This window comes from Mycobacterium intracellulare ATCC 13950 (assembly GCF_000277125.1).
GTDB classification, from domain to species: Bacteria; Actinomycetota; Actinomycetes; order Mycobacteriales; family Mycobacteriaceae; genus Mycobacterium; species Mycobacterium intracellulare.
Genome location: NC_016946.1, coordinates 3,550,938 through 3,604,440, shown reverse-complemented (window position 1 = coordinate 3,604,440; position 53,503 = coordinate 3,550,938). Strand labels below are relative to the sequence as shown.

59 protein-coding genes and 1 pseudogene (2 of these 60 only partly in view) are annotated in these 53,503 nt (G+C 69.9%); 37 read left to right on the top strand and 23 right to left on the bottom strand.

Features of this window, described 5'->3' with window-relative positions:
- Together OCU_RS41250 and OCU_RS41245 are read right to left on the bottom strand one after the other, a co-directional pair.
- On the bottom strand, positions 1 to 1,359 hold the 5' portion of the coding sequence (locus OCU_RS41250; protein WP_014380551.1) for a long-chain-fatty-acid--CoA ligase. Its footprint begins 189 nt before the window's first position; only the first 1,359 of its 1,548 coding nucleotides appear in the window; it begins with the start codon at positions 1,357 to 1,359; its stop codon lies beyond the left edge, outside the window.
- Between the two features lie 70 nt (positions 1,360 to 1,429).
- Positions 1,430 to 2,014 (bottom strand): hypothetical protein, encoded by a 585-nt coding sequence (locus OCU_RS41245; RefSeq protein ID WP_014380550.1) that lies wholly within the window; start codon positions 2,012 to 2,014, stop codon positions 1,430 to 1,432.
- A gap of 195 nt (positions 2,015 to 2,209) precedes the next feature.
- Here OCU_RS41245 and OCU_RS41240 point away from each other — a divergent pair, with 195 nt between their 5' ends.
- The 3 genes and pseudogenes from OCU_RS41240 to OCU_RS41230 all read left to right on the top strand — a co-directional run bounded on the left by OCU_RS41240 (position 2,210) and on the right by OCU_RS41230 (position 4,820).
- A complete protein-coding gene (locus OCU_RS41240; RefSeq protein ID WP_014380549.1) occupies positions 2,210 to 3,001 on the top strand; it encodes an SDR family NAD(P)-dependent oxidoreductase in 792 nt (263 codons plus the stop codon).
- 35 nt (positions 3,002 to 3,036) lie between these two features.
- A complete protein-coding gene (locus OCU_RS41235; protein WP_014380548.1) occupies positions 3,037 to 3,978 on the top strand; it encodes a catalase family peroxidase in 942 nt (313 codons plus the stop codon).
- Positions 3,979 to 4,049: 71 nt separating this feature from the next.
- A pseudogene (locus tag OCU_RS41230) lies at positions 4,050 to 4,820 on the top strand (sulfite exporter TauE/SafE family protein).
- A gap of 25 nt (positions 4,821 to 4,845) precedes the next feature.
- Here the strand turns inward: OCU_RS41230 and OCU_RS41225 are convergent.
- Together OCU_RS41225 and OCU_RS41220 are read right to left on the bottom strand one after the other, a co-directional pair.
- A complete protein-coding gene (locus OCU_RS41225; RefSeq protein WP_014380545.1) occupies positions 4,846 to 5,931 on the bottom strand; it encodes a glutamate--cysteine ligase in 1,086 nt (361 codons plus the stop codon).
- A gap of 32 nt (positions 5,932 to 5,963) precedes the next feature.
- Positions 5,964 to 6,401 (bottom strand): anti-sigma factor antagonist, encoded by a 438-nt coding sequence (locus tag OCU_RS41220; RefSeq protein WP_009952641.1) that lies wholly within the window; start codon positions 6,399 to 6,401, stop codon positions 5,964 to 5,966.
- A 153-nt stretch (positions 6,402 to 6,554) separates the two neighbouring features.
- Here OCU_RS41220 and OCU_RS41215 point away from each other — a divergent pair, with 153 nt between their 5' ends.
- Positions 6,555 to 7,172 (top strand): TetR/AcrR family transcriptional regulator, encoded by a 618-nt coding sequence (locus tag OCU_RS41215; protein WP_041787080.1) that lies wholly within the window; start codon positions 6,555 to 6,557, stop codon positions 7,170 to 7,172.
- Here the strand turns inward: OCU_RS41215 and OCU_RS41210 are convergent, their stop codons facing one another.
- Positions 7,173 to 7,844, bottom strand: a complete 672-nt coding sequence (locus OCU_RS41210; protein ID WP_014380543.1) for a DedA family protein — start codon at positions 7,842 to 7,844, stop codon at positions 7,173 to 7,175.
- Positions 7,845 to 7,969: 125 nt separating this feature from the next.
- Here OCU_RS41210 and OCU_RS41205 point away from each other — a divergent pair, with 125 nt between their 5' ends.
- Positions 7,970 to 8,785, top strand: a complete 816-nt coding sequence (locus OCU_RS41205) for an IclR family transcriptional regulator (RefSeq protein WP_014380542.1) — start codon at positions 7,970 to 7,972, stop codon at positions 8,783 to 8,785.
- Here OCU_RS41205 and OCU_RS41200 read toward each other — a convergent pair whose 3' ends face one another.
- From OCU_RS41200 to OCU_RS41180, 5 genes are read right to left on the bottom strand one after another with little or no spacing between them, the layout of a single operon-like run.
- On the bottom strand, positions 8,786 to 9,529 hold the full coding sequence (locus OCU_RS41200; RefSeq protein WP_009952636.1) for a class II aldolase/adducin family protein: 744 nt from the start codon (positions 9,527 to 9,529) through the stop codon (positions 8,786 to 8,788).
- Positions 9,526 to 10,344 (bottom strand): 3-(cis-5,6-dihydroxycyclohexa-1,3-dien-1-yl)propanoate dehydrogenase, encoded by an 819-nt coding sequence (gene hcaB, locus OCU_RS41195; protein WP_014380541.1) that lies wholly within the window; start codon positions 10,342 to 10,344, stop codon positions 9,526 to 9,528. The genes OCU_RS41200 and hcaB overlap by 4 nt, the downstream gene beginning before the upstream one ends.
- Entirely contained in the window at positions 10,328 to 10,573 is a 246-nt protein-coding gene (locus OCU_RS41190; protein WP_008258372.1) for a hypothetical protein, read from the bottom strand. Before OCU_RS41190 ends, hcaB begins: the two co-directional genes overlap by 17 nt.
- Positions 10,570 to 11,100, bottom strand: a complete 531-nt coding sequence (locus tag OCU_RS41185; RefSeq protein WP_014380540.1) for a 3-phenylpropionate/cinnamic acid dioxygenase subunit beta — start codon at positions 11,098 to 11,100, stop codon at positions 10,570 to 10,572. The genes OCU_RS41190 and OCU_RS41185 overlap by 4 nt, the downstream gene beginning before the upstream one ends.
- The gene (locus OCU_RS41180; RefSeq protein ID WP_014380539.1) at positions 11,097 to 12,443 is read right to left on the bottom strand and encodes an aromatic-ring-hydroxylating dioxygenase subunit alpha; all 1,347 of its coding nucleotides are present in this window, start codon (positions 12,441 to 12,443) and stop codon (positions 11,097 to 11,099) included. The genes OCU_RS41185 and OCU_RS41180 overlap by 4 nt, the downstream gene beginning before the upstream one ends.
- Before the next feature lie 273 nt (positions 12,444 to 12,716).
- On the opposite strand from OCU_RS41180, the gene OCU_RS41175 reads away from it, so the two are divergent.
- From OCU_RS41175 to OCU_RS41155, 5 genes are read left to right on the top strand one after another with little or no spacing between them, the layout of a single operon-like run.
- Positions 12,717 to 13,688, top strand: coding sequence for a Rieske (2Fe-2S) protein (locus OCU_RS41175; RefSeq protein WP_036459260.1), 972 nt, complete (start codon positions 12,717 to 12,719; stop codon positions 13,686 to 13,688).
- Complete coding sequence (locus OCU_RS41170; protein WP_009952625.1) at positions 13,685 to 14,170, top strand: hemerythrin domain-containing protein; 486 nt, start codon at positions 13,685 to 13,687, stop codon at positions 14,168 to 14,170. The genes OCU_RS41175 and OCU_RS41170 overlap by 4 nt, the downstream gene beginning before the upstream one ends.
- A 28-nt stretch (positions 14,171 to 14,198) precedes the next feature.
- A complete protein-coding gene (pcaH, locus tag OCU_RS41165) occupies positions 14,199 to 14,972 on the top strand; it encodes a protocatechuate 3,4-dioxygenase subunit beta (protein WP_014380537.1) in 774 nt (257 codons plus the stop codon).
- Positions 14,965 to 15,699 carry a peptidase associated/transthyretin-like domain-containing protein gene (locus OCU_RS41160; RefSeq protein ID WP_014380536.1) on the top strand — a complete coding sequence of 245 codons (735 nt, stop codon included), beginning with the start codon at positions 14,965 to 14,967 and terminating at the stop codon, positions 15,697 to 15,699. The genes pcaH and OCU_RS41160 overlap by 8 nt, the downstream gene beginning before the upstream one ends.
- Positions 15,696 to 16,922 (top strand): lyase family protein, encoded by a 1,227-nt coding sequence (locus OCU_RS41155; RefSeq protein ID WP_014380535.1) that lies wholly within the window; start codon positions 15,696 to 15,698, stop codon positions 16,920 to 16,922. The genes OCU_RS41160 and OCU_RS41155 overlap by 4 nt, the downstream gene beginning before the upstream one ends.
- A gap of 10 nt (positions 16,923 to 16,932) precedes the next feature.
- Here the strand turns inward: OCU_RS41155 and OCU_RS41150 are convergent, their stop codons facing one another.
- The 3 genes from OCU_RS41150 to OCU_RS41140 all read right to left on the bottom strand — a co-directional run bounded on the left by OCU_RS41150 (position 16,933) and on the right by OCU_RS41140 (position 18,621).
- The gene (locus OCU_RS41150; protein ID WP_009952620.1) at positions 16,933 to 17,196 is read right to left on the bottom strand and encodes a hypothetical protein; all 264 of its coding nucleotides are present in this window, start codon (positions 17,194 to 17,196) and stop codon (positions 16,933 to 16,935) included.
- A 181-nt stretch (positions 17,197 to 17,377) separates the two neighbouring features.
- Complete coding sequence (locus tag OCU_RS41145; RefSeq protein ID WP_026071309.1) at positions 17,378 to 17,590, bottom strand: hypothetical protein; 213 nt, start codon at positions 17,588 to 17,590, stop codon at positions 17,378 to 17,380.
- A gap of 191 nt (positions 17,591 to 17,781) precedes the next feature.
- A complete protein-coding gene (locus OCU_RS41140; protein ID WP_014380534.1) occupies positions 17,782 to 18,621 on the bottom strand; it encodes a class I SAM-dependent methyltransferase in 840 nt (279 codons plus the stop codon).
- A 159-nt stretch (positions 18,622 to 18,780) separates the two neighbouring features.
- On the opposite strand from OCU_RS41140, the gene fdxA reads away from it, so the two are divergent.
- Genes fdxA through OCU_RS41115 form a run of 5 tightly spaced genes read left to right on the top strand, consistent with a single transcriptional unit; the run spans position 18,781 to position 21,686 of the window.
- On the top strand, positions 18,781 to 19,137 hold the full coding sequence (gene fdxA, locus OCU_RS41135; protein WP_041787079.1) for a ferredoxin: 357 nt from the start codon (positions 18,781 to 18,783) through the stop codon (positions 19,135 to 19,137).
- 24 nt (positions 19,138 to 19,161) lie between these two features.
- A complete protein-coding gene (locus OCU_RS41130) occupies positions 19,162 to 19,905 on the top strand; it encodes a helix-turn-helix transcriptional regulator (RefSeq protein ID WP_014380532.1) in 744 nt (247 codons plus the stop codon).
- A complete protein-coding gene (locus OCU_RS41125; protein WP_014380531.1) occupies positions 19,902 to 20,327 on the top strand; it encodes a hypothetical protein in 426 nt (141 codons plus the stop codon). The genes OCU_RS41130 and OCU_RS41125 overlap by 4 nt, the downstream gene beginning before the upstream one ends.
- 54 nt (positions 20,328 to 20,381) lie before the next feature.
- Entirely contained in the window at positions 20,382 to 20,726 is a 345-nt protein-coding gene (locus tag OCU_RS41120) for a cupin domain-containing protein (RefSeq protein WP_009952612.1), read from the top strand.
- Positions 20,727 to 20,732: 6 nt separating this feature from the next.
- Positions 20,733 to 21,686 (top strand): NAD(P)H-dependent flavin oxidoreductase, encoded by a 954-nt coding sequence (locus OCU_RS41115; protein WP_014380530.1) that lies wholly within the window; start codon positions 20,733 to 20,735, stop codon positions 21,684 to 21,686.
- Positions 21,687 to 21,700: 14 nt separating this feature from the next.
- Here the strand turns inward: OCU_RS41115 and OCU_RS41110 are convergent, their stop codons facing one another.
- Positions 21,701 to 22,405, bottom strand: coding sequence for a helix-turn-helix transcriptional regulator (locus OCU_RS41110; RefSeq protein ID WP_014380529.1), 705 nt, complete (start codon positions 22,403 to 22,405; stop codon positions 21,701 to 21,703).
- Between the two features lie 92 nt (positions 22,406 to 22,497).
- Here OCU_RS41110 and OCU_RS41105 point away from each other — a divergent pair, with 92 nt between their 5' ends.
- Positions 22,498 to 22,953 carry an Rv2617c family stress response/phage resistance protein gene (locus tag OCU_RS41105; protein ID WP_014380528.1) on the top strand — a complete coding sequence of 152 codons (456 nt, stop codon included), beginning with the start codon at positions 22,498 to 22,500 and terminating at the stop codon, positions 22,951 to 22,953.
- Between the two features lie 7 nt (positions 22,954 to 22,960).
- Here OCU_RS41105 and OCU_RS41100 read toward each other — a convergent pair whose 3' ends face one another.
- Positions 22,961 to 23,461 (bottom strand): DUF1990 family protein, encoded by a 501-nt coding sequence (locus OCU_RS41100; RefSeq protein ID WP_009953636.1) that lies wholly within the window; start codon positions 23,459 to 23,461, stop codon positions 22,961 to 22,963.
- Between the two features lie 22 nt (positions 23,462 to 23,483).
- Between OCU_RS41100 and OCU_RS41095 the strand changes: the two genes are divergently transcribed.
- Together OCU_RS41095 and OCU_RS41090 are read left to right on the top strand one after the other, a co-directional pair.
- Positions 23,484 to 24,404, top strand: coding sequence for an aldo/keto reductase (locus OCU_RS41095; protein WP_044059218.1), 921 nt, complete (start codon positions 23,484 to 23,486; stop codon positions 24,402 to 24,404).
- 11 nt (positions 24,405 to 24,415) lie between these two features.
- Positions 24,416 to 25,069 carry a PaaI family thioesterase gene (locus OCU_RS41090; RefSeq protein ID WP_009953633.1) on the top strand — a complete coding sequence of 218 codons (654 nt, stop codon included), beginning with the start codon at positions 24,416 to 24,418 and terminating at the stop codon, positions 25,067 to 25,069.
- A gap of 72 nt (positions 25,070 to 25,141) precedes the next feature.
- On the opposite strand, the gene OCU_RS41085 is transcribed toward OCU_RS41090, so the two are convergent.
- Positions 25,142 to 26,890 (bottom strand): cation:proton antiporter, encoded by a 1,749-nt coding sequence (locus OCU_RS41085; protein ID WP_193375155.1) that lies wholly within the window; start codon positions 26,888 to 26,890, stop codon positions 25,142 to 25,144.
- A 98-nt stretch (positions 26,891 to 26,988) separates the two neighbouring features.
- Here OCU_RS41085 and thrS point away from each other — a divergent pair, with 98 nt between their 5' ends.
- From thrS to OCU_RS41035, 10 genes are all read left to right on the top strand, one after another.
- On the top strand, positions 26,989 to 29,064 hold the full coding sequence (thrS, locus tag OCU_RS41080) for a threonine--tRNA ligase (protein WP_009953630.1): 2,076 nt from the start codon (positions 26,989 to 26,991) through the stop codon (positions 29,062 to 29,064).
- Entirely contained in the window at positions 29,057 to 29,632 is a 576-nt protein-coding gene (locus tag OCU_RS41075) for an HIT family protein (RefSeq protein WP_008258334.1), read from the top strand. The genes thrS and OCU_RS41075 overlap by 8 nt, the downstream gene beginning before the upstream one ends.
- Positions 29,633 to 29,645: 13 nt before the next feature.
- On the top strand, positions 29,646 to 30,287 hold the full coding sequence (gene pgsA / locus OCU_RS41070; protein ID WP_041787078.1) for a phosphatidylinositol phosphate synthase: 642 nt from the start codon (positions 29,646 to 29,648) through the stop codon (positions 30,285 to 30,287).
- Positions 30,288 to 30,304: 17 nt separating this feature from the next.
- The gene (locus tag OCU_RS41065) at positions 30,305 to 31,255 is read left to right on the top strand and encodes a phosphatidylinositol mannoside acyltransferase (protein ID WP_008258332.1); all 951 of its coding nucleotides are present in this window, start codon (positions 30,305 to 30,307) and stop codon (positions 31,253 to 31,255) included.
- A complete protein-coding gene (locus OCU_RS41060) occupies positions 31,255 to 32,379 on the top strand; it encodes a glycosyltransferase family 4 protein (RefSeq protein ID WP_014380525.1) in 1,125 nt (374 codons plus the stop codon). Before OCU_RS41065 ends, OCU_RS41060 begins: the two co-directional genes overlap by 1 nt.
- Complete coding sequence (locus tag OCU_RS41055; protein ID WP_014380524.1) at positions 32,379 to 33,401, top strand: NUDIX hydrolase; 1,023 nt, start codon at positions 32,379 to 32,381, stop codon at positions 33,399 to 33,401. Before OCU_RS41060 ends, OCU_RS41055 begins: the two co-directional genes overlap by 1 nt.
- 132 nt (positions 33,402 to 33,533) lie before the next feature.
- Positions 33,534 to 34,382, top strand: coding sequence for a pyridoxal 5'-phosphate synthase lyase subunit PdxS (gene pdxS / locus OCU_RS41050; RefSeq protein WP_014380523.1), 849 nt, complete (start codon positions 33,534 to 33,536; stop codon positions 34,380 to 34,382).
- Positions 34,383 to 34,396: 14 nt separating this feature from the next.
- Complete coding sequence (tesB, locus tag OCU_RS41045) at positions 34,397 to 35,233, top strand: acyl-CoA thioesterase II (protein WP_014380522.1); 837 nt, start codon at positions 34,397 to 34,399, stop codon at positions 35,231 to 35,233.
- Entirely contained in the window at positions 35,230 to 35,820 is a 591-nt protein-coding gene (gene pdxT / locus OCU_RS41040; protein WP_009955058.1) for a pyridoxal 5'-phosphate synthase glutaminase subunit PdxT, read from the top strand. Before tesB ends, pdxT begins: the two co-directional genes overlap by 4 nt.
- A gap of 260 nt (positions 35,821 to 36,080) precedes the next feature.
- Entirely contained in the window at positions 36,081 to 36,836 is a 756-nt protein-coding gene (locus OCU_RS41035; RefSeq protein WP_008258326.1) for a YebC/PmpR family DNA-binding transcriptional regulator, read from the top strand.
- Between the two features lie 98 nt (positions 36,837 to 36,934).
- Here OCU_RS41035 and OCU_RS41030 read toward each other — a convergent pair whose 3' ends face one another.
- From OCU_RS41030 to OCU_RS41010, 5 genes are read right to left on the bottom strand one after another with little or no spacing between them, the layout of a single operon-like run.
- Complete coding sequence (locus tag OCU_RS41030) at positions 36,935 to 38,512, bottom strand: polyamine aminopropyltransferase (protein WP_009955060.1); 1,578 nt, start codon at positions 38,510 to 38,512, stop codon at positions 36,935 to 36,937.
- Positions 38,509 to 38,964, bottom strand: coding sequence for a DUF350 domain-containing protein (locus OCU_RS41025; RefSeq protein WP_009955061.1), 456 nt, complete (start codon positions 38,962 to 38,964; stop codon positions 38,509 to 38,511). Before OCU_RS41025 ends, OCU_RS41030 begins: the two co-directional genes overlap by 4 nt.
- 25 nt (positions 38,965 to 38,989) lie before the next feature.
- Positions 38,990 to 39,421 carry a DUF4247 domain-containing protein gene (locus tag OCU_RS41020; protein ID WP_009955062.1) on the bottom strand — a complete coding sequence of 144 codons (432 nt, stop codon included), beginning with the start codon at positions 39,419 to 39,421 and terminating at the stop codon, positions 38,990 to 38,992.
- Positions 39,418 to 39,933, bottom strand: a complete 516-nt coding sequence (locus OCU_RS41015) for a DUF2617 family protein (RefSeq protein WP_026071314.1) — start codon at positions 39,931 to 39,933, stop codon at positions 39,418 to 39,420. The genes OCU_RS41020 and OCU_RS41015 overlap by 4 nt, the downstream gene beginning before the upstream one ends.
- 17 nt (positions 39,934 to 39,950) lie before the next feature.
- Positions 39,951 to 40,562, bottom strand: a complete 612-nt coding sequence (locus tag OCU_RS41010) for a DUF4178 domain-containing protein (protein WP_009956149.1) — start codon at positions 40,560 to 40,562, stop codon at positions 39,951 to 39,953.
- A 193-nt stretch (positions 40,563 to 40,755) separates the two neighbouring features.
- Between OCU_RS41010 and ruvC the strand changes: the two genes are divergently transcribed.
- The 6 genes from ruvC to OCU_RS40980 all read left to right on the top strand — a co-directional run bounded on the left by ruvC (position 40,756) and on the right by OCU_RS40980 (position 45,045).
- Positions 40,756 to 41,310, top strand: a complete 555-nt coding sequence (gene ruvC, locus OCU_RS41005) for a crossover junction endodeoxyribonuclease RuvC (protein WP_009956150.1) — start codon at positions 40,756 to 40,758, stop codon at positions 41,308 to 41,310.
- Positions 41,307 to 41,906, top strand: coding sequence for a Holliday junction branch migration protein RuvA (ruvA, locus tag OCU_RS41000; RefSeq protein ID WP_014380520.1), 600 nt, complete (start codon positions 41,307 to 41,309; stop codon positions 41,904 to 41,906). Before ruvC ends, ruvA begins: the two co-directional genes overlap by 4 nt.
- Entirely contained in the window at positions 41,903 to 42,958 is a 1,056-nt protein-coding gene (gene ruvB / locus OCU_RS40995) for a Holliday junction branch migration DNA helicase RuvB (RefSeq protein ID WP_009956162.1), read from the top strand. Before ruvA ends, ruvB begins: the two co-directional genes overlap by 4 nt.
- Positions 42,959 to 43,051: 93 nt before the next feature.
- On the top strand, positions 43,052 to 43,738 hold the full coding sequence (locus OCU_RS40990) for a hypothetical protein (protein ID WP_020188556.1): 687 nt from the start codon (positions 43,052 to 43,054) through the stop codon (positions 43,736 to 43,738).
- A gap of 98 nt (positions 43,739 to 43,836) precedes the next feature.
- Entirely contained in the window at positions 43,837 to 44,223 is a 387-nt protein-coding gene (locus OCU_RS40985; protein WP_008258316.1) for a DUF1304 domain-containing protein, read from the top strand.
- Between the two features lie 129 nt (positions 44,224 to 44,352).
- Positions 44,353 to 45,045, top strand: coding sequence for a hypothetical protein (locus OCU_RS40980; protein ID WP_009953663.1), 693 nt, complete (start codon positions 44,353 to 44,355; stop codon positions 45,043 to 45,045).
- A gap of 63 nt (positions 45,046 to 45,108) precedes the next feature.
- On the opposite strand, the gene car is transcribed toward OCU_RS40980, so the two are convergent.
- Both car and gabT read right to left on the bottom strand, forming a co-directional pair.
- Positions 45,109 to 48,633, bottom strand: a complete 3,525-nt coding sequence (car, locus tag OCU_RS40975) for a carboxylic acid reductase (RefSeq protein ID WP_014380518.1) — start codon at positions 48,631 to 48,633, stop codon at positions 45,109 to 45,111.
- Positions 48,634 to 48,771: 138 nt separating this feature from the next.
- Positions 48,772 to 50,112 carry a 4-aminobutyrate--2-oxoglutarate transaminase gene (gabT, locus tag OCU_RS40970; RefSeq protein ID WP_009953660.1) on the bottom strand — a complete coding sequence of 447 codons (1,341 nt, stop codon included), beginning with the start codon at positions 50,110 to 50,112 and terminating at the stop codon, positions 48,772 to 48,774.
- A gap of 211 nt (positions 50,113 to 50,323) precedes the next feature.
- On the opposite strand from gabT, the gene yajC reads away from it, so the two are divergent.
- The 3 genes from yajC to secF all read left to right on the top strand — a co-directional run.
- The gene (gene yajC, locus OCU_RS40965; RefSeq protein ID WP_008258310.1) at positions 50,324 to 50,650 is read left to right on the top strand and encodes a preprotein translocase subunit YajC; all 327 of its coding nucleotides are present in this window, start codon (positions 50,324 to 50,326) and stop codon (positions 50,648 to 50,650) included.
- Positions 50,651 to 50,762: 112 nt separating this feature from the next.
- Positions 50,763 to 52,589, top strand: coding sequence for a protein translocase subunit SecD (gene secD, locus OCU_RS40960; protein WP_014380515.1), 1,827 nt, complete (start codon positions 50,763 to 50,765; stop codon positions 52,587 to 52,589).
- A 4-nt stretch (positions 52,590 to 52,593) separates the two neighbouring features.
- Positions 52,594 to 53,503: the 5' portion of a protein translocase subunit SecF gene (gene secF, locus OCU_RS40955; RefSeq protein WP_009955490.1), read on the top strand. Its footprint extends 389 nt past the window's final position; only the first 910 of its 1,299 coding nucleotides appear in the window; its start codon is at positions 52,594 to 52,596; its stop codon lies off the right edge, out of view.

Genomic DNA, 53,503 nt, shown 5'->3' with positions numbered 1-53,503 from the left:
CTTGACCGACTCTCCCCAGAAGTCGTCGGGCACCCCGATCACCGCGGCATCGGCCACGGCGGGATGCTCGATGAGCACGCTTTCCACCTCGGGGCCGTACACGTTCTCACCGCCGGTGATGATCATGTCCTTGAGGCGGTCCTCGATGTAGACGTAGTCGTCGGCGTCGAGGCGCCCGACGTCGCCGGTGCGCACCCAGTCGTCGGCGGTGATCGTCTCGGCGGTCGCCTCCGGGCGGTTGAGGTACCCGGTCATGTTCTGGTTGCTGCGCACCCACACCTCACCGGACTGTCCGGGCGGCAACGAGGCGCCCGTCTCGGGGTCGACGATGCGAATCTCGCAGCCCAGCACCGCCTTTCCGGCCGAGAGTTGCAATTCGGGTCGCGCCGAATCGCGGTGGTCGGCGTCGGACAGGGCCGTCACCGCGCCGCACAGCTCGGTCTGCCCGTACACCTGCACGAATTTCGTGCCCGGCCACGTCGACAGCGCCCGATGCAGCAACGGCAGCGGCATCGGCGCCGCGCCGTAGACGATGTAGCGCAGGCCGGCGATGGCGGCGGTCGCCGCCTCACCCGCCTGCAGGAACCGGGCGATCACCGGCGGCACGAAGAACGCGTGGGTGGCGCCGGCGCGCACCGCGCCGATCAGCGTCGCGGCATCGGGTTCGCGGGTCAGGAAACTCGGTGCGCCCGAACGGATCCCGAACAGCGCGTAGCCGATCCCGCCCACATGGAACAGCGGCATGGCGACCAGGTTCGCGTCCCCGTCGGCGAACGGGAACGCCGGCGCGAGGTTCGCCGCGTGATTGACCAGCGCGCGCTGGCTGAGCAGCACGCCCTTGGGCCGTCCGGTGGTGCCCGAGCTGTAGATCACCAGCGCGGTCTCGTTCGGGTCGAGCCCCGCGTCGGCCTCGGCCGGTGACGCCGCGGCGAGCAACGATTCGTACTCCTCGCCGACCTCGATGATGCGTTCCAGGCCGGGTACCCGCTCGGCGGCCGCCTCGGCGGCGGCGCGCAGCTCAGCGCCGACCAGCAGCACGCGGGCCCCGCTGTCGGCGAGCACGTGGACGAGCTCGTCGCCGATCACCCGCCAGTTGACGACGGTGGTGACCACTCCGATGGAGGCCCCGGCGATCAGCACCTCGAGGCAGGCGGGATGGTTCTTGTCCAGGAACGCCACGCACTGGCCCCGCTCGATCCCGGCGTCGCGCAGCGCCCCCGCGGCGCGACGGATCCGCGAGCTCCAGTCGGCCCACGACCACTGGCGCTCGCCGTAGCGGATCGCGATCGCCTCGGGCCGCTGCAGGGCGTGTCGTTCGACGATCCCGGCGAGCGTCTCCGCCGTGTCGGTTTGTGGCATGAACCCCTCCGCGTTCGATGTGTTCCACTCGGTAATACGGGATCGCTGTGCCGCGCCCGACGGCGGGGCGTCATTCCATGGAGCCGACCATCATTCCGCCGTCGCCCGCGGCTTGGGTGGTCGCGCCGCTGCCTTGCCGGAAGTCGATGAATGCCGAGCGCCCGTTCGACGTGTTCAGCAGCTCGGTGAACGTGCCGATCACCGGAATCGTGCCCTGCGGGTTCACCACGCCGGCCGTGTAGTTGAGGGACGCTTGCTGCTGAAAGTTGGGCCCCTGCAGCGGCGTGACGTCGGGAGCCGTCAATCGATTCACACCGGTCAAGATGGCCGATGCGCCGCTCACGTACTGGTCGATGTCGGCTTGCAGAACCGCCGCGGCGTCGGTGCCGCCGGCGTGTTTGACGGTGATCCGCATCTGCGCGCTGGTGTCGGCGTTGTTCAGCGCCACCCAGTTCGGGCCGCGGTTTCCCAGCGTCCAGCCGGGCGCGGGGGTGACCGAGACGCCCTGCGCGATGGCGATCGCCTCGCCGGAGGCCAGCGCTATCCCGACGGGTGCGTGGGGGCCGACGAGGACGACCGCCGCGGCGGCGACCGCTCTCAGCGCCCGCCGGCCGGTTGCACGCGGGGAGGGCGCCTGCGGCTGAGTCGATGACATCGTTGTTCCTCACTCTCTGGGCGGCGCGGATTCGAGCGCGGTCCTATCGTCCTCCGGCGCCAGGGCCGATGTCCAAGATGGGCTCGCTATGAGTCGATCCAGCGCGGCTATCGCAAATCCGGTATCCGCGAACTGATCCCGGGCCGGTGTGTCACCATGACGGGGCCGCCCGACCCGCCCCGAGGAGGATCCGACATGGTGAACCCCGATCGCGCCCGCTCCCGCACCTTCGTCGTGACCGGCGCCGCCTCCGGAATCGGGCTGGCCACCGCGCGACGGTTATTGGCCGAGGGCGGCACCGTCGTCGGCGCCGACCTGGCGGCACCGCCCGATGATCTGGGCCCGCGGTTCACGTTCGTGCCCGCCGACGTGACCGACGAGGCCGCGATCGCGGCGGTCCTGGACGCGGTGCCGGGCCGCCTCGACGGCCTCTTCCACGCCGCCGGTGTCGCCGGGGGAGGCCCGGTGCACCTGCTCGACCGCGCCGAATGGGACCGCGTGATCGGGATCAACCTCACCGGCACCTTCCTGGTCGCCAAGGCGGCCCTGGCCAGGATGATCGACCAACCCCGCGCCGAGGGTGAGCGGGGCTCGATCGTGACCGTCGCCAGCGTCGAGGGCCTGGAGGGCACCGCCGGCGGCAGCTCCTACAACGCGGCCAAGGGCGGCGTCGTGCTGCTCACCAAGAACATCGCCCTCGACTACGGGCCGAGCGGCATCCGGGCGAACGTCATCTGTCCCGGCTTTATCGAAACACCGATGGCGCACAGCGTGTTCAGCATTCCCGGGATGGAGGGCCCGCTCGCCTCCATCACCAAGGAGCACGCGCTGCAACGGCTGGGACAGCCCGAGGAGATCGCGGCGATGGCCGCCTTCCTGCTGTCGCCCGACGCCTCCTTCGTCAGCGGTCAGGCCCTCGCCGTCGACGGCGGCTACACGGCCGGTCGCGACCACGGGGTCGTCGAACTCTTCGGCTTTCCCAGCTGATACCACTGCGATTCAAATGCCACTAAGATTCGTCCATGAGCGGTGGATTAACCCCTGACCAAGCGATCGAGGCGATCCGGGGCGCCGGCGGCGCTCGGCCGGGCTGCCGCGCGCTGCATGCGAAGGGCACCCTGTACCGGGGCACGTTCACCGCGGCCCGCGACGCGGTAATGCTCTCGCGCGCAAGCCATCTCGACGGCTCGCCGGTCCCGGCGCTGATCCGGTTCTCCAACGGATCGGGCAACCCCAAGCAGCGCGACGGCCGGCCCGGCGTGCGTGGGATGGCGGTGAAGTTCACCCTGCCCGACGGCTCCACCACCGACGTCTCCACGCAGACCGCCCGGCTCTTCGTCTCCAGCACGCCGGACGGCTTCATTGATCTGCTCAAGGCGATGCGGCCCGGCCTGACGACGCCGCTGCGCATGGGCAAGCACCTGCTCACCCACCCGGGGCTACTCGGCAGGTTGCCCATCCTGCGGGAGGCCAACCGGATCCCGGCCAGCTACGCCACCACCGAATACCACGGCCTGCACGCCTTCCGCTGGATCGCCGCCGACAGCAGCGCCAGATTCGTTCGCTACCACCTGGTTCCGATCGCGGCCGAGGAGTACCTGTCGGTGTCGGACGCCCACGGCAAGGATCCGGACTTCCTCACCGACGAGCTGGCGACGCGGCTGGACGGTGGACCGGTGCGGTTCGACTTCCGGGTGCAGATCGCCGGGCCCACCGACTCCACGGTGGACCCGTCGTCGGCCTGGCAGAGCACCCAGATCGTCACCGTCGGCTCCCTGCAGATCACCGGTCTGGACACCGAGCGCGAACACGGCGGCGACATCGTGGTGTTCGACCCGATGCGGGTGGCCGACGGCATCGAGCCCTCCGACGATCCGGTCCTGCATTTCCGGACGCTGGCGTATTCGGCGTCGGTCAAGCTGCGCACCGGGGTCGAGCGCGGTGCCGAGGCCCCGCCCGCCTGAGCGGAGTAGTGGTCGCCCTCGGGACGAAATCGGCGGCAGGCTAAGGTTTTTCTTCGGTGTCGCCATTTCAGATGTTCCTCATATGCCTGGCCGGACTGGCGGCCGGGGCGATCAACGCGCTGGTCGGCTCCGGCACCCTGATCACCTTCCCGACGCTGGTTGCGCTCGGCTTTCCGCCCGTGACGGCCACCATGTCGAATGCGACGGGCCTGGTCGCCGGCAGCGTGTCGGCCACCTGGGGCTACCGAGCCGAGTTGCGCGGTCAGTGGGATCGGTTGCGCTGGCAGCTGCCGGCCTCGCTGGCCGGCGCGACGCTGGGCGCCTATCTGCTGTTGCATCTGCCCGAGAAGGGTGTTCGCCGAGATCGTGCCGGTGCTGCTGGTGCTGGCGCTGGCGCTGGTGGTGATCGGGCCGCGGATCCAGGCGTGGACCGCCCGGCGCGCCGCGCAGGCGGGCCGCTCACCCGAGCACGTCCCGCCGGGGCGGATGGCGACGCTGGTGCTGGGCACCTTCGCCGTCGGCGTCTACGGCGGCTATTTCACCGCCGCCCAGGGCATTTTGCTGGTCGGGCTGATGGGGCGTTGCTGCCGGAGTCGGTGCAACGCATGAACGCCGCCAAAAACCTCCTGGCCCTGGTGGTGAATGTGGTTGCCGCCGTTGCCTATACGGCCGCGGCGTTCGACCGGATCAGCTGGCCGGCCGCGGGGCTGATCGCGGCGGGCTCGCTGGTCGGTGGCCTGCTCGGGGCGCGTTACGGGCGCCGGCTATCGGGCAACGCGCTGCGCGCCATCATCGTGGTCGTCGGCCTGATCGGGCTGTATCGGCTGCTCGCGGTGGCCTGACGAGAATGGTTGTGCGGCAACGAGCTCAACTCAGCGTGGCCGCGGCGGCTTCGGCGATGACGTCCGCCACCTCGCCGCGCTGGCGCCACGCCCGAAGCTGCCGCATCGCCCCGTTGCCCCGCGTCGCGACGCGGTCGAGTTCGTGGACGACGTGCCCGTATTCCCCCAGCGACTCGAGCGCCGGGCGGACCCGTTGCACGAGCGCTCCCAGTTGCTCACGCGCCGGCACCGCCCCGCGGCCGTGGATCAAATCGAGTGTGTGCCCGGACAACCCGTCGTGCGCGGCCTTCCAATACGCCGCGCGCAGCGCGCCGGGCGGCAGGCGGCGGGCGTCGTCGGGTGAGTCGAGCGCCGTCATCACGGCGGCCCTGATCAACGTGGCCAGCAGCACGGTCTCGTCGACCGTGGCGGGCACGTCGGCCACGCGGACCTCCACCGTCGGGAACTCCGCCGAAGGGCGCACGTCCCAATAGATCATGTCCTTGTCGAGGATCACCCCGGTGTCGACCAGCATGCGTACCGCGTCGTCGTATTCGCCGGGCGAGGCGAAAAACGGCGGCGCTCCTGCGGCCGGCCAGCGCCTCCACAGCACGCTGCGCCAGCTCGCGTAGCCGCTGTCGGCGTTGCGGTACACCCGCGAATTGGCCGACAGCGCAAGCAATGACGGCAGCCACGGCCGCAGCCAGTTGCTGACATGGATGGCCGCGGCGCGGTCGGGCACCTGCACGTGCACATGGCATCCGCAGATGCCCTGCTCGTGGGCGATCATCCCGAACTCGTCGCCGATCCGGCGGTAGCGCGGGGTGTCGGTGACCGGGAACGCGTGCGGGGTGGCCGGCGGAAGCCCGCAGGCCAGCAGCTGGACGCCGACCGCTTGCGCGGCCTGCGCCGCGGTGCGCCGCAGCCGGCGCAGTTCCTCACCGAGCTCGGCGGCGCTCGCCGCCACGTCGGAAGTGGTTTCCACCTGGCAGCTGCTCAGTTCCAGCTGCAGCGCGACGCCGCGGCGCTCGGCCTCGGCCGCCACGTCGGCGTTGCGCGGGGACGGCTCACCGGTTCGCGGGTCGACGAGGAGAAACTCTTCCTCCGCGCCGACGGTGGGATGGCCGCTCATTCAGCCGATTACGGCCGAGCAGTGCCGTGTGGTTACCAGCGCGCGGCCGCGGACAACGCGGAGTCGACGGTGGGGTAGATGGGCAGCACGCCGCCGAGCCCGCACGCGTCGATGATGCGGGCGACGATCGGCTCGCAGCTCACCAGCCGCAGATCGATGCCGCGTTTCTGGCAGCGCTTCGCCTCGTCGGCGAGCACCGCGAACGCGCAGCAGCCCATGAACTCGAGCCCGGTGACGTCGACGACGAACGGGCCGGGCGCGGTGACGACGCCGGCGGCCTCGCTGACCAGGTGGCGCCAGGTGTGCTCGTTGCACGCGTCGATCTCGCCCCCCGCGTAGATCAGCACCGCCGGCCCGCAACGATCGGCCGTCGCCCGTAGCGTGCTGTGCGGATCGCCCAGCTCGTACACCAGCTTGGTGCTCAGCATGAGGTGAGTGGTGGGCAATTGTTCCGCAATGGCTGAGTTCATGATGGACCCCCTGATCGACCGGCGTCCGAGACGCCGCGAGGATGCCCGTCCTAGTGTCTGAAGACCGACTGTTCGCGGATGCGAATCTCATTTGTATAACGAGACAGGGCGGTCTGTCTACGGGTCCGGGGCTAAGAGTACGGTAAGGCCCGTATGACAACCTCCGATGTCGGGACGCCTGCCGCGTCGGCGCGTGAGCGCGTGCTGACCGCGGCATATGAGCTGTTCAGCCGCCGCGGCATCCGCGCCGTGGGCACCGACGAGGTGATCGCGCGGGCCTGTGTCGCCAGGGCGACGCTGTACCGCCATTTCGCCACCAAGACCGACCTGGTGCTGGCCGTGCTGCAGCGCCGCGAGCAGCTTTGGACGCACGGTTTGATCGAGGAGCAGTCGCGGCAGCGCGGTACCACCCCCGAGGAACAGTTGCTGGCGATCTTCGACGTCATGCACGACTGGTTCCAGCTCCGCGACGGATACGAGGGCTGCTCGTTCATCAACGTGCTGCTCGAAGTCGGGCCGGACCATCCGGCCGGACAGGCCTGCATCACCCACATCGACCACGTCCGCGACATCGTGCGCGGCCGCGCGATCGCAGCGGGGTTGACCGACATCGAAGACTTCGCGTCGTCGTGGCACATCCTGATGAAGGGCGCCATCATCCTCGCCGCCGTCGGGGACCTCGACGCGGCGAAACGCGCCCGCCGGATGGCCCGCGCCCTGATCGACGAACACCGGCCGCCGCTGGTGGCGGACACCAGCGAGGCCGTTTAGTCAGACCGTGTCGGCTTGCGTGGCGGCCTCCGCGGTCTTGCTGTGATGCTCGGCCTCCAATTCCGCAATCGCCCGTGATGTGCGCTCGCGCAACAGGATTGCCGCGGTGAGACCGGCCACCACGGCGACCACCAGCCCGATCCAGGAGAACCGCTCCAGCCAGCGTTCGGCCGCGATGCCGGCGAAGTACACCAGCGCGGTCGTGCCGCCCGCCCAGCAAATGGCGCCCGAGACGTTGGCCGCCAGGAACCGCGGATAGTGCATCTTCAACGCACCCGCCAGCGGCCCGGCCAGAATCCGCAACAGCGCGATGAACCGGCCCAGGAAGACGGCCCGCGCGCCCCACCGGTTGAACAGCTTCTCGGCGAGCGCGACGTGTCCGGGACCGAAATGCTTGGGGAATCGCCGGCCGAGCCGGTCGAAGAGCGGCATGCCGAAGCGGCGCCCGATCGCGTACCCGATCGAATCTCCGATCACCGCGCCGATCACCGCGGCGGCGCCGACCCCGATCGGATTGACGGCCAGGTCGTGATGCGACGACATCAGGGCCGCGGTCACCAACACGATCTCGCCCGGCAGCGGGATGCCCAGGCTCTCGATCCCGACCACACCGCCGACCACCACGTAGACGGCCAGCGGCGGGATCGAGTGCAGCAAGGGCTCCACATTCATGCGTCAAGGATGCCTGACCGGCCCACGATCCGCGCCCCAAGGTGCGCGTTTCAATTCGCTTGCGGCGCCCAGGCCCACGGGACGAAACCCACCTGCGTCCGGCGCCCACTGGTTACCGTTGAGCCATGCCACCCAAGCGCGAGCGCGCCGCACGGGATGTCGCCGCGGCGGCGCCCGCCGATTCGCTTGCGCCGCAGTATCCGATCGAATCGGTCGACAATGCGCTGCGACTGCTGTTGCTGCTGGGCGAACAACCCCAGATCCGGTTGAGCGAGGCGACCCGCTATCTGGGTGTGGCGTCGTCGACCGCGCACCGGTTGCTGGCGATGCTGGCCTACCGCGGGTTCGTCCGGCAAGACCCGGTGTCCAAGGCGTACCTGCCCGGCCCGTCATTGACCGGGGTGGCGTTCGCGATCTTCGGCCGCATCGACATCGCGCGATCCGCCGCACCCGTCCTGCGCGGCCTCAGCGAACAGCTGCGCGAGACCGTGCACGTCGGCATGCTGGACGGCGCCAGCGTCCGCTTCGTGGCCGCCGTCGAGGGGCCGGCCGCGGTGCGGGTGGCGTCCCGGCTGGGCCGCACGATGCCCGCGCATTGCACCTCGACGGGCAAGGTGATGCTGGCCCAGTTGTCGCCACCGGAATTGCGTGCGCTGCTGCCGCGCGAGCGGCTCGAGCGCATCACCTCGCATTCGATCGCCAGCCGCGCCGAGCTGGAAGCCGAGCTGTCGGGCATCCGCGAACGCGGCTACGCCACGAACCGGGAGGAGAGCGAGGAGGGCGTCGCCTCGGTCGCCGTGCCCATCCCTGCCCGGGCGCCCGGCCTGCGGCTCGCGCTCAACGCCGCCGCGCCGCAACACCGGCTGGACCCCTCCCGGTACCCGGCGGTGGCCGCCGCACTTGTCAACGCCGCCAAGGAGATTGGCGATCAGCTCGGCTAGCTAGGCCGGCGACGACGCGGGCCCCGACGGGAGCCGCGCCACTTCGTGGCGCCAGGCCGCCTCGGCGGTGAGCGCGGGCCCCAGATCCGGCAGGTCCTCCCAGTCCGCGTCGTCGATGTCGCGCAGCGTGCCGCCGGCCGCGCGCACTCGCAACGCCATGCGGGCCAGCGCGTCGAGGCTGATCGCCTGCAGCACCGCCTGCGGCACCGTGGCCGCGGCGCTGGTGATTCCGTGTCCGCGGCAGATCACCACGGGCGCACCGCGCATGGCCGCCACCATCTCCTTGCCCAGCCGCGAATCCCGGATCAGCACGGCGCGTTCGTAGACGGGGACACCGCCGCGCGCCAGCCAGGCGCCGGGAATGTCGTAGGCGCCGTAGATGGGCCGGATCGTGATGCCGGCCAAATCGGCGGCGACCACCGCCGGCGGGTGCAGGTGCGCGACGGCCGTGTGGCGCGGGTCGGCGAGCATGGTTTCGACGTGGATGGGCAGTTCGTTGGGCACCCGGTACCCGTCGAGTTCGCCTGGGGCGCCGGGGCTGCCGTCGAATCGGACCAGCCGGATGTCGCTGGGCCGGGTGAACGCCACCCCGTCGTCGGCGTCGCTGCGGCAGCGCACCAGCAGGCGCTCGTCGTCGACCCGCTGGCTCAGGTGGCCGAGGATGCCGTCGACCAGGCCGCGGGCGGCCGCGACGCGGCACCCCTGCGCGACCAGGGTTCGCTGCCGCTCCAGCCGGTCGGTCATGGTTCGGTCCCTTTCGGGTCGGGTTTCGTCGCGCCGAGGCCGAATCCGCCATCGGGACGCACGGTTTCGCCGGTGATCCCGCGGGAGCGGTCGGACGCCAGGAACACATAACTGAACGCGTGGTCTTCGCCGGTGAGCGCGACGTGCAGGGGAGTGCGGTCCGCCACCTCGCGGGCCCGGCCGGGTCTGTCGTCGAGCCGGGTGTCGCCCAGCCCCAGGCTGGCGAGGCCGCGCAGATCGGTGTTCAGCGTGCCGCCGGGCGCCACCCCGTTGACCCGGATCCCCGGCGCCAACTCGTGGGCCAGCGCCGAAACCAGGCCGCGCACCGCGAATTTCGAGGCGACGTAGAGCGCGCCGCCGCGTCCCGGGTAGAACGACGAGGCGGACTCGGTCAGCACGATCGAGGCCCCTTCCGCGTGCCGCAGCGCCGGGATCGCCGCCTTGACCGACTGCATATGGCTGAGCACGTTGGTGCGAAACATCTCGTCGAACGCGCCGGGCAGGTCGGGCGGGTCGATGTCGCCGATGCCCCTGTAGAAGTCGAAGATTCCGACACAGTTGACCAGCGTGTCCAGCCCACCGAAGGCGTCCACCGCGGCGGTGACGGCCCGTTCGTTGGCGTCGTAGGCGGTCGCGTCGCCCTCGGTCACCGGTGCGTCGGGCAGCTGCGCGCGCAGCGCGGCGCACTTCTCCGGAACGCGTTCCAGCGCGGCGACTTTCGCGCCCTCGGCGCGAAACGCGTCGAGGATGGCGCGCCCGATTCCCGAACCCGCGCCGACGACCAGTGCGCGCTTGCCCTCAAGCCAGCCCGTCATCGCGCTCCTCGGGATCGTCGGGCAGCAGCGGCGCGTGGGAATTGCCGACCATGGCGGCCAGAGTACGGGGGTTCTGCCAGGTCAAGGCCTCGACCTCGAGCGCGTCGAGGGTGATCGACTCCCCGGACCTGGGGGCGCTGATCAGCAGGCGTGACCCGTTGCGGGTGTCGATCCGGCGCACCACGACCTCGGTGAATTCGTTGGCGATCGTGATGGGTTCGTCGCTCATAGGAACACCGCCAGGTTCTGCATCCGTAGCACCGATTCGTCGGCGAGGATGGTGCGCCGCGCCAGCTTGAAGCGATCGCCACACCGGCGCAGGAGGTCCTCGCGCCCGCAGGACAGCAGGGCGGCCTCGTTGACGTCCCCGCGGCTGCGGAACAGCAGCTCGGCCGATTCGACGACCACGTCCTCGGAATCGTCGCACTCGAAGGTGCGCACGTTGGTGATGAAGTGCCGCAGCCGCGACGGCGGGTCCTCGGCCCACACGTGCTCGGTGCCCATTCGCGCGACCCGCTGGGTCAGGGAGTACTTGTCCTCATCGAAATGGGCCATTCCGGGCTCGGGAAAGGGCGACGCGTCGAATCCGGCGCCGCGCGCGGCGGTGACCCGCACCGGCATGGTGTAGCGGACGTCGTCGGTCAGCGTGTCCAGCCACGCCTCATACCGTTGGGCGTCGAGCAGGTACGCCTCGTCCACCAGGAACTGGTGCGCCTCGAGGTGTCGAGCGTCGCTGAAGGGCAGGGGCTTTCTCATGCGCCGGCCCCCTGCAGGTAGTCGGCCCACATGGTCAAAAGCGCTCGCTGGTTGTGCTCGTTGTAGCCGACCTGGGCGCGTCCGGGGCCGTGAAACGCGTTGGGCGCCAACGGCTCGACGACGGGTCGGTCGTCGGCGAGCAGGCCCATGCGGCTGTTCAGCAGCAGCCGCCGCGCCATCGAACCGCCCGCGGTGGTGGTCAGCGACACCCAGTTCTCCACATCGTCCTGTTCGAACATGCCCGTCGACCCGAAGCACATCAGATACGCCTTGTACGAATCCTGTTTGTACTGCGGGGGAGCGGCGGAGTCCACGGCGAACCACGAACACACTTCGGTCTCGTTCTCGCTGATGGGTTGCCACAACCGGATCGAGATGAACGGCAGCACCTCGTCATCGCGATCGCGCACCTTGGGCCAGTTGTGCACGAAACTCAGGTTCGGAAAGCAGGTCGCCGCGGAGATCATGAACCCGTCCTCACCGACGACCCGCTGCTGTTGCGGCGTCCACACGTCCTTGATCCGGCCGATCATCTCGGCGGGGTAGCCGACGTAGCCCATCCGCTCCTCGAAGCCACCGGGGGGCAGTTTGTAGGTGGTGCCCCCGCCGCGGTGCGCCCAGTAGGTGGCGCCGTCCTTGCGCTTCTGGGCTTTCGGCTCGCGGAACAGGCCGATCTCGACGATCGACGCGTGGGTGTGTGGGGTGTGGTACATGTCGCCGGCGAAGTTCTCCGCGCCGATCTTCCAGTTCGCTTTGATCCGCCAGCGCTGCGGCCCCCGCACCTCGACGCCGCCGGCGCTCTGCTTGGTGTAGTAGTCCAGGTAGAACCTGAAGTCGCCCAGGAAGTCTTCCAGCGGTTCGGCATTCGGATCCAGGCTGATGAACAGCAGGCCGTTGTAGCTCGCGAAATTCGGTGCGGGCAACAGGGTTTGGTCCTTGGCGAACCCCTCGTCGCCGCCGTAGGCCTCGCGGTGGAACGGCAGCCCGGTGAGCCGTCCGTCGTTGCGGTAGGTCCAGCCGTGGTACGGGCAGCGGAAGTTGGAGGCGTTTCCCATCTCCGCGCGACAGACCTGCATCCCGCGATGCAGGCACATATTGAACAGGGCCCGCACCTCGCCGGCGGAATCCCGGGTGATGATGAACGAGTCGTCGAGCACCCGGCGCACCACGTAGTCGCCGTCGTGCGGGATTTCGGACTCGTGCCCCACGAACGTCCACGCCCGGCCGAACAGCCGTTCCTTCTCCAGCGCGAACAGTTCCTTGTCGTTGTAGATGTGCGCGGGGATCATCCCGCGGCGCACGTTCTCGAAGACTTCGAGCAATCCGCCGTCCCGGTGCGCCATGACTCCCTCTGATCTACAGAAATACTCTCCGCTCAGAAGAATCCCGCAGTCTTCGGCGCCGGTCAACCGCCGGGCGCCCGCTTCGCCAGGTTGTCCGCAGAATCCTTGGGGCCTATTCACAGGTGGCGCGCAATTACAAGCCGGAAGCCCCCGGCTACCGTGGGTCACGGCGGCGGTTCGGCGTATGTGAGCGCGGAGTAAACTGCCGGTAATCGTTCGGTTTTGCGGTTATTAGCCGCTTATTTCCACTGATTTGAGGAAAGGCAGGGTGCGATGGTGGGTCGGCCACGCAGGGGTCGATTGCAGCAGGTCGGATCCAAGGTTCTGGCCGCTATCGGGCGCCAGGAGTGGATGGATCGGCCGAGCTATCGGTTCGAACACCTGCTCAGCTTCGCCTACAACGGGCTCGGCGGCGCCCGCAACACCGTCACCAACGCGCTCAACGGGGTCTGGCTCGGGCACCCGGTGCACCCGCCGTTGGCGTCGCTGACCAGCGGCGCGCTCGGCACGACGGTGGCGCTCGACGTCCTCAGCGTGCTGCCGGGCCAGCCCGCGTCCGAGGTCGTCGACGCCTCACGATTCGCCTCCCGCGCCCTCGGGGTCGGCATCCTGGCGAGCCTGGGCTCGGCCGTCACCGGCGTCACCGACTGGCAGCACACCCACGAGGAGGACCGCCGCGTCGGCGCGGTGCACGGCCTGCTGAACGTCGCCGCCACCGCGCTGTACATGCAGTCGTGGTGGGACCGTCGCAAGGGACGCCACGGGCGAGGCATCGTGCTCACCGCGCTGGGCTACGGCATCACCGTCGCCGGCAGCTACCTCGGTGGGGCGCTGGTCTTCGACTCCGGCATCGGCATCGACCAGTCCGGTCCGCGGCTGCGCACCTCCGCGTGGACGCCGGTGCTGCCCGCGAGCTCGCTCAACGGCAAACCGGTGCGCGTCGAGGTCGACGGTGTGGGCCTGGTGGTCTGTCAGACCAAGCCCGGTGAAGTCGCGGCGTACGGAGAATTCTGCCCCCACCTGGCCGCCCCGATGGCCGACGGCTGGATGGACCGCGGCCGGTTGGTGTGCCCCTGGCATGGCTCGTGGTTCGCCGCCGAATCCGGCGAAGTGGTGCGCGGTCCGGCGGCAGCGCCGCTGCCGTGCTACGAGGCCCGGTTGGTCGACGGAGTGGTCGAAGTCCGCGGTGAGCAGCAGCCCGCTCCCGGCGGCGCGATCGGAATCGCTAAAGGAGGAGCCAATTGAACGCCTACGACGTTCTCAAAGAACACCACATCGTGCTCAAGGGCCTCGGCCGCAAGGTCAGCGAGGCGCCGCTGAATTCCGAAGAGCGCCATGCCCTTTTCGACGACATGCTGATCGAGCTCGACATCCACTTCCGGATCGAGGACGACCTGTACTACCCGGCGCTGCGCGCGGCCACCAAGCTGATCGCGGTCGCCCACGCCGAACACCGCCAGGTCGTCGACCAGCTTTCCGTGTTGCTCAAGACGCCGCAGAGCGCGCCGGGGTATGAGGACGAGTGGAATTCGTTCAAGACCGTGCTGGAGGCGCACGCGGACGAAGAGGAACGCGACATGATCCCGGCCCCTCCGCAGGTGAAGATCACCGACGCGGAGCTCGAGGAGTTGGGCAACAAGATGGCCGCCACGATCGAGCAGTACCGCGGCTCGGCCGTGCACCGCCTGCGGACCAGGGGGCGCGCGGCGTTGATCCGCGCCCTGTAGGGGAGCATCGAGAGTAGCGTCACGGCTCATGGACGCCGGGTGTGTCGCTTCTCAGGCTGACATCACGGCGGAGATCGCCCGCATCGCAGCGCAATACCCGGGCGGCGCCGGGGCAGGCCCGGCGCACGGTCAGCCGCTCCTGGACTATCCGCCGTACCGCAGCACGACGCTGCGCCACCCCAAGCATCCCCTGGTCGCGATCGATCCCGAGGGGATCGAGCTCTGGGCGCCGTGCTTCGGCCACCAGGACGTCGACCCGCTCGACGCCGACCTGACGGCCGGGCATCCGGGCGAGCCGATCGGGGAGCGCGTCGCGGTGACCGGACGCGTCGTCGACGAAGGCGGCCGGCCGGTGGCCGGTCAGCTGGTCGAGATCTGGCAGGCCAATGCCGCCGGGCGCTACCGCCACCAGCGCGACCAGCACCCGGCCCCGCTCGACCCCAACTTCACCGGCGCCGGCCGCTGCCTGACCGGGCCGGACGGCTCCTATCGGTTCCTGACCGTCAAGCCCGGCCCCTACCCGTGGCGCAACCATCGCAACGCCTGGCGCCCGGCGCACATCCATTTCTCCGTTTTCGGAACGGCTTTCACCCAGCGCTTGGTCACCCAGATGTACTTCCCGGGCGACCCACTGTTCGAGCTGGATCCGATCTTCCAGTCGATCCTCGATCCCGCCGCGCGGCAACGGCTCATCGCCCGCTACGACCACGACCTGACCCAGCCCGAGTACGCGACCGGGTACCGGTGGGACATCGTCCTGACCGGCGGCGCGCCGACACCCACCGAGGGCGCGCATGACTGAAAATGCCTGCACCCCAGGGCAAACGGTCGGGCCCTTCCTCGACCTGGGATTGCCGTACCCCGGTGACAGCGAGCTGGTCGACGACGGCCACCCGCAGGCCATCCGGCTGCACGGCACGGTGTACGACGGCGGCGACGCCGCGGTCCCCGACGCACTGGTCGAACTCTGGCAGCCCGATACCGCGGGACGCATTGCGCGGCAGGCCGGTTCGCTGCGCCGATCCCACGCGTCGATCGCAAGCGCGGCGCTTGCGCCGGGCGCAGCGGGTCGGCGCCATCGAGACCCGTCGATCGCAAGCGCGGCGCTTGCGCCGGGCGCAGCGGGTCGGCGCCATCGAGACCCGTCGATCGCAAGCGCGGCGCTTGCGCCGGGCGCAGCGGGTCGGCGCCATCGAGACCCGTCGTTCACCGGCTGGGGCCGCTGCGCGACCGACGACGCCGGGCGCTACGCGTTCACCACCCTGACCCCGGGTTCGGTGATCGACGGGCGCCCGCCGTACTTCGCGCTCACCGTGTTCGCGCGGGGGCTGTTGAACCGGTTGTTCACCCGCGCCTACCTGCCCGGAGCCGACCCGGACGCCGATCCCCTGTTGGCCGCCGTCCCCGCCGAGCGTCTGGAAACGTTGCTCTGCGTGGCCGAAAACGACGGCGCCGCATATCGTTTCGACATCCACCTGCAGGGGCCGGCCGAGACCGTGTTCCTGGCGTACCGGGCGGACGCGCGATGACGAATCTGCTGTGGCCCGGAGACCATCGAGCCGGCGAGCACATGACCGACGGGGCGCTGCTGGGTTCGATGGTCGCGGTGGAATCCGCGTGGCTGAGCGCGCTGGCGGGCGCCGGCCTGACGGCCGCCGAGTGCGTCGGCGTGGAGCTGCGGAATCTGGTGACCCACGACGACTGCGAGGCCCTCGCGGCCTCCGCCGAAGACGGCGGCAACCCGGTGATTCCCTTGGTGAACCTCCTGCGCGAGCGCGCGGAGCCGGCCGTCGCGCCGTGGATCCACCGCGGACTCACCAGCCAGGACGTCCTGGACACCGGCCTGATGCTGGCCACGCGCGCGGTCGCCGACGACCTGATCACGCAGCTGAGAGAGCAGATCTCGGCGCTGTCCGAACTCGTCACGCGGCACCGGGCCACGCCGATGGTGGCCCGCACCCTTACCCAGCACGCCGCACCCACCACCTTCGGCGCCAAGGCCGCCGCTTGGCTGAACGGGGTCGTCGATGCCTTCGACCGGATGGCTGCGCTGACCACGCCCGTCCAAATCGGCGGCGCCGCGGGCACATTGGCCGCCACCACGGAGTTGGCGGCGCTGCTCACCGGCGGCTCCGACCCGGCCGGGGTGGCGGCCGGCGTCGCCGCCGACACGGCAACCGCATTGGGCTTGGCGCCGCGGGCGCCCTGGCACACGGCCCGCGCGCCGATCACCGGCGCCGCCGACGCGTTCGTCGGCTGCACCGACTGCTGGGGCCGCATCGCCTCCGACATCGTCACGCTGGCCCGCCCCGAGATCGCCGAACTCAGCGAGCCGACGGCCGACAACCGGGGCGGCTCGTCGTCCATGCCGCACAAGCGTAACCCCGTGCTGTCCATCCTGATTCGCCGCGCCGCGCTGTCGACGCCGCCGCTTGCCGCCACCTTGCACACCGCCGCGGCGCTGGCCGACGACGAACGGCCCGACGGGGCGTGGCACGCCGAATGGGACACCCTGCGCACGCTGGGCCGGCGCACCGTGGTCGCGGGATCCCAAACCGCGGAGTTGCTGACCGGCCTGACCGTGCACACGCAGCGCATGGCCGAAGACCTCGACGCCGCAGATGTTTTGGGTGAGCAGCAAGCGATCGCCGAGCTGGTGGGTAAAGACCCGTCACCGACCTACTTCGGCGCCGTCGACCGGCTGATCGACGACAGCCTCGGCCGCGCCGCGCGGGCACTCGCTCAGCGCTGAGTCGCGATTCTCAGTCGGCCACCGCGATCTCGATGGACAAGCACTCACTCAGGGCGTGCGCCGCCGCCCAGTCCCCGCCACACACGGCGCGCTCGAGTTCGTCGACCAGCGGGCTGTCGGCTCCCAGGTCCGCCAGCCACGCCGACACCGTCGCCGTGATCTGATGGGCGGGCACCCGGGCGACGTGCCCGCGGTGGAGTCGGTCGGTCAACTGGTAGATCGTGGCCGTCGGCCTGCGCTGCGGCCAATGAACCATCCATTTCGGTGAATTCATCGTCCCCTCCCCGCTAGCCTCAACGACTCATCCATCCCCGGCGGCACGTCCAGCTCTAGAGCGCAATAGTACGTCCGTACCAATGCGTGGGTTGTCATTTCGGCCGTCAAAACTCGAACTTTTTCGCGGATTTTGTTCATCGCGGTCGCCTACCTGGTTCTGCAGCAGAAGAGCAGGCCGATCAATGCCGCGCCAATGAGGCACGGCCCGCCCGGGACATGATGCGTTGCAAGACGTTGTGGGACAGGTCGCCGTCGTTGGCCACCCTGGCGAGGCCGCGCCGCCTCAGGAACATGTCGAGCCGCCGATCGGGTGACCAATCGGCGTAGATGGCGCCGAGGTAATGCGACTGCAGGAAATCCGACGCCAACGCGTCGAGGTCGGAATCCGTCAGCGACGGTGGGCTAGCACCCATGCTCGGCAAGCTCCTTCGTTCTCCCCACAACTGCCGCAGCCAAGTTACGTCAGGGGGCGTCACTAAACCGTCACGCGGAGATTGCGGAACGGGCCCAAACTCGGGACCCGATATCGGAAGCGGCGCAACACCGAACGGCGCAGGCCGTCCCGAAAGCTTTCCGGGGCCGGTCAGCCGGTGGCCGATGCCGCCGGCTTGTGGGCGACGATCGCGACGGCGGCCAGTTGCTTGCGGTGCTTGCGGAACGTGCGGCGCATCGCCAGGACCCGCTTGCGGGCATCGCGGTGCAGGAGCACGTTCCTGGCGAACCGCAGGGCCCCGAACAGGCCCTCGTCGGAGACCAGCCGGCGGGGCTGTAGCAGGGCCATCGGCGCGGTGGTGACGTTGTCGACCACCAATCCGTGCTCGGCGAGCAGTTTCGACCACTCCGCGATCGTCAGCGGCCGCGCGTTCACCTTGATCGAACGCGCGAGTCCCTGCCGGATCTCGGTGCTGATCTCCTCCGACACCGTGTCCGGGATGAGGGCGAGTTCGTGGATCGCGTAGCGGCCCCCCGGCCGCAGCACGCGGGCCGCCTCGGCGACGATGGCCTGTTTGGCCGCGTCGCCTTGCATGGTCAGCATCGCCTCTCCGACGACGACATCGCTGCTGGCGTCCGGCAACCCGGTCTCCGCCGCGTCCGCCACCCGCACGGCGGCATTCTGCGCACCGAGATCGGAAAGCACGCCGCGGACCATGTTGGCCGCGTCCGGGTCGCCCTCGGCGCCGACGTAGGACCGCGGACCGCGGGCCACGATCTCGGTGGCGGTGCGGCCCAGGCCCGGCGCGAGCTCGACCACATCGGCGCCGCCCAGCCCCGCGCGCGACAGCAGGGTGCGGGTCAGCTCGACCCCGCCGGGGCGCAACACGCGCTTGCCGAGCCGGGCCAACAGCCAATGGCCGGCGACCGCGCTGTCGTCACGGCGCGACGCCGGCAGCGGAAGTTCGGAACCTGCTCGTTGTCCTGGCATCAGATCTCCTGTCGCGCAGCGCCTTGCGGTGAGGCCAGGGCCAGCTCGTGGTACCCATGGCGCACCGGGGGCGGGGTGTCGATGAGCCTACCGTCGGCCTTCATTGTTCTTAGACCTCGAACCCAATTTTTACAAGACATGTTGTGTAAACTGTAGCCCATGACTTACGCGATCGGGAAGCCATGCGTCGACGTGATGGATCGCGCCTGCGTCGACGAGTGTCCCGTGGATTGCATTTACGAGGGCGGCCGCGCGCTCTACATTCATCCAGACGAGTGTGTCGACTGCGGCGCGTGCGAGCCGGTTTGTCCGGTGGAGGCGATTTACTACGAAGATGACCTGCTCGAGGATCTCCAGCCGCACCTGGCCGACAATGCAGCATTCTTCGCCGAGACGCTGCCGGGCCGCGACGAACCCCTGGGGTCCCCGGGCGGGGCGGCCAAGGTCGGCCCGCTCGGCGTCGACACACCGCTGGTGGCGGGTCAGCCCAGTGCCGCCCATTCGGACGGGGCTTGAAGGACGAGCAGCGTGAGGGACCCGGTGAAGACCCAGAGAACCCAGAAGACGCAGAAAGCCCAGAAGGCCCGGCAGTTGGAGAAATTCCCGGAGGTTCAGGGTTCGGTCGCGGGCGAATCGGCGGGTCGGCGCCGCGCGGTGATGCGGTTGTTGCGGGCTTCCCCGGACCCGATGAGCATCGCCGGGATCGCCGACGAGCTGGGCGTGCACCCCAACACCGTCCGCTTCCACCTCGACAGCCTGGTCACCGACGGGCAGGTGGAACACGTCGAGCTGGACCGCAAAGGCCCGGGCCGCCCACCGCTGATGTTCCGGGCGGTCCGGCAGATGGATCGCGGCGGGACGCGGCATTACCGGCTGCTCGCCGAGATCTTGACCATGGCCTTCGCCACCGAGCGCGACCCGGGGCCCAAGGCGCTGGCCGCGGGACGGGCGTGGGGGCGGAAGGTGGACGCCGAGCTGCATCCGCGGCCCGACGCCCCCGCCAACGCCGAGGAGGTCATCGCCCGTTTGATCGAGGTGCTCGACGAACTCGGCTTCGCGCCCGAGCGCCGGGTGGTCGACGGGGAGCAACAAGTCGGACTGCGGCACTGCCCGTTCCTGGAGCTGGCCGAAAACCGGTCGAGCGTCGTGTGTCCGGTGCACCTCGGCCTCATGCAGGGAGCGGTGGAAACCTGGGGCGCACCGGTCTCGGTGGACCGGCTCGACTCGTTCGTGGAGCCGGACCTGTGTCTGGCTCACCTGACGCTGCAGGGGGCGGCCAAATGACGACCGGAACCGCGATCGCCGTCGCGCTCACCTTCGTCTGGCTCGGCATGGTGCTGGCCATCTCGTTTTTGGAAGCCCCGCTGAAGTTCCGGGCGCCCAACGTGACGTTGCAGATCGGGCTCGGCATCGGCCGGCTGGTCTTCCGCGCCCTCAACACCGTCGAGGTGGCCTTCGCGCTCGTCATCGGGGCGATCGTGATCGCGGGCCCCATCCCGGCGGGCGTCATCGCGGCGGTCGGCGTCGCCGTCGCCGCGTTGGCCGTGCAGCTGGTCGCCGTGCGGCCCGCGCTGACCCGCCGTTCCGACCGGGTGCTGTCCGGATCGGACGGGCCGCGCTCCCGGGCCCACTACGGCTACGTCGCCCTCGAGGCGGTCAAGGTGGCCGGCCTGATCGCGGCGGGGATACTCCTACTGAGCGGTTAACTGCCAACCCTCAAGGCCGTCGGTGAAAGGCCTTGCAACTACGAAGGACTCACAATGGATTCCGTTTCGTTGACCGACCTCGCGTCCGAAAAGCTCGCCGAGGCCAAACAGTCCCACAGCGGACGGGCCGCGCACACGATCCACGGCGGACACAGCCACGAGCTTCGGCAGACCGTGCTGGCCCTGCTGGCCGACCACGACCTCTCCGAACACGACAGCCCCGGCGAGGCCACCCTGCAGGTGCTGCGCGGCCGCGTGCGCCTGACCACCGGCGGCGACGCCTGGGAGGGTAAGGCCGGCGAATACCTTGCGATCCCGCCCGAACGCCATGCCCTGCACGCGATCGAGGATTCGGTGGTCCTGCTGACCGTGCTGAAGACCATCCCCTCGGCGCACTAGCCGCCGATGCTCTCGACGCCCTGGGCAACGAGTTTCGGTCTGCGGGCGCCCATCGTCAACGCGCCGATGGGCGGGGTCGCCGGCGGCCGCCTGGCCGCCGCGGTCACGGCGGCCGGTGGTCTGGGCATGGTCGGCATGGGCAGCGTCGCGACCCGGGAGCTGCTGGCCGAGCAGCTGCGGGGCGTCGACGGCCGGTTCGGCATCGGCCTGGTCGATTGGGTGATGCGCAACGAGGCCGGGCTGCTCGAGGATGCGCTGGCCGCACGGCCCGCCCTGTTGTCGGTCAGCTTCGGAACCGACTGGTCCTGGGTCGCCAAGGCGCATGACACCGGAATCCCCACCGTCACACAGGTTTACGACAGCGACGGGGCGCGCAGGGCCGTCGACGCCGGCGTCGACATCCTGGTCGCCCGCGGGTCGGAGGGCGGCGGGCACGGCGAGGTCAAGCTGGGGCTGCTGCCGTTGCTGGACGCCGTCCTGGACGCGGTCACGGTGCCGGTGCTGGCCGCGGGCGGTGTCGCCTCGGCGCGCAGCCTGGCCGCCGTGCTGGCCGCCGGCGCCAGCGGGGCGTGGGTGGGGACCCGCCTGTCGGCCTGTCCGGAGGCGCTGACCGGCGACGCCGGCCGCCGGGCCCTGGTGGCCGCCACCGAAACCGACACCGCGGTCACCCGGGTCTTCGACGTCGCCAAGGGGCTGCCCTGGCCGGCGCGATTCCCGTCGCGGGTGCTGGCCAACGAGTTCGTCGAGCACTGGACCGGTCACGAAGAGGCGCTGGACCCGGCCGCCTGCGAGGAGCTGGCCACAGCGATCGCCGCCGGGGACTGCCGAATCGCCCCTGTCGACGCCGGTCAGGGCGTCGGGATGATCCGCGACGACGCGTCGGTGCGCGAGGTCATCGACGAGATGTGCACGGGCGCGGCACGGTTGCTGTCCGGCTGGGGGACACCAGAGCGGGCGTAGGACTCGCTCGCGGCCTACGCGCGGCCGGGCGCCAGCACGACGCAGCACCGGTCGGGCCCCGGGCAGAGCCGGGCGTTCGGGCCGTGTGGCGCCAGCGCATCGGCCACGCCGCTGATCAGCGCGTGGTTCATGGTGCAGGCCAGCTCCGTCTGTTCCTGCGCCAGGGCGTGGAACGGGCAGTTGGCGAGCTCGACCTCGCCGTCGCCGTAGCGGGGCTCGTAGCCGTGCCGGCTCAGCAGCTCCACCGCGCGCCGAAGCGCGCCCGCGGCGTCGGCGGGCGCTCGCGCGCCGGCCCGCGCCCCGATCGCGCGACCGTAGTCACGGGCCACCCGGTTCAGGACGCTGGTGACCGGTTCGCCGGTGCCCGCCGACCGGGCGATAGCCGTCGCCATCAAGCGGCCCGCCAGCTCGTACTCCCGCTGCGGAAGGCTGACCGCGATGTCGCGGCCCGCCCGGCGATACAGCTTGGCGGTACGCCCGGCGCCGGGGCCCGAGCGCCCGGTCACGCGCGCGAAACCGGTTTCCAGCAGGCCCTCGGCGGTGAGCCGGTCCAGGTGGAACTTGGCCTGGTGGTGGGGGATCCCGACGGCGTCGGCCGCCTGGTCGCGGCTCGCGGGCGCGGGCTGGTCGCACACGAACTGATACAGGCGGTGGCGCACCGGATCGGCGAGCGCCCCGATGCCGGCGGCGTCGCGCTGCAGGTGCTCCCGGTCGTCCATTCCCGCGCCATTTCTAACAGACAAAATGCTTGACGCTACAGTCTACACGTTCTACCGTTCGATTTATTATCCGTTAGAAATGGAGGCACCCGATGAGCACCAATCAAGTCAGCGCGACGCCCACCCTCGCCGAGCAGCTACGGGACCCGGCCTATTCGGCCTATCTCGCGCTTCGCACCGTGTTTACGATCGCGCCGATCGTGTTCGGGTTGGACAAGTTCTTCAACCTGCTGACCCACCCGCATCACTGGAGCATGTATCTGGCCGGCTGGATCGACGACCTGGTGCCCGGAACGGCCGATCAGTGCATGTACCTCGTCGGGATCATCGAGATCGTGGCCGGGGTGGTGGTGGCGGTGGCCCCACGGCTGGGCGCCTGGGTCGTCGCGGCCTGGCTCGCCGGGATCATCATCGACCTGGTCACCGGGCCCGGGTTCTACGACGTCGCGCTGCGCGACTTCGGGTTGTTCGTGGGCGCCATCGCGCTGGCCCGGCTGGCGCAGGGCGTGCACAGCGGCAGCATCGGGCGCAGCATCGCGGCCCGGTAGCCGCGCGTCAGACGGCCCTCAGGTAGCGCTTGGCGATGAGCCGCTGCGCTACCCGCACCACCGGGCCGCCGGCCTTGCTCCACCAGGTCGCCGGACGGGAGAATGCCGACACCTCCGCGTGGACTGCGGAGGTGATCGGGTCGTAGCGCACCACGAAACGCTCCTCGCCGGATTCCGGGTGGCCCGGCAGGGTGCCGTAGCCGAAGCCGCGAATGTCGGGTTCGTCGACGACGTACACGACGCGGCAGGGCGCCGGCAGAAAACCCATCCGCACCACCACCACCGCGTCGACGACGGCGATCTCCGAGCTGGCCTGCACGCGCAGCCCCGAGCCGCGCTGCATGCCCCAGCGCAGCACGGCGTCGGCGGCCTGCTCGAAACGCTGCCGGCCCGTGCCGATTTGGCGCTCGGCGTGTTGATGGTCGTATCCCGCGGGCAGGTCACCGGCCGCCGTCGCACCCACTTCCCGATAGGTCAGCGGAAGTTCCTCGAGCGCTCGTAGGTCCACGCGTTCAGCTTGCCACGCCACGATGCGCGGCGGTGTTTTGCGAGTACGGTCTGAAGATGTGACCGCACAAAACTCGAAAACCGTTGCCGGGGCGTCGGGAACGTTCACCCTCGGCGGAGATCTGACCATCAACCGACTCGGCTTCGGGGCGATGCGCCTTACCGCGAAGGGCGTGTGGGGCCCGCCCGACGACCGCGACGAATGCGTCCGGGTGCTGCGGCGCGCCGTCGAGCTCGGGGTGAACTTCATCGACACCGCGGACTCCTACGGCCCGTACTTCTCCGAGGAGATCATCCACGAGGCGCTGCATCCCTACGACGGCCTGGTGATCGCGACCAAGGCGGGGCTGCTGCGCACCGGCCCGGACATCTGGATCCCGTTGGGCAACCCCAGTTATCTGCGCCAGGAATGCGAGCTGAGCCTGCGCCGGCTGGGCGTGGACGCCATCGACCTGTTCCAGCTGCACCGCATCGACAAGAACTTCCCGCTCGAGGACCAGGTCGGCGAGCTGCTGACCCTGAAGAACGAGGGCAAGATCCGCCACATCGGCCTGTCCGAGATCAACGTCGACCAGCTCGGCGCGGCGCAAAAGATCACCGAGATCGTGTCGGTGCAGAACATGTACAACCTGTCGGCCCGTGACGCCGAACCGCTGCTGGACGCGGTGACCGAACAGGGCATCGGTTTCATCCCCTGGTTCCCGCTGGCCGCCGGACCGCTGGCCGCCCCCGACGGGCCGCTGCAGCGCATCGCCGCCGAGCACGACGCGACGCCGTCACAGCTGGCGCTGGCGTGGTTGCTGAAGCGGTCACCGGTGATGCTGCCGATTCCGGGGACGTCGAAGGTGGCGCACCTGGAGGAGAACGTCGCCGCCGCTGAGATCACGCTGTCGGACGACGAGTTCGAGACCCTGTCGGCCGCCGGGGCCCAGCAGACCGGGTAGCCACCTCGCGAATGCGCGCGCCCGTCGGGCAATACGGTGTGGTGGTGGCCGAACATCAGCGACACCCCGGCGGGGGATTCAACCCGCCCGAACCGACCACCAAGGGCGGGCCCGACTACGGCAGGTTCATCGACGCCGTGCGCGCGTTGCAGGATCACGCCCGCGCCGCCGACGCCCCCGACGAGGTGATCACCGAGGCGGCCGACCTGCTGGAGAAGGTGTCGGCGTTGCTGGCGCCGTACGACGCCGACGAGTGGGCCTCCCCGTCGGGCCGCCGGATGGACCTGCCGATGCGCGGCAACATCCTGACGATCCCCATGGCGGCCCGCAAAGGCGCAGACGGCCGCGTCCATGGCGAGGCCCGCTTCGCCCGGTTCCATCTCGGCCGTAACGGCGCCGTGCACGGCGGCGCGCTGGGGATGCTGTTCGATTCCATTCTGGGGCTGAGCGCCGCGGTGCTCACCGGCAACCCACGGCAGCGCACCGCCTACCTCAAGATCGACTACCGCCACATCGTTCCGGTGGAGAAGGAACTACAGTTCGACGCCGGCGTCGACCGGGTGGACGGGCGCAAGATCTTCGTCTCGGGCCGGTTGACCGACAACGATCGCCTGCTCACCGAAGCCGACGCGCTGTTCGTGCGGCTCAAACCCGGCCAGCCCTGAGGGTCGTTCGCCCGCAAGGGGTTTCATGGAGCGTCGTCGCAACAGGGTAGGCCGCACCAAACAGGTTGAAAATTAAGTTCTTTGCGTGCGCCGGCGGGCCCGGCGCGTCCGCATCGGCAGCGTGCTCTCTTCGTGGTCGAGTTCGCGTTCAATCGCGCGCAGGCTCTGGTCGGGCAGCATGCCCGCGTCCCGCCAGCGCACCAGCTCGTCGCGCTGGGCGTCGATGGCGATGCGGCGGATGGCGACCGCGGCCTCGTAGCGGGGAGCGGCGGGCGCCTCGGCGGCGTCCGACAACAGGTCGAGCCGGTGCTGATACCGCTCGAGCCGTGCCGACAACTGTTGGCGCACACCGTCGATCACCCGAGGGTCCACGTCCACGTCGTCCTGTTGGTCCAGCGAGTCGAGCCTGTCCAGCGCGGCCTGCACGGCGGCGGCGCGAGCCCGGTTGCGCAGCCGCAGTTCGTCGGTGGCATCCGCGCGCAGGCCCAGGGCGCGCACCAGCGGGCCGAACGTGATGCCCTGTCCGATCAGCGTCACCAGCACGACGACCAGGGTGCAGAACAGCAGCAGGTCCCGGTCGGGAAACGGCGCGCTGCTGTCGGTCACGAACGGAACCGTGAAAATCGCCGCGAGGCTGACCACCCCGCGGGTGCCGGCCCAGCTCAGCACCAAGACTTCACGGCCGCTGAGGCGCTCGGAGATGCGGTTGCGCCGGCGCCCGGTGTCGGGCTCGGCGGGTCCGTCGGGTTCGTTGGCGTCGTTTGCGTCGCCGGCGTCGTCGGCGTCGGCGGACCCCGAGACGTTGCCGAGCCGGGTGCGCAGCGGCCGGGGAAGCGACTGGGTGAGCAGCAACCACAGCGGCCGCACCACGAGAACCACGGCGACGGTGACGGCGACCGCCACGATGATCGTCGACAGGTCGTAGCCGCCCAGGTCGTCGAGGATGGCCGGCAGCTGATGGCCGATCAGCAAGAACACCAGGCCCTCGAGCAGGAAGTTGACCAGCCGCCAGACGGCCCGCGTCTGCAATCGGCTCGCCCCCGACTCGAGCCGGGGCGAGTCGTGGCCGACGATCAACCCGCACACCACGACCGCCAGGACACCGGAGGCGGACAGCTCCTCGGCCACCAGATAGGTCACGAACGGGGTGGCGAGCGAGATCGCGTTGGCCGTCAGCACGTCGTGTCTCCACCGGCGCAGCAGCCGCCGGAAGTAGGCGAACACCATTCCCACCGCCAGGCCGCCCAGGGCCGCCAGCGCGAACTCCCGGATCGCCGACGGCACCGAGAACGCGGCGCCGCGCGCCACCGTGATGGCCACCGACAGCGTGGTCAGGGCGGTCGCGTCGTTGAGCAGCCCCTCGCCCTCGATCAGGGTGACGATGTTGAGCGGGAGGCCTTCCTTGCGGGCCACGGCCAGCGCGGCCACCGGGTCGGTCGGCGCGACGGCGGCGCCCAGCACCATGCCCACCGCGAGCGTCGCACCGCTGACGAGCAGCCCGAACGCGATGCCGACCGACGCCGCGGTCAACAGGACGAGGACCACCGACAGGCTGATGACCGTGCGCAGATTGCGGCGGATGCCGACCAGCGACGACTCCAGCGCCGCGTTGAAGAGCAGCGGCGGCAGGATGCAGGTCATCACGACGTCGGGCTCGAGGCTGATGTTCGGCCCCGGCACCAGCGCATAGCCGATGCCGACGAGAACCAGCAGCGGCGCGCTGGGCAGCCCGGTGCGCTCGCTGATCCAGTTGACCAGCACGATGACCGCGACGGCGCCGAGCAGCAGCGTCAAACCCGTCTGCGCCCCCATCGGGTCCATCTTGCCGGACTTGTGGGCGACTGCTCGACGGCCCTGCTCGGCGCCGAACCGCCCCGATAGCATGGTCGTCGACCCATCGAGCCTTGGAGACCGCCACAATGACCGTCCCCGCACACGCCGCCTCGGGAGCCGACGGCAGCGACCCGCAAGCCCCGATCCGGGTGCCTGCCGGGACCACCGCGGCCGCCGCGGTGCGGGATGCGGGGCTGCCGGGCCGCGGGGCGCCCGACGGCGTCGTGGTGGTGCGCGACGCGGAGGGCAAGCTGCGCGACCTCAGTTGGGCGCCCGCCGCCGACGCCGAGGTGATTCCGGTGGCGGCCAACACCGACGACGGCCGCAGCGTGATCCGGCACTCGGCCGCGCACGTGTTGGCCCAGGCCGTCCAGGAGCTGTTCCCGCAAGCCAAGCTGGGCATCGGCCCGCCCATCACCGACGGCTTCTACTACGACTTCGACGTACCGGAGCCGTTCACGCCCGAGGATCTGGCGGCGCTGGAAAAGCGGATGCGCCAGATCGTCAAAGAGGGCCAGCTGTTCGAGCGCCGGGTCTACGAGTCCAAGGACCAGGCGCGCGCCGAGCTGGCGGGGGAGCCCTACAAGCTCGAACTCGTCGACGACAAGTCCGGTGATCCTTCGGTGATGGAGGTCGGGGGCGACGAGCTCACGGCCTACGACAACCTCAATCCCCGTACGCGCGAACGGGTCTGGGGCGACCTGTGCCGGGGACCGCACATCCCGACCACCAGGCACATCCCCGCGTTCAAGCTGACCCGCAGCTCGGCGGCCTACTGGCGCGGCGACCAGAACAACGCCAGCCTGCAACGGATCTACGGCACGGCCTGGGAGTCGCAGGAAGCCCTGGAGCGCCACCTGACGCTGATCGAGGAGGCCCAGCGCCGCGATCACCGCAAGCTGGGCACCGAGCTCGACCTGTTCAGCTTTCCCGACGAAATCGGTTCCGGCTTGGCCGTTTTCCATCCCAAGGGCGGCATCGTGCGCCGGGAGCTGGAAGAGTACTCGCGGCGCAAGCACATCGCGGCCGGCTACGAGTTCGTCAACACCCCGCACATCACCAAGGCGGACCTGTTCCACACGTCTGGCCATCTGGACTGGTACGCCGAAGGCATGTACCCGCCGATGCATCTCGATGCCGAATACGACGACGACGGGACCGTGCGGAAGCCGGGGCAGGACTATTACCTCAAGCCGATGAACTGTCCGATGCACACGCTGATCTTCCGGTCGCGCGGGCGCTCGTATCGCGAACTTCCGTTGCGGCTCTTCGAATTCGGCACCGTTTACCGCTACGAGAAGTCCGGCGTGGTGCATGGGTTGACCCGGGCGCGCGGTTTCACCATGGACGACGCGCACATCTTCTGCGCCCGCGAGCAGCTGCACGCCGAGCTGGCGTCGCTGCTACGGTTCATCCTCGAGCTCCTGGGCGACTACGGGCTGGAGGACTTTTATCTGGAACTGTCCACCAAGGACCCGGAGAAGTTCGTGGGCTCCGATGCCATGTGGGAGGAATCCACCAAAGCCCTGGCCGATGTGGCCGCCGAATCCGGCCTGCAGCTGGTGCCGGATCCGGGCGGCGCGGCGTTCTACGGGCCCAAGATCTCCGTGCAGGCCCGCGACGCCCTGGGCCGCAGTTGGCAGATGTCGACCATCCAGGTGGACTTCAACTTCCCGGAGCGGTTCGAGCTGGAGTACACCGCCGCCGACGGGAGCCGGCAGCGGCCGGTGATGATCCACCGCGCGCTGTTCGGGTCCATCGAGCGATTCTTCGGGATCCTGACCGAGCACTACGCCGGCGCCTTCCCGGCGTGGCTGGCGCCGGTGCAGGTGGTCGGCATCCCGGTGGCCGACGACCACGTAGACTATCTGAACGACGTTGCGGCGCAACTGCGTTCGCACGGGGTTCGGGTCGAGGTCGACGCCAGCGACGACCGGATGGCCAAGAAGATCGTCAACCACACCAACCAGCGGGTGCCGTTCATGTTGCTCGCCGGCGACCGTGACGTTGCGGCGGGCGCGGTCAGTTTCCGCTTCGGTGACCGCACCCAGATCAACGGCGTGCCCCGCGACGGCGCCGTCGACGCCATCGTGAAGTGGATCGCCGATCGCGAGAATGCCGCTCCCACCGCCGAACTCGTGAAGGTGGCGGCCGGTGAGTGAGCGCGAACGCGCCGAGCCGCGCACCGACGACACCATCCTCGACCGGGGCGTCGGCGAGGAAGATCATCTGCAGCGGTTGTGGACGCCGTATCGGATGACCTATCTGGCCGAGGCGCCGATGAAGCGCGACAACGGCAAAACCGAGCAGCCGTTCACCGACATCCCGCAGCTGACCGACGAAGACGGACTGGTGGTCGCGCGCGGTGAACTCGTCTACGCCGTGCTCAACCTCTACCCGTACAACCCCGGGCACCTGATGGTGGTGCCCTACCGGCGCGTCTCGGAGCTGGAGGACCTCACCGATCCGGAGAGCGCGGAGCTGATGTCCTTCATCCAGAAGGCGATTCGCGTCATCAAGAACGTGTCGCGGCCGCATGGTTTCAACGTCGGCCTCAACCTGGGGACCTCGGCCGGCGGGTCGCTGGCCGAGCACCTGCACGTGCACGTCGTCCCGCGCTGGGGCGGCGACGCCAACTTCATCACCATCATCGGCGGGTCGAAGGTGATCCCGCAGTTGCTGCGCGAAACCCGCCAGTTGCTGGCGACGGAGTGGACGAAGCAGCGATGAGCGCAACGCGATCATGAGTAAGGTGCCGTTCCTGTCCCGGGCGGCGTTCGCGCGGCTGACCACTCCGACCGCGAAAGCGTGCCTGCGGTTGGGTTTGACCCCCGACGTCGTCACGATCCTGGGCACCGTCGTGGCCGTGGCGGGGGCGCTGATCTTCTTCCCGATTGGCAAGCTGTTCATCGGCACGCTGGTGGTCTGGTTCTTCGTCCTCTTCGACATGCTCGACGGGGCGATGGCGCGGGAACAAGGCGGCGGCACCCGGTTCGGCGCGGTGCTGGACGCCACCTGTGACCGCGTCAGCGACGGTGCGGTGTTCTGCGGGCTGCTGTGGTGGATCGCCTTCGGACTGCACGACAAGCCGCTGGCGGCGGCCACCCTGATCTGCCTGGTCACCTCGCAGGTGATCTCCTACATCAAGGCCCGGGCCGAGGCCAGCGGCCTGCGCGGCGACGGCGGCATCATCGAACGGCCCGAGCGGCTGATCATCGTGCTGGTCGGCGCCGGCATCTCGGACTTTCCGTTCGTCGCGTGGCCGCCCGCGTTGCCGGTGGCGATGTGGCTGTTGGCGGCGGCCAGCCTGGTCACCTGCGCGCAGCGGTTGCGCACGGTGCGCACCTCGCCGGGTGCGACCGACCGCGGATCGGTCGCGCCGTGATTCCCACTCCGCCGGGCATGAACGCGATCACGGCACCGAGCCGCCTGGCGAGCCGCGTCGCGGGCCGGTTGAGCGGCGTCGGGGCCGACTGGGCGTACGCGTCAGGCTGGTTGGCCGTGCGGGCGATGCCGGAGTTCGCCGCGCGCAACGCATTTGGCGCCGCGGCGCGCTACGCGGCCCGCGGCGGCGGCCCAGATCAGTTGCGCAAGAACCTGGCCCGCGTCTTGCGGGTGCCGCCCTCAGACGTTCCGGATTCACTGATGCGGGCGTCCGTGGCCTCCTACGCCCGTTATTGGCGCGAGGCGTTCCGCCTGCCGGGCATGGACCTCGCCGCGGTCGGCCGCCAGCTGCACGACTCTGTTCAGGGCCGCGACCATATCGAAGCGGCACTGTCCGGCGGCCGCGGCGCAGTGATCGCGTTGCCGCACAGCGGCAATTGGGACATGGCAGGGGTGTGGCTGGCGCAGACACACGGCACCTTCACCACCGTCGCGGAGCGACTCAAACCCGAGTCGCTCTACCGGCGGTTCATCGCCTACCGCGAAGGCCTCGGCTTCGAGGTGCTGCCCTTGTCCGGGGGCGAGCGGCCACCCTTCGACGTGTTGTGCGACCGGCTGCGGGACAACCGGGTGGTGTGCCTGATGGCCGAGCGCGACCTCACCCGCACCGGCGTGCAGGTCGACTTCTTCGGCGAACCCACCCGGATGCCGGCCGGGCCGGCGAAGCTCGCGATCGCGACGGGGGCGGCCCTGCTAGCGGCCCACTGCTGGTTCGAGGGCCAGGGCTGGGGCGTCGCCATCCACCCGGCGCTGGACTGCACCGGCGGCGACGTCGGCGCGATCACCCAGCTGTTGGCCGATCACTTCGAGAAGAACATTGCCGCCCGCCCCGAGGATTGGCACATGATGCAGCCGCAGTGGCTGGCCGACCTCTCCGAGAACAAGCAGGCCCGGCTAAGGGACGCCTGATGCGCATCGGGATGATCTGTCCCTACTCGTTCGACGTTCCGGGCGGGGTGCAGTCGCACGTCCTGCAGCTTGCCGAGGTGGTGCGGGCCCGCGGGCATGACGTCAGCGTGCTCGCGCCGGCCTCGCCGCACGCCGTGTTGCCCGACTACGTCGTCTCGGCGGGCAAGGCCGTCCCGATTCCCTACAACGGGTCGGTGGCCCGGCTGCGGTTCGGCCCGGCCACCCACCGCAGGGTCAAAAAGTGGCTCGCCGAAGGCGATTTCGACGTGCTGCACCTGCACGAGCCCAACGCGCCGAGCCTGTCCATGCTGGCGCTCAACATCGCCGAGGGCCCGATCGTGGCGACGTTTCACACGTCGACCACCAAATCGCTGACGCTGACGGTCTTTCAGGGCATCCTGCGCCCGATGCACGAGAAGATCGTCGGCCGGATCGCGGTGTCCGACTTGGCGCGGCGCTGGCAGATGGAGGCGCTGGGAACCGACGCGGTGGAGATCCCCAACGGCGTCGACGTCGGCTCGTTCGCCACCGCGCCGCTGCTGGACGGTTACCCGCGGCCCGGCAAGACGGTGCTGTTCCTCGGGCGCTACGACGAGCCGCGCAAGGGCGTGGGGGTGTTGCTCGACGCGCTGCCGCGGCTGGTTGATCGGTTCGCCGACGTGCAGCTGCTCATCGTCGGACGCGGTGACGAAGACGAATTACGCGCGCAGGCAGGCGAATTCGTGAACAACATTCGCTTCCTCGGCCAGGTCGACGATGCCGGGAAGGCGTCGGCCATGCGCAGCGCCGACGTCTACTGCGCACCCAACCTCGGCGGGGAAAGCTTCGGCATCGTCTTGGTCGAGGCCATGGCCGCCGGGACTCCGGTGGTGGCCAGCGACCTCGACGCCTTCCGGCGCGTGCTGGCCGGCGGGGACGTGGGCCGCCTGGTACCCGTCGGCGACGGCGCCGCGCTCGCCGATGCGCTGATCGAGGTGCTGGAGGATGATGGGCTGGCCGAACGCTATGTGGCGGCCGGTTCGGCCGCCGTCCAGCGCTACGACTGGTCGGTGGTGGCCAGCCAGATCCTGCGGGTGTACGAGACGGTCGCCGCGTCGGGCGCCAAGGTTGAGGTGGCCAGTTGATGACAGGGTTGATCGTCGCCATCGCGGTGTTGGTCGCGGTGCTGGCCGTCTTCGGCGCTTGGGCGTACCGGACGGCCAACCGGCTGGACCGGTTGCACGTCCGCTACGACCTGTCGTGGCAGGCGCTCGACGGCGCGCTGGCGCGCCGCGCGGTGGTGGCGCGCGCCGTGGCAATCGACGCCTACGGCGGCGCATCCGAGGGCCGGCGGTTGGCGGCGCTGGCCGACGCCGCCGAGGGCGCGCCCCGGCCCGCGCGGGAGACGTGCGAAAACGAGCTGTCGGCCGCGCTGGCCGCCGTCAACCCGGCGTCCCTGCCGGCCGGGTTGATCGCCGAGCTGGCCGACGCCGAGGCCCGGGTGCTGCTGGCCCGCCGCTTCCACAACGACGCGGTGCGCGACACGCTGGCGCTGGCCGAGCGGCCCCTGGTGCGGCTGTTCCACCTGGGCGGGACCGCCGGGCTGCCCAGCTATTTCGAGATCGTCGAGCGGCCGCACGCGTTGGCCCACGGCGATCACGGCGTGCTCAACCACCGCACCTCGGCCCGCGTCGTGCTGCTCGACGAGAGCGGGGCGGTGTTGCTGCTGCGCGGGTCGGATCCGGCGCTGGGCGAGCCCGCCCCGAAGTGGTGGTTCACCGTGGGCGGCGAAGTGCAGCAGGGGGAACGGCTGGCCGAGGCGGCCGCGCGAGAGCTCGCCGAGGAAACCGGCCTGCGGGTCGCGCCCACCGACATGGTCGGGCCCGTGTGGCGGCGCGACCAGGTCTTCGAGTTCAACGGCTCGCTGATCGACAGCGAGGAGTTCTACTTCGTCTACCGCACCCGCCGGTTCGAGCCGTCGCGCACGGGCCGCACCGAACTGGAACGCAGCTACATCCACGGCCACCGCTGGTGTGACGCTGCCGACATCGCCCAGCTCGTCGCCGCGGGGGAGACGGTGTACCCCATGCAACTATCCGGACTGCTCACCGACGCGGCCGCGCTCGCCGGCGGCCGCGCCCCCGGCCCGCTGCTGTCGATCCGCTGACTCCGTCGGTCAACGCGGGCCAAAGCGCCTCATTAGACTGGGTCGACAACGGTTGAAGGAGATCAAGCAGTGACTAGCGCCCACCCACCGGACGGCAACGGGCGAACCGGAACCGCACGCGTCAAGCGCGGCATGGCCGAGATGCTCAAGGGCGGCGTCATCATGGACGTCGTCACCCCCGAGCAGGCCAAGATCGCCGAGGGCGCCGGCGCCGTCGCCGTGATGGCGCTGGAGCGGGTGCCCGCCGACATCCGCGCCCAGGGCGGGGTGTCGCGGATGAGCGACCCGGACATGATCGAGGGCATCATCTCGGCGGTGACCATCCCGGTGATGGCCAAGGCGCGCATCGGGCACTTCGTCGAGGCGCAGATCCTGCAGAGCCTCGGGGTGGATTACGTAGACGAGTCGGAGGTGCTCACCCCCGCCGACTACACCCACCACATCGACAAGTGGAAGTTCACCGTGCCGTTCGTGTGCGGCGCCACCAACCTCGGCGAGGCTTTGCGACGGATCAACGAGGGCGCCGCCATGATCCGCTCCAAGGGCGAGGCCGGCACCGGGGACGTCTCCAACGCGACCACGCACATGCGGGCGATCGGCGGCGAGATCCGCCGCCTGACGTCGCTGTCCGAAGACGAATTATACGTTGCCGCAAAGGAATTGCAGGCGCCCTACGAACTCGTCGTCGAGGTGGCCCGGGCAGGCAAGCTGCCGGTCACCATGTTCACGGCCGGTGGCATCGCCACCCCCGCCGACGCGGCGATGATGATGCAGCTCGGCGCCGAGGGCGTCTTCGTGGGCTCGGGCATCTTCAAGTCCGGCGACCCCGCCCAGCGCGCGGCGGCCATCGTCAAGGCCACCACCTTCTACGACGATCCCGACGTGCTGGCCAAGGTCTCGCGTGGGCTGGGGGAGGCGATGGTCGGCATCAACGTCGAGCAGATCGCGCAGCCCCATCGGCTGGCCGAACGCGGCTGGTAAGCCGAGGGCTATTGGTGGCGATCGAAGAGATCCTTGATCTCGAGCAGCTCGAGGTCAACATCTACCGGGGCAGCATCTTCAGCCCGGAATCGGGATTCCTGCAGCGCACCTTCGGCGGTCATGTCGCCGGCCAGTCGCTGGTGTCGGCGGTGCGCACCGTCGACCCGCGCTACCAGGTCCACTCGTTGCACGGCTACTTCCTGCGGCCCGGGGACGCCAAGGAGCGCACGGTGTTCATCGTGGAGCGCACCCGCGACGGCGGCTCGTTCGCGACCCGGCGCGTCAACGCCATTCAGCACGGCGAGATCATCTTCAGCATGGGCGCGTCCTTCCAGACCGACCAGGAAGGCATCCACCACCAGGACCCCATGCCGCCCGCGCCGCCGCCCGACGGCCTGCCGGGGCTGGACTCGGTCAAGGTGTTCGACGACGCCGGGTTCAAGCAGTTCGCGGAGTGGGACGTGTGCATCGTGCCGCGCGAGCGCCTGCAGCTCACGCCGGGAAAGGCCGCCCAGCAGCAGGTCTGGTTCCGCCACCGTGACCCGCTGCCCGACGACCCGGTGCTGCACATCTGCGCGCTGGCCTACATGAGCGACCTGACCCTGCTGGGGTCGGCGCAGGTCACCCACCTCGACGTGCGCGAGCACCTGCAGGTGGCGTCGCTGGACCACGCGATGTGGTTCATGCGGGCGTTCCGGGCCGACGAGTGGCTGCTGTATGACCAGTCCTCCCCGTCGGCCAACGGCGGCCGCGCGCTGTGCCAGGGCAAGATCTTCACCCAATCCGGCGAGATGGTCGCGGCGGTCATGCAGGAGGGGCTGACCCGCTTCAAGCGGGGATATCACCAGTGAGCGCCCCCCGGATCGGGGTCCTCGCGCTGCAGGGCGATACCCGCGAGCACCTGGCGGCCCTGCGCGAAGCCGGGGCCGAGTCGATGCCCGTGCGCCGGCGCGGTGAGCTGGAGGCGGTCGACGGGCTGGTCATCCCCGGTGGGGAATCGACGACCATGAGCCACCTGCTGGGAGACCTCGGCCTGCTGGAGCCGTTGCGCGGGCTGCTGGCCGACGGGCTGCCCGCCTACGGCGCGTGCGCCGGGATGATCCTGCTGGCCAGCGAGATTCTCGACGCCGGGGCGGGCGGGAGGGAGGCGCTGCCCCTGCGCGCGATCGATATGACCGTGCGGCGCAACGCCTTTGGACGACAGGTCGACTCGTTCGAAGGGGACATCGACTTCGCGGGCCTCGACGATCCGGTGCGGGCGGTGTTCATCCGCGCGCCGTGGGTCGAGCGGGTCGGTGACGGCGTGGAGGTGCTGGCCAGCGCCGCCGGTCACGTCGTCGCGGTGCGCCAGGGCCGCAAGCTGGCGACGGCGTTTCACCCCGAGGTGACCGGCGACCGGCGGATCCACCACATGTTCGTCGACATGGTGACCGGCTGACGGCCGAGGCCGTCAGGGCGTTCGGTGTGCAGTCCGGGTTTTCAGTGTGCGTCCAGGGCGACGCTCCCCGGGCGGGTCGCCGCCGCCAGCGCACACTCAACGCCGTCACCGCACAGCCAAAGCCCTCAGCGCACACTCTCGCCGGAAGTCGTGACTGCGGGAACCCTGCGACCGGAGTGAAGTGCCCGGTCGTCGGCCGCAGACATCCACGTAGACTCGACTGGCGAACTTTCCAGACATAGAAGAGGTAAGAGACACCGATGAGCGGCCATTCCAAGTGGGCCACCACCAAGCACCAAAAGGCCGTCAAAGATGCGCGCCGCGGCAAGGAATTCGCCCGGCTGATCAAGAACATCGAGGTCGCCGCCCGCACCGGCGGCGGTGACCCCGCCGGCAACCCGACGCTGTATGACGCCATCCAGAAGGCGAAGAAGACCTCGGTGCCCAACGACAACATCGAGCGGGCCCGCAAGCGCGGCGCGGGCGAGGAAGCCGGTGGCGCCGACTACCAGACGATCATGTACGAGGGCTACGGGCCCAACGGCGTCGCGGTCCTGATCGAATGCCTGACCGACAACCGCAACCGGGCGGCGGGCGAGGTCCGGGTGGCCGTCACCCGCAACGGCGGCAACATGGCCGACCCCGGCTCGGTGTCCTACCTGTTCACCCGCAAGGGCGTCGTCACGCTGGAGAAGAACGGCCTGACCGAGGACGACGTGCTGACGGCGGTGCTCGACGCCGGCGCCGAGGACGTCAACGACCTCGGCGAGAGCTTCGAGATCATTTCCGAGCCGACCGACCTGGTCGCGGTGCGCACCGCGCTGCAGGACGCCGGCATCGACTACGAGTCCGCCGAGGCGAGCTTCCAGCCGTCGGTCAGCGTGCCGGTCGACGTCGAGGGCGCGCGCAAGGTGTTCAAGCTGGTCGACGCGCTGGAGGACAGCGACGACGTGCAGAACGTGTGGACCAACGTGGACCTGTCCGACGAGGTGCTCGCCGCCCTCGACCAGGAGTAATTCACCTCCTTCGCCTCGCCGAGCGTGCACTCAGGGCGAGATTTCGGCCGATTTTTCGCCCTCACTGCACGCTCGGCGCAAGGGATTACGCAAGGGATCTAGTCGTACCCGTGCCGCATGTCCTCGACGATGCGCGGATTGTCCAGGGTCGACGGCTCCACGGGCCGCGGCGCGACGTCGCCGGAGAACACGCACGCGGCCTGAAGCACCTGCTGGTTGAGGAAACGCAGCGGGGGAGCGTCGGGCGGCACCGTCGGCGTGGGTGCGGTATCGGCGCGCTGCGCCAGGGCGAATCCCCAATCGCCGAACGTCGGCACGTGCACGTGATACGGCGTGACCGCATAGCCCGCCGCCCGGATCGTCGACACCGTGCGCCAGTAGGCCGTCGGCGTGGAAAAGGGGCTGCCCGCTTGCACCGCCATCAGCCCGCCGGGCGCCAGCGCCCGCGCGGCCAGCGCGTAGAACTCGGCCGAATACAGCCGGCCCAGCACGGGTGTGTCGGGATCGGGAAGGTCGACGATGATCGCGTCGAACCGGTCGAGGTCGGGTCCGCGCAACCAGTTCATCGCGTCCTGCGTCACCACGGCCACCCGCGGGTTGTCCAACGAACCGCCGTTGGCGCCACGCAGCGTGGTGCGTGCGATGTCGATCACCGCAGGGTCGAGCTCGACCTGCACGATCTTGGAAACGCCTGGCAGGCGCAGCAACTCGCGGGCCACCAGGCCGTCGCCCCCGCCGAGCACCAGCACCGAACGCGCGCCCTTGCCGACGGCGGGGTACACCAGGCTTTCGGTGTAGCGGTATTCGTCCCGGGTGGAGAATTGCAGCCCGCCGTCGAGGTACAGGCGGGTGTCGTTGCCGCGGCGGGTCACCACGATCTCCTGGTAGGGCGTGTGCCGGTAGGCGACGATCGGGTCGGCGTAAAGCCGTTGCCGGCTTGTGGTTTCGACGTCGGCCGAACGCAGCAGCAGGGTGGCGAGCAGCCCCAGCGCGGCGGCCAGCGCGCACAGCGCCAGCAGGAGCTGGCGCGTCGAAACCACGTGGCGCAGCAGGAAAAGCGCGACGACGGCCGCCGCCGCCAGGTTGATCATGCCGGTGGCCGCCGCGCCGCGGATCATCCCCAGCTGCGGCAGTAGCAGGAACGGCCAGACCAGCCCGCCCAGCAGCGCGCCGAGGTAGTCGGCCGCGTTGAGGTTGGCGAGCGTGCGCCCGGCGTCGGCGGCACCGGTCACCCGCCCGCTCTGCAGCAGCGTCATCAACAGCGGCACCTCGGCACCGACCAGGCCGCCGATCAGGGCCGTGCTCACCGCCAGCACCCACGTCGACCCGACGGAGCCGTCCAGGAACGCGAACACCATGTACAGCACCGCCGCGGACAGCCCGCCGATGACGCCGAGCAGCGCCTCCACGGCGATGAAGGTAATTGCCGCGTGCGCCAGCAGGGGTTTGACCAGCAGCGCGCCCACGCCCAGCGCGGCGATGTAGCCCGCCACGATCAGCGAGGTGGCGACGATGCCGCCGCCGTCGAGGCTGGCCGACAGCGTCAGCAGCGCGAGTTCGTAGATGATGCCGCAGGCCGCGCACGCCGCCACGGCGGCCAACAGCAGCGCCCGCCACCGCCCCGATACCGGCGCGGACGGCGCCGCCGGGGCCGTGGCCACGTCGACGGAGCTCATGACACCGCCGCGGCGGTCACCCCTCCCACCGCGAGCAGTATCAGCGCCACCGCGAACGAGCCGGGATGCAGCACCTGCTCGTCGATGTGCTCGTGGAAACTCCCCGGAATCAGCAGATGCATTGTGAGCAGCGCTATCCCGAGCAAAATCACCCCCATCAATCCGTACACCGCCACGCCGAGGAGCCCCTGGCCCAACTGGCTGTAGCTGTTGGCGATCGCGGTGATGATGACGACGGTCAGCGCGATGTACATCGCGCCCGCGACGATCACGGCGTTGGGGCGGCGGTCGATGAACACCAGGTGGCGCAGCTTTCCCGGGGTCAGCACGTCGACCACGTAGAACCCGACGAGCAGGACGGCCATGCCGACGACGAAGTACAGGATCGTCGCGACCGCGCCCTTCAGCACGGGATTGATGTCGACGGTTCCGATCTCGACGGCGAGGTACATGGTTGTCTCCTTTGCGGTGGTGCCATCACTTGGTTCCGCCCGGGCCGCCGGGGCTGCCTCCGGAACCGCCCGACGGGGAGCCGGGGGTGAATCCGGGACCGAGGAAGATGAACGCGCCGTGGCTGTAGCCGGCGCTCAGCGACTCGACGCGGATGCTGCACGGGTAGGTCCCGTCGGGGCCGACGATCACGATGTTGTTGGCGTACCGCAGGTATTCGGTGTTGCCGTTGTCGGCGCGCGCCTCGGGGTGCGCGTACGCGGCGAGCGTGTCGGCCGCCTGCCGTGGCGACCCGCTGCACTGGTAGCGCCTGCCGTTCACGTCGTGGGCGTACTCGTGATAGTGGCCCGCCACGTACGACGCGATGTTCTTCTGCAACAGGATGATTCCGGTGATCAGGCACACCACCGCGCCGGCCGCCAGCAGGCCGGAGATCACGAACAGGCGGGTCCGGCTCACGGTTGCCACCGGCTCGCCGTGTGAACCACCGTCCCGCCGGAGCCCGCGGGACGCCCCGGGTACAGATGCCATGTCCGCCAACGCCATCCGGCGCCGTCGGGCTCGGCGGCCAGCACGGTCAGCGCGGCGTCGTCGCCCGGGAACGTGCCGCCGAGCCAGCCCGCCTGGCGGGCGCAGCGGCCGCGCAGGTCGTGCGCGAGGCGGCGGAAGTCCGCCTCGTCGCGGACGCCGGTGCGCGATTGCAGGCGGTAGCCGGGCGCGTCGGTGCGCTCGGGCAGGTCGGCCCCGAGATTGCGTGCCGTGCAAGAGATTTCCTCGGAGAACCGGCCCGCGGCGTGCTCAACCGCGACGACGTGCGACGCGCCGAGCACCCCGAGCAGCAGCGCCCCGGCGCCGCAGGGATGGTCCAGCCGGCAGGTGGCCAGCGGCGCGGGGACCGGCGCGTTGAGCGCGAGCCCCAGCCGCTGCCCGGATACGTCCGCCGGGGTCACGGCGAGCTGATGAAGGGGCACCGGCCTGACCTCGCGCGCTAGGCGGGGCTGGGCGGGGGCGCCGCGTACACGGTGAGTTCGCCGGGCGACACGGCCTTGCCCGTCGACACCTCCCAGGGCATGTCCGGGGCCCAGCGCTCGAAGGAGAGCAGGACCGTCTCGTCCTCGTTGGTGCAGTCGACGAATTCCATCTCGCCGCCGGCCGGCAGCCCGGTGGTGCCTTCGGTCGTGTACGAGGCGCGGCCGCGTTCGGTCTCGTGAAACATCGCGCCGTCGACGACGTACGGGTCGCCGGGCCGCAGCGGGACGTCCTTGCGGGTGATCCACATCGCCAGTTCCAGTCGTCCGTCGTCCTCCTCGACGCTGAACCAGATCGGCTGGTCGCCGCCCTCGAGCAGGTGTTCCCACCAGACGAACGGTCCCTCGCGGAAGGTGACCGACCCGCGCACGATGTAGTCGGTGCCGCCGTAGCTGACGATGGCGCCGGGGCCCAGTTGGCGCGGCCCGAACTGCGGCATCGCGTCCGACGCGAGCGGATCCGGCCGCCCGGCGCGCTCGGCCGGCCGCTTGGGACGGCGCAAAGCGATGACGAGCACCACGATGGACGCGATGAACAGCACGATGGCGAGCACGACCAGCAGAGATCCCACGCGCACCCTCCGTTGCCACGATGCTTGAGCGAACGTGGGCTAAAGCTAACAGCTTTTTCGCGGCACCGGCGCGGTAACCTCGCGGCCCGGGAATCGGCCCAGAATCGGTGGCGCCGCCGCGTGTCGCAGCCGCGGCGCGTCGGTGCCGGCCGCTAGGGTATCGAACAGCTGTTCTACTAGGTGGGAGCGGGTAATGCGGGTGATGGGCGTCGACCCCGGCCTGACCCGGTGCGGGCTGTCGGTCGTCGAGAGTGGGCGCGGGCGCACCGTGGTCGCGCTCGACGTCGACGTGGTGCGCACGCCGTCGGACGCACCGCTCGCCGAGCGGCTGCTGACGATCAGTGACGCCGTCGAGCATTGGCTGGCCACGCATGAGCCCGACGTCATGGCCGTCGAGCGGGTCTTCTCCCAGCTGAACGTGTCGACGGTGATGGGCACGGCCCAGGCCGGTGGGGTGGTCGCGCTGGCGGCGGCCAGGCGCGGCATCGACGTGCACTTCCACACCCCCAGCGAGGTCAAGGCCGCGGTCACCGGCAACGGCGCGGCCGACAAGGCCCAGGTCACCGCGATGGTCACCAGAATCCTTGCGCTGCAAGCCAAACCGACGCCGGCGGACGCCGCCGACGCGCTCGCGCTGGCGATCTGCCATTGCTGGCGGGCGCCGATGATCGCCCGGATGGCCGCCGCCGAGGCGCTGGCCGCCCAGCAGCGGCAGAAATACAACGCCAAGCTCAAGGCCGCCCGATGATCGCCGCGGTGCGCGGCGAGGTGCTCGAGGTGGCGCTCGACCATGCGGTGATCGAGGCCGCCGGCGTCGGCTACCGGGTGAACGCGACGCCGTCGACGCTGTCCACGCTGCGGACCGGGACCGAGGCGCGGCTGATCACCGCGATGATCGTCCGCGAGGATTCGATGACGCTGTACGGCTTCACCGACACCGACACCCGCGACCTGTTTTTGACCCTGCTGTCGGTGTCGGGGGTCGGGCCCCGGCTGGCGATGGCGACCCTGGCCGTGCACGACGCCGGCGCGCTGCGCCGGGCGCTGCACGACGGCGACGTCGCCGCGCTGACCCGGGTGCCCGGGATCGGCAAACGCAGCGCCGAACGGATGGTCCTGGAGCTGCGGGACAAGGTGGGCGCCGCCGGTGCGGGCGCGGCCCCCGCGGGCGCCGCGCTCAACGGCCACGCGGTCCGCGGGCCGGTGATCGAGGCCCTGGTGGGCCTCGGGTTCGCCGTCAAGCAGGCCGAGGAAGCCACCGACAAGGTGCTGGCCGCCGAGCAGGACGCGACCACCTCCGGTGCGCTGCGCGCCGCCCTGTCGCTGCTGGGCAAGTCCCGATGACCCCCGCTGAGGAAGACTGGTCGGACCGCGACGTCTCCGGCGCGCTGGCGCCCGGCGAGGGCGACATCGACGTCAGCCTGCGGCCGCGCTCGCTGCGGGAGTTCATCGGCCAGCCGCGGGTGCGCGAACAGCTGCAGCTCGTCATCGAGGGCGCCAAAAACCGCGGCGGCACACCGGATCACATCCTGCTGTCCGGGCCGCCGGGGCTGGGCAAGACGTCGCTGGCCATGATCATCGCGGCCGAGCTCGGCTCCTCGCTGCGGCTGACGTCCGGCCCCGCGCTGGAACGCGCCGGCGACCTGGCGGCCATGCTGTCCAACCTGGTCGAGCACGACGTGTTGTTCATCGACGAGATCCACCGCATCGCGCGGCCCGCCGAGGAAATGCTCTACCTGGCCATGGAGGACTTCCGGGTCGACGTGGTCGTCGGCAAGGGCCCGGGCGCGACGTCGATCCCGCTGGAGGTGGCGCCGTTCACCCTGGTTGGCGCCACCACCCGGTCCGGCGCGCTGACCGGCCCGCTGCGCGATCGCTTCGGCTTCACCGCGCACATGGACTTCTACGAGCCCGCCGAGCTGGAGCGGGTGCTGGCTCGCTCCGCCGGGATCCTGGGCATCGAACTCGGCGGCGACGCGGCCGAGGAGATCGCCCGCCGCTCGCGGGGCACGCCGCGGATCGCCAACCGGCTGTTGCGCCGGGTGCGGGACTTCGCCGAGGTGCGCGCCGACGGCGTGATCACCCGCGACGTCGCCAAGTCCGCGCTGGCGGTCTACGACGTCGACGAACTGGGACTGGACCGGCTGGACCGGGCCGTGCTCTCGGCGCTGACCCGCAGCTTCGGGGGCGGCCCGGTCGGGGTGTCGACGCTGGCGGTGGCGGTCGGCGAGGAGGCGACCACCGTCGAGGAGGTGTGCGAGCCGTTCCTGGTCCGCGCCGGCATGGTCGCCCGGACCCCGCGCGGCCGGGTGGCCACCGCCCAGGCGTGGACGCACCTGGGGATGGCGCCGCCGGCCGGGGCGGCCGGTCTCGGGCAGCCCGGCCTGTTCGAGTAGCCAGCAAACGATCGCGCGGGCCCCATCCGGTTACTTCGCGGCGCCGTGGGTAACCAACCTCACAACAATCACGCCTCGTGAAGGAGATTGAAGATGAGGAACAGGCGCCACGACTACGAACGCCCTCGCGCGCTGTACATGCCGCGTACCCGCGGCGCGCTGACCGGGCTACTCCTGATTCTGTTGGGAGCTTGGGGTGCGCTGGTTCCGTTCTTCGGGCCCAACATCGACTGGGCCTACGCCACCGACCCGGCCTGGACCTGGACCGCGGCCAAAGGCTGGCTCGAGGTGCTTCCCGGGGTCGCCGCGGCGGTGGGTGGCCTGCTGGTGCTGCTCTCCGGCAACCGCGCGAACGCCGTGTTCGGCGGGTGGCTGGCGGTCCTGGGCGGCGCCTGGTTCGTCGTCGGCCGCGCGTTCGCCCCGACGCTGGGCATCGGGGACGTCGGCCAACCAGTGGCCGCGGCGGACCTGAAACGGGCCCTGCTCGAGGTCACCTACTTCACCGGCCTCGGCGCCCTGATCGTGTTCCTGGGTGGGGCGGCCGTGGCACGCCTGGCCGTTCGGCACGCGCGCGACGTCGTGGTGACCCAACCGGCGCCTGCGGCGGGCGATGCCGCCGTGCCGGCGGCCCAACCGGCCATGTACGACGAGACGGGCGGCACGGCGCCCGCACCGACGGACGCGGTGCCGGCCGACGCGGCGCCCCGCGAGCGCGGCGGGCATGGCCTGTTCCACCGCCGCCCCGGCGGCCTGTTCCACCGCCACCACGCCGGCGTCTAGGACGGTAGCCGGCAACACGAACGGCACCGGCAGCCCTTGGCTGCCGGTGCCGCTTTGCGCGAAGGTAGTGCGAGCGACCGCGAGACGAGGAGGACGCGATGATCACGACCGCGCTGCTGTTCGCCGCGCTGGCGGCGTTACTGCACGTCTACATCTTCGTGATGGAATCGTTGACCTGGACCTCGCCGCGCACCCGCGCCACCTTCGGCACCACCCCCGCGGAAGCCGAAACCACGAAGCTGCTCGCCTTCAACCAAGGCTTCTACAACTTGTTCCTCGCGATCGTCACCGGCATCGGCATCGCCGTAATTGCGTTGGGGCACACCACCGTTGGCGCGGCGCTCGTTTTCGCCGGCATCGGATCGATGGCCGCGGCCGCGGTGGTGCTGCTGGTGTCCGCGCCCGACAAGGCCCGCGCCGCGCTCGCCCAGGGCACCTTTCCGGCGATGGCGATCGTGCTGCTGTTGCTCGGCCTTCAGCAGTAACACCAGTCTCACCAGCCTCAACAACCACGGCGCTCGGTTGGCTTTCGTTTGCCGCGTGGGTTACTAGTGGAAGTCGCCGGGTACCCATCTCGAGCCGGAAACAGGCCCGGTATTCAACGAGGGGATGTCATGAAATACGCAGAAGACGGCCGAACCAGCGCGCTGAGCATGCCGCGCTCGCGAGGCGCGGTCAGCGGATTGCTCCTGGTCATTCTGGGAGCCTGGGGGGCGTTAATACCGTTTGTCGGTCCACACTTCAACTTCGCCTACACGCCGGACCGAAACTGGGCGTGGAGCACGGCCCGGGGCTGGCTGGAAGTCGCGCCGGGCGCGGCCACCGCGCTGGGCGGCCTGCTGCTGATCGTTGCCGGCAACCGCGTCGCCGCGATGTTGGGCGGCTGGCTGGCCGTGCTGGCCGGCGCCTGGTTCGTGGTGGGCGGCGACGTCGCCCCGCTGCTGGGAATCGGCTCCGCCGGTGACCCGATAGCCGCGACCGACCGCAAGCGCGCGGTGCTCGAGGTCACCTACTTCTCGGGCCTGGGCGCGCTGATCATCTTCATCGGAGGTGTCGTGTTGGCGCGCACCGCCGTGCGCCTGGCGCGCGACGTGCAGCCGCTGGCGCCGGCCACCACGGGCACACCGACCGTTGAGCCGTATCGGGATTCGGTTTACGAGCAGCCGGCCGAGGTCTCCTCGGGTGCGCTGACCAAGCCGCGCGCGTCGTCTGACCCCGAACCAAAGCGGGGATGGCGCCGCCACCGGGCGGGCGCGGGATCAGGGGGCAACGCCGCATATCTGCGTTGGCCGCACCCGCAGCAGTAGTCGGCACACCGAAACAGGTCGCCCAGCCCCAAAAGGGCTGGGCGACCTGCTGTTTGGCTCACCTCAGAGGAGTCCGAGCAACTCCAGGTCGGTGATGTACTTGACGATCACCGGCGCCGAGACGTGCGGGATGTCTTTGTCGGGGCCGATTTTCGCTTCCTGCACCGCGGCACGGAACACGTCGGTGGGCGCCATCGAGCCGTTGATCGGCTTTTCCGGCTTCTGGTAGTTGTGCAGCAGCGGCAGCAGCGAGTACTGACGCTGCCGATCGGGCAGGGCCCGCAGCGAGGTCTCGAAGCGCCGCAGCCACTCGGAGTAATCGGCGATCCGCTCGATCGAATACCCGGCCTCGATCAGCCAATCGATGTACTCATCCAGCCCGATGCCGTCGTCGTAGGGGTTCATCACGTGGTAGGTCTGAAAGCCCGTGTCGCTGTCGGTGATTTGGGTCCCCAGCGTCGAGATCGCCGCGGCGATGAACTCGACCGGCAAACCGTCGTAGTGTGCCCGCTGGCGGTTGCCGTCGGCGTCCAGTTCGTAGAACGACCCGGGCGCGATACCGGTGGCGACCAGGCTCAGCATCAGCCGGGTGAACATGTCGGGCAGGTTGAGCTGCCCGGCATAGGTGGTGTCGGCCAGGATCATGTCGCAGCGGAACACCGTGACGGGCAGGCCGCACAGGTCGTGGGCCTCGCGCAGCAACACCTCGCCGGCCCACTTGCTGTTGCCGTAGCCGTTGGCGTAGCCGTCGTTGATCTCGCGGGTGGCGCTGATCTGGCGGATGTCGGCGTTCTCGACGAACTCACCTGGCTGGATCTGATCGCCCACCCCGATCGTCGACACGTAGGTGTAGGGCTTTTGCCTGGAGGTCAGCGCGATCCGGATCAGCTCCGCGGTGCCCAGGGCGTTGGGGCCGAACAGCTCGCTGTAGGGCAGCACGTGGTTGACCAGCGCGGCGGGGTCGACGATGACGTCGACCTCCTCGGCCAGTCGCTGCCAGGTCTGGGGGTCCAGGCCGAGGTTGGCCTCACCCTTGTCGCCGGCGATGACCTCGAGGTGGTCGGCGGCCAGCCGCTGGTAGTGCGCCAGCAGTTTGGGGTCGCCGCTGTCGAAGGTCTTGTCCAGCCGGGCGCGCGCCTCCTCATCGGTGCGGGCCCGCACCAGGGCGATGACCTTGCCGTCGACCATGTCCATCCGCTCGAGCCAGTCCAGCGCCAGGTAGCGGCCCAAAAAGCCGGTCGCGCCGGTCAACAGCACGGTGCGCACCTCGGTGGCCGGCTTGGGCAGGCTGGGCGCGGCGGCCAGGGTCGCCTCGTCGAGGAACTTGTCCAGCGTGAGGTCACTGGCGTGCACCATGGTCGCACCGCGACCGTGCACGGCGGCGAACGTCGGGCGCTTGGAGCCCTGCCGCTCGGCCTCGATGTAGGCGGCGATCCCCGCCAGGTCGTTGGCCGGGCTGACGATCACCCCCACCGGCACGTCGACATCGAAGATCTCGCGCAGCAGGTTGCCGAAGGTCAACGCCGACAACGAGTCTCCACCAAGATCGGTGAAGTGGGCATCTGCGGACAGATCCCCGGCCGTCGCACCCAGCAGGGCGGCCGCGGCCCGGCTCACGGTCTGGGCCACCGGCGCCGCCGCGCCGCTGCGGCGCAGTTCGGCCAACTCGTTGGCCTGTCCCGCGGCCAGCTCGGCATACATCTGCTCGAGCCGATCCCCGTAGTGCGCCTTGAGCTTGGGCCACGCCAGCTTGCGGATCCCGGTCAGCAGGCCGTTTTCCAGGGTGAACGGCGTGGTCTCGATGATGAAGTCGCGCGGCACCTCGTAGGACTGCAGGCCGGTCTCCTTGGCGACCTTCTGCAGCGAGTCGGCGATCTTCGGCTTGAGCGACTCAAGATCGTTGTCCGCCAACGCTTCCTCGGTCGGCACCACCACGGCCAGCAGGTAGGGCTGGGAGCTGTTGCCGTAAACGTAGATCTGGCGGATCCGCGGGCTGTTGCCGAACACCGCCTCCAGCTTGGCCAGCGTCACGAACTCGCCCTGGGCCAACTTGAGCACGTTGTTGCGGCGATCGACATACACCAGCCGGTCCGGCGCGATCTCGGCGAACACGTCACCGGTGCGGTAATAACCGTCCTCGTCGAACACGTTCGCGGTGGTCTCGGCCCGCTTGTAATAACCCGGGAACATGTTCTCGGTCCGCAGCAACAACTCACCGCGCGGATGCGGACGGTCGGTGCTGAAATAGCCCAGATCCGGAACGTCGACCAGCTTGTAATCAATAACCGGCGGACGCTGAATCTCCCCGTCGAACAACACCATTCCGGCCTCGGTGGAGCCGTAGCCGTCCATCAGGTGCATCTGCAGGAGCGACTCGGCCCACGCCTTGAGCTCCGGCGAGGTGGGTGCCGAGCCCGTCATCGCGAAGATGAACCGCCCGCCCAGCAGGTACTGGCGCTGTTCTTCCAACACCGCAGCCGCCACAGTCTCGCGGGCCTCCGGGCCCGCATCGCCGTCGGCCAGCCGCCGCTCGACCTGGCGCTGGAATTCGCCGTACAGCGTCTCCCAGATGCGGGGGACGAAGTTCATCTCGGTGGGCCGCACCAACTCGAGGTCCTCGAGCAGGGTGGACAGGTCGCTGCGGGCGGCGAAGTACGCGGTGCCGCCGTTGCCCAGCGTGCCGTAGAGGATTCCGCGCCCCATGACGTGGCTCATCGGCATGAAGTTGAGGGTGATCGACGCGGCGCTTTCCCCGAACCAGTTCTTGCTCCCGCGCCGCCACATCTTGCCGACGTTGCTCTGCGGGTACATCGCGCCCTTGGGCGCGCCGGTGCTGCCGGAGGTGTAGATCAGCAGGGCCAGCGAGTCCTCGTCGCTCGCCGGCGGCTCGACGGCCGGCAGGTCCTTGCCGCGCCGCAGCACGTCGGCGAGAGCCTCGACCGCGACGCCGGAGTCGGCCAACCGCGCGGCGGCGGCCTCCACGGCCTCGCGCTGGTCGTCGACCTGGGGCTGGTAGTCGAACACGACGAGCTTGCCGGGCACGTGGTCGCCGGCCAGGATCAGCTCCACCGCGTCGGGCAGCTGGTTGACGCTCGAGGCGATCAGGCTGGGCTCGGTCTCGGCGACGATCGGCTGCAACGAGGAGATCGCCGCGCTGGTCTGCAGCGGCACCGACACGGCCCCGATGGTGCCCAGCGCGATGTCGATGGTGGCGTAGTCAACGCTGTTGAAGCCGAGCACGCAGACGCGGTCGCCGGGGCGCACCGCGTCGCCGGCCCAGGCACGGCCGAGGGCCGAAACCCGTTCGCCGAGTTCGCCATACGTGATGGTCTCGAAACGGGGGAGCAGCTCGGCCGTCGTCCGCCCGGTCTTGGCGTCGGTGACGAACTCCACGACGCGCTGCGCCAGGGCAGGCCGGTCGGCGTAGCCGTCGAGCACGGTCCGGATGATCTGCGGCAGCCGCAGCCCGGGCGCTTCGGTGGCGGCGGTGATGGCCGGGTCCGGTCGGGCGGCGGCGAATTGGGGGTCGTTGGCGATGAGTTCCTCGATGCGACGGTCGAGGTGTTCGTCATGAATGGCAGTCGACATAAACAGATCCCTTGCGAATGAAAGATAGCGAGTCAATAAGCGCGTCGGCGCTGACACATAGAACGTTAGCTAAAGTAACGGTATTCCACCATGATACGGCCTATGGCGTGTTGTGAGATTGCCCACGGGGGCGGGGCCTTACAGGTCGCGCAACAACCCGCTCAGGATGTCGATTCCCTCGGCCAGCAGCTCGTCGCCGATGGTCAGCGGCGGCAGCAGCCGGATGATGTTGCCGAACATGCCGCAGGTCAGGACGATGACGCCGGCCGCCTGGGCGGCGACGGTCAGCTTTTGGGTCAGCTCCTTGTCGGGCTCGGCGGTCCCCGACTTCACCAACTCGATCGCGATCATCGCGCCGCGGCCGCGGACGTCGCCGATCCGGTCGTCGCCGGCCTGCAGCCGCAGCAGCGGTTCGGTGATCAGCCGCTCCAGCTGCTGGGCCCGCTCGACCAGCCCGTCGCTCTCGATCGTCTCGATCGTGGCCAACGCCGCCGCGCAGGCCAGGGGGTTGCCGCCGAAGGTGCCGCCGAGGCCGCCGACGTGCGGCGCGTCCATGATGTTGGCCCGGCCGGTGACCGCCGACAGGGGAAGCCCGTCGGCGATCGCCTTGGCGGTGCAGATCAGGTCGGGCTCGATGCCCTCGTGTTCGCAGGCGAACATGGCGCCCGAGCGCGCGAAACCGGTCTGCACCTCGTCGGCGATGAACACCACGTCGTTCCTGCGGCACCACTCCAGCAGGGTGGGCAGGAATCCCTCGGCCGGCACGATGAACCCGCCTTCGCCCTGGATCGGCTCGATCAGGAGGGCGGCCAGGTTGTCGGCGCCGATCTGGCTGTCGATGACCCGGATGGCCCGCGCGGCGGCCTTCTCCCCGTCGGTGGCCAGCTCCTTGTCGATCAGGCCGTCCCGATAGGGGTAGGACAGCGGCGCCCGGTAGACCTCCGGCGCGAACGGGCCGAAGCCGGCCTTGTAGGGCATGGACTTCGCGGTCAGCGCCATCGTCAGGTTGGTGCGGCCGTGGTAGGCGTGGTTGAACGCCACCACCGCCGACTTGCGCGTGTAGGCGCGCGCCACCTTGACGGCGTTCTCGACGGCCTCGGCGCCGGAATTGAACAGCACCGAGCGCTTCTCGCCGGAGCCCGGGGTGATCCGGTTGAGCGTCTCGGCCACCGCGACGTACGACTCGTACGGCGTCACCATGAAGCAGGTGTGGGTGAACTCGGCGACCTGCGCGCGCACCGCGTCGACCACCCGGGGCGCCGAGTTGCCGATGGTCGTCACCGCGATGCCGGAGCCGAGGTCGATGAGCCGGTTGCCGTCGACGTCCTCGATGATGCCGCCGCCGGCGCGAGCCACGAAGACCGGGACGGAGACGTTGACCGCGTGCGACACCGCCGCCGCCCGGCGCTTGCTCAGTTCCAGCGAGAGCGGGCCGGGGATCTCGGTGACCAGTTGGCGAGTCTGCTCGAGGCCGGCCACCACGTACTCCCTCCCGCGGCGCGCGTGTCACGCCACGTTGAAAGCCTATCGAGCTCGCCTCCGGCGGGCATCGGTCGCACCGCGGCGGCCGGTCACGGGCCGCGGCCTGCCAGACTGAACGGGCACACTGGACCGTGATGAGGTGCGCGGCGTCCGCGTCGCACCGGCACCCACCCCCGAAATCCGAAGAAAGAAAGACACAGGCGCGCCCATGGAGAGTTTGATCCTGTTCCTGCCGTTCCTGCTCATCATGGGCGGGTTCATGTATTTCGCGTCGCGGCGCCAGAAGCGCGCGATGCAGGCCACCATCGACCTGCACGAGTCGTTGAGCCCGGGCGACCGGGTGCACACCACGTCGGGCCTGCAGGCCACCGTCGTCGCGATCACCGACGACACCGTCGACCTCGAGATCTCCCCCGGCGTGGTGACCACCTGGATGAAGCTGGCGATCCGCGACCGCATCCTGCCCGACGACGACGAGGATCTAGTCGACGGGGACGAGCCCGCCGACGAGGGCTCGGTCGCCAAGGATTCCTGACGCCTAATACTTCGGGGGAGGGCGGCTTGCGCGACGGGCTCCTCGGGGCCACGTAGGCTTTTCTAGGCTCTGTCCGGGGTAAGTAACCGATTCTCGAGGAGATAGAAGGAACGTGGCATCGTCTTCGGCGCCGGTGCACCCTGCCCGCTACCTGTCGGTCTTCTTGGTGTTGCTCATCGGCGTCTACCTGCTGGTGTTCCTCACCGGCGACAAGCGCGCCGCCCCCAAGCTCGGGATCGACCTGCAGGGCGGCACCCGCGTCACGCTGACCGCGCGCACCCCGGACGGCTCGCGCCCCAGCCGCGAGGCGCTGGCGCAGGCGCAGCAGATCATCGGCGCCCGCGTCAACGGGCTCGGCGTGTCCGGCTCTGAGGTCGTCGTCGACGGCGACAACCTGATCATCACGGTCCCCGGCAACGACGGCAACGAGGCCCGCAACCTGGGCCAGACGGCCCGGCTGTACATCCGTCCGGTGCTCAACTCGATGCCGGCCCAAAGCGCCGAGCCCAAGCCCCCGGCGCACCAGCCCGCGCCCGGCCAGCCCGCCCCGGGGCAGCCCGCGCCCGCAGAACCCGGGCCCGCAGAACCCGGGCCCAGCGGCCAACCCGCACCGGGCCAACCGGCCCCGCCCCCGGCCGGACAGCCCGCGCCGGGGACCAAGCCGGGCGCCCAGCCCCGGCCCTACCCGCAGGACCCGCCGCCGGCGCCCACCCCCGCGCCTCCCGCTCCGGCTCCAGGGGCCCCGGCGCCCGCCCCGGCCACCCCGGCCCCCGGGGCGCCGCCGGCCGAGCAGCCCGCGTCGCCGGATCCGCGCAAGGACCTCGCCGAGCGCATCGCCGACGAGAAGAAGTGGCGGCAGAGCACCCGGCAGGGCATCCAGTTCCTGGCCCTGCAGTTCCAGGCGACGCGCTGCGACAAAGAAGACATCCTGGCCGGCAACGACGACCCCACCCAGCCGCTGATCACCTGCTCGACCGACCACAAGGTCGCGTATCTGCTGGGGCCCTCGATCATCAGCGGTGACCAGATCCAGGACGCCACCTCGAGCCAGAACCAGCGCGGCATCGGCTACGTCGTCGACCTTCAGTTCAAGTCCGCGGCGGCCAACACCTGGGCGGACTTCACCGCCGCCCATATCGGCACCCAGACCGCGTTCACGCTGGACTCGCAGGTCGTCAGCGCCCCGATGATCCAAGAAGCCATCCCCGGCGGCCGCACCCAGATCAGCGGCGGCGACCCGCCGTTCACCGCGGCGACCGCCAAGCAGCTGGCCAACGTCCTGAAATACGGTTCGTTGCCGCTGTCGTTCGAATCGTCGGAGGCCCAAACCGTCTCGGCGACACTGGGTTTGACGTCGCTGCGCGCGGGGCTAATCGCCGGCGCGATCGGCTTGGTCCTGGTGCTGCTGTATTCGCTGCTCTACTACCGGGTGCTGGGACTGCTCACGGCGCTGTCGCTGGCCGCTTCCGGCGCAATGGTTTTCGCGATCCTGGTGATCCTGGGCCGCCAGATCAACTACACCCTCGACCTGGCGGGCATCGCCGGTCTGATCATCGGTATCGGCACCACCGCGGACTCGTTCGTCGTCTTCTTCGAACGCATCAAAGACGAGATCCGCGAAGGGCGTTCGTTCCGGTCGGCGGTGCCGCGCGGGTGGACGCGGGCGCGCAAGACGATCGTATCGGGCAACGCGGTCACCTTCCTGGCCGCCGCGGTGCTCTACGCGCTGGCGATCGGCCAGGTGAAGGGCTTCGCATTCACGTTGGGCCTCACCACGATCCTGGACCTGGTGGTGGTGTTCCTGGTGACGTGGCCGCTGGTCTACCTGGCCTCCAAGTCACCGACGTTGGCGAAGCCCGCATACAACGGCCTGGGCGCAATCCAGCAGGTCGCCCGCGAACGCCGGGGTTCGTCGCAGGTCACGACGGGACGGGGATGACGTGATGGCCTCCAATGACGCGACCGAGATCACCGAAACCTCGGCAGGCACAACCGAATTGACCGCCAGCGCCGCCGGCACCGCCGGGGCGCCGCACCACAGCTTCCTGTCGCGCCTCTACACCGGCACCGGCGCGTTCGAGGTGGTCGGACGGCGGCGGTTGTGGTTCGGCATCAGCGGCGCGATCGTCGCGGTCGCGCTGCTGTCCATCCTGTTGCGGGGCTTCAGCTTCGGCATCGACTTCAACGGCGGTACCACGGTGTCGATGCCCGCCAACGGGACGCACGGCACGGTGCACACCTCCCAGGTCCAGGACGTGTTCCGCAAGACCCTCGGCAACGATGCGGAATCGGTGGTCGTCGTCGGCAACGGCGCGGCGGCGACCGTGCAGATTCGCTCCGAGACGCTGTCCAACGACCAGACGACCAAGCTGCGCAACGCGTTGTTCGACGCGTTCGGACCCAAGGGCCCCGACGGCAAGCCCAGCAAGCAGGCCATCAGCGACTCGGCGGTCTCCGAGACCTGGGGCGACCAGATCACCATGAAGGCGCTGTTCGCGCTGGTGGTATTCCTGGCGCTGGTCGGCGTGTACATCACGGTCCGCTACGAGCGGTACATGACGCTGGCCGCGATCGCGGCGATGTTCTTCGACCTGGCCGTGACGGCCGGCGTGTACTCGCTGGTGGGCTTCGAGGTCACCCCGGCCACCGTCATCGGCCTGCTGACGATCCTCGGTTTCTCCCTCTACGACACCGTCATCGTGTTCGACAAGGTCGAGGAGAACACCCACGGCTTCCAGCACAAACCCAAGCGCACCTTCGCCGAAGAGGCCAACCTGGCGATCAACCAGACGTTCATGCGGTCCATCAACACCAGCCTGATCGGCGTGCTGCCGGTGCTGGCGCTGATGGTGG

What these genes read in the sequence shown, in the direction of transcription:
- OCU_RS41245 (WP_014380550.1), bottom strand. Translation starts at nt 2,014, where the DNA reads ATGTCATCGACTCAGCCGCAGGCGCCCTCCCCGCGTGCAACCGGCCGG.
- OCU_RS41240 (WP_014380549.1), top strand. Translation starts at nt 2,210, where the DNA reads ATGGTGAACCCCGATCGCGCCCGCTCCCGCACCTTCGTCGTGACCGGC.
- OCU_RS41235 (WP_014380548.1), top strand. Translation starts at nt 3,037, where the DNA reads ATGAGCGGTGGATTAACCCCTGACCAAGCGATCGAGGCGATCCGGGGC.
- OCU_RS41225 (WP_014380545.1), bottom strand. Translation starts at nt 5,931, where the DNA reads ATGAGCGGCCATCCCACCGTCGGCGCGGAGGAAGAGTTTCTCCTCGTC.
- OCU_RS41220 (WP_009952641.1), bottom strand. Translation starts at nt 6,401, where the DNA reads ATGAACTCAGCCATTGCGGAACAATTGCCCACCACTCACCTCATGCTG.
- OCU_RS41215 (WP_041787080.1), top strand. Translation starts at nt 6,555, where the DNA reads ATGACAACCTCCGATGTCGGGACGCCTGCCGCGTCGGCGCGTGAGCGC.
- OCU_RS41210 (WP_014380543.1), bottom strand. Translation starts at nt 7,844, where the DNA reads ATGAATGTGGAGCCCTTGCTGCACTCGATCCCGCCGCTGGCCGTCTAC.
- OCU_RS41205 (WP_014380542.1), top strand. Translation starts at nt 7,970, where the DNA reads ATGCCACCCAAGCGCGAGCGCGCCGCACGGGATGTCGCCGCGGCGGCG.
- OCU_RS41200 (WP_009952636.1), bottom strand. Translation starts at nt 9,529, where the DNA reads ATGACCGACCGGCTGGAGCGGCAGCGAACCCTGGTCGCGCAGGGGTGC.
- hcaB (WP_014380541.1), bottom strand. Translation starts at nt 10,344, where the DNA reads ATGACGGGCTGGCTTGAGGGCAAGCGCGCACTGGTCGTCGGCGCGGGT.
- OCU_RS41190 (WP_008258372.1), bottom strand. Translation starts at nt 10,573, where the DNA reads ATGAGCGACGAACCCATCACGATCGCCAACGAATTCACCGAGGTCGTG.
- OCU_RS41185 (WP_014380540.1), bottom strand. Translation starts at nt 11,100, where the DNA reads ATGAGAAAGCCCCTGCCCTTCAGCGACGCTCGACACCTCGAGGCGCAC.
- OCU_RS41180 (WP_014380539.1), bottom strand. Translation starts at nt 12,443, where the DNA reads ATGGCGCACCGGGACGGCGGATTGCTCGAAGTCTTCGAGAACGTGCGC.
- OCU_RS41175 (WP_036459260.1), top strand. Translation starts at nt 12,717, where the DNA reads ATGGTGGGTCGGCCACGCAGGGGTCGATTGCAGCAGGTCGGATCCAAG.
- pcaH (WP_014380537.1), top strand. Translation starts at nt 14,199, where the DNA reads ATGGACGCCGGGTGTGTCGCTTCTCAGGCTGACATCACGGCGGAGATC.
- OCU_RS41160 (WP_014380536.1), top strand. Translation starts at nt 14,965, where the DNA reads ATGACTGAAAATGCCTGCACCCCAGGGCAAACGGTCGGGCCCTTCCTC.
- OCU_RS41155 (WP_014380535.1), top strand. Translation starts at nt 15,696, where the DNA reads ATGACGAATCTGCTGTGGCCCGGAGACCATCGAGCCGGCGAGCACATG.
- OCU_RS41150 (WP_009952620.1), bottom strand. Translation starts at nt 17,196, where the DNA reads ATGAATTCACCGAAATGGATGGTTCATTGGCCGCAGCGCAGGCCGACG.
- OCU_RS41140 (WP_014380534.1), bottom strand. Translation starts at nt 18,621, where the DNA reads ATGCCAGGACAACGAGCAGGTTCCGAACTTCCGCTGCCGGCGTCGCGC.
- fdxA (WP_041787079.1), top strand. Translation starts at nt 18,781, where the DNA reads ATGACTTACGCGATCGGGAAGCCATGCGTCGACGTGATGGATCGCGCC.
- OCU_RS41125 (WP_014380531.1), top strand. Translation starts at nt 19,902, where the DNA reads ATGACGACCGGAACCGCGATCGCCGTCGCGCTCACCTTCGTCTGGCTC.
- OCU_RS41120 (WP_009952612.1), top strand. Translation starts at nt 20,382, where the DNA reads ATGGATTCCGTTTCGTTGACCGACCTCGCGTCCGAAAAGCTCGCCGAG.
- OCU_RS41115 (WP_014380530.1), top strand. Translation starts at nt 20,733, where the DNA reads ATGCTCTCGACGCCCTGGGCAACGAGTTTCGGTCTGCGGGCGCCCATC.
- OCU_RS41110 (WP_014380529.1), bottom strand. Translation starts at nt 22,405, where the DNA reads ATGGACGACCGGGAGCACCTGCAGCGCGACGCCGCCGGCATCGGGGCG.
- OCU_RS41105 (WP_014380528.1), top strand. Translation starts at nt 22,498, where the DNA reads ATGAGCACCAATCAAGTCAGCGCGACGCCCACCCTCGCCGAGCAGCTA.
- OCU_RS41095 (WP_044059218.1), top strand. Translation starts at nt 23,484, where the DNA reads ATGCGCGGCGGTGTTTTGCGAGTACGGTCTGAAGATGTGACCGCACAA.
- OCU_RS41090 (WP_009953633.1), top strand. Translation starts at nt 24,416, where the DNA reads ATGCGCGCGCCCGTCGGGCAATACGGTGTGGTGGTGGCCGAACATCAG.
- OCU_RS41085 (WP_193375155.1), bottom strand. Translation starts at nt 26,890, where the DNA reads ATGGACCCGATGGGGGCGCAGACGGGTTTGACGCTGCTGCTCGGCGCC.
- thrS (WP_009953630.1), top strand. Translation starts at nt 26,989, where the DNA reads ATGACCGTCCCCGCACACGCCGCCTCGGGAGCCGACGGCAGCGACCCG.
- pgsA (WP_041787078.1), top strand. Translation starts at nt 29,646, where the DNA reads ATGAGTAAGGTGCCGTTCCTGTCCCGGGCGGCGTTCGCGCGGCTGACC.
- OCU_RS41065 (WP_008258332.1), top strand. Translation starts at nt 30,305, where the DNA reads ATGAACGCGATCACGGCACCGAGCCGCCTGGCGAGCCGCGTCGCGGGC.
- OCU_RS41060 (WP_014380525.1), top strand. Translation starts at nt 31,255, where the DNA reads ATGCGCATCGGGATGATCTGTCCCTACTCGTTCGACGTTCCGGGCGGG.
- OCU_RS41055 (WP_014380524.1), top strand. Translation starts at nt 32,379, where the DNA reads ATGACAGGGTTGATCGTCGCCATCGCGGTGTTGGTCGCGGTGCTGGCC.
- pdxS (WP_014380523.1), top strand. Translation starts at nt 33,534, where the DNA reads ATGGCCGAGATGCTCAAGGGCGGCGTCATCATGGACGTCGTCACCCCC.
- OCU_RS41035 (WP_008258326.1), top strand. Translation starts at nt 36,081, where the DNA reads ATGAGCGGCCATTCCAAGTGGGCCACCACCAAGCACCAAAAGGCCGTC.
- OCU_RS41030 (WP_009955060.1), bottom strand. Translation starts at nt 38,512, where the DNA reads ATGAGCTCCGTCGACGTGGCCACGGCCCCGGCGGCGCCGTCCGCGCCG.
- OCU_RS41025 (WP_009955061.1), bottom strand. Translation starts at nt 38,964, where the DNA reads ATGTACCTCGCCGTCGAGATCGGAACCGTCGACATCAATCCCGTGCTG.
- ruvC (WP_009956150.1), top strand. Translation starts at nt 40,756, where the DNA reads ATGCGGGTGATGGGCGTCGACCCCGGCCTGACCCGGTGCGGGCTGTCG.
- ruvA (WP_014380520.1), top strand. Translation starts at nt 41,307, where the DNA reads ATGATCGCCGCGGTGCGCGGCGAGGTGCTCGAGGTGGCGCTCGACCAT.
- ruvB (WP_009956162.1), top strand. Translation starts at nt 41,903, where the DNA reads ATGACCCCCGCTGAGGAAGACTGGTCGGACCGCGACGTCTCCGGCGCG.
- OCU_RS40990 (WP_020188556.1), top strand. Translation starts at nt 43,052, where the DNA reads ATGAGGAACAGGCGCCACGACTACGAACGCCCTCGCGCGCTGTACATG.
- OCU_RS40985 (WP_008258316.1), top strand. Translation starts at nt 43,837, where the DNA reads ATGATCACGACCGCGCTGCTGTTCGCCGCGCTGGCGGCGTTACTGCAC.
- OCU_RS40980 (WP_009953663.1), top strand. Translation starts at nt 44,353, where the DNA reads ATGAAATACGCAGAAGACGGCCGAACCAGCGCGCTGAGCATGCCGCGC.
- car (WP_014380518.1), bottom strand. Translation starts at nt 48,633, where the DNA reads ATGTCGACTGCCATTCATGACGAACACCTCGACCGTCGCATCGAGGAA.
- yajC (WP_008258310.1), top strand. Translation starts at nt 50,324, where the DNA reads ATGGAGAGTTTGATCCTGTTCCTGCCGTTCCTGCTCATCATGGGCGGG.